General features: G+C 37.8%; 55 protein-coding genes, 1 tRNA gene and 1 riboswitch. Of the genes, 25 read left to right on the forward strand and 31 right to left on the reverse strand.

Translation table 11 applies throughout. The annotated features are described in order from the left end of the window. The first annotated feature begins 376 nt into the window (after positions 1-376). Positions 377-1,201: a DUF5718 family protein gene (locus ACFFHT_RS00755; RefSeq protein WP_382372540.1), complete on the forward strand. Its 825-nt coding sequence runs from the start codon at positions 377-379 to the stop codon at positions 1,199-1,201. A gap of 56 nt (positions 1,202-1,257) precedes the next feature. Here the strand turns inward: ACFFHT_RS00755 and era are convergent, their stop codons facing one another. From era to ACFFHT_RS00785, 6 genes are all read right to left on the reverse strand, one after another. Further along, positions 1,258-2,181 (reverse strand): GTPase Era, encoded by a 924-nt coding sequence (gene era / locus ACFFHT_RS00760; RefSeq protein WP_382372542.1) that lies wholly within the window; start codon positions 2,179-2,181, stop codon positions 1,258-1,260. 15 nt (positions 2,182-2,196) lie between these two features. Further along, a complete protein-coding gene (gene rnc, locus ACFFHT_RS00765) occupies positions 2,197-2,877 on the reverse strand; it encodes a ribonuclease III (protein WP_382372544.1) in 681 nt (226 codons plus the stop codon). Positions 2,878-2,882: 5 nt separating this feature from the next. Next, entirely contained in the window at positions 2,883-3,854 is a 972-nt protein-coding gene (lepB, locus tag ACFFHT_RS00770) for a signal peptidase I (protein ID WP_382372546.1), read from the reverse strand. A gap of 9 nt (positions 3,855-3,863) precedes the next feature. Then, the gene (gene lepA, locus ACFFHT_RS00775) at positions 3,864-5,660 is read right to left on the reverse strand and encodes a translation elongation factor 4 (RefSeq protein WP_382372547.1); all 1,797 of its coding nucleotides are present in this window, start codon (positions 5,658-5,660) and stop codon (positions 3,864-3,866) included. A gap of 152 nt (positions 5,661-5,812) precedes the next feature. Continuing rightward, positions 5,813-6,397: a Fe-S biogenesis protein NfuA gene (nfuA, locus tag ACFFHT_RS00780; RefSeq protein ID WP_382372549.1), complete on the reverse strand. Its 585-nt coding sequence runs from the start codon at positions 6,395-6,397 to the stop codon at positions 5,813-5,815. Between the two features lie 94 nt (positions 6,398-6,491). Beyond that, positions 6,492-7,190 (reverse strand): amidophosphoribosyltransferase, encoded by a 699-nt coding sequence (locus ACFFHT_RS00785; protein ID WP_382372551.1) that lies wholly within the window; start codon positions 7,188-7,190, stop codon positions 6,492-6,494. 130 nt (positions 7,191-7,320) lie between these two features. Here ACFFHT_RS00785 and ACFFHT_RS00790 point away from each other — a divergent pair, with 130 nt between their 5' ends. The 4 genes from ACFFHT_RS00790 to ACFFHT_RS00805 all read left to right on the forward strand — a co-directional run bounded on the left by ACFFHT_RS00790 (position 7,321) and on the right by ACFFHT_RS00805 (position 11,083). After that, complete coding sequence (locus ACFFHT_RS00790) at positions 7,321-8,142, forward strand: Cof-type HAD-IIB family hydrolase (protein ID WP_382372553.1); 822 nt, start codon at positions 7,321-7,323, stop codon at positions 8,140-8,142. A 189-nt stretch (positions 8,143-8,331) separates the two neighbouring features. Next, positions 8,332-9,303, forward strand: coding sequence for an ABC transporter substrate-binding protein (locus ACFFHT_RS00795; RefSeq protein ID WP_382372555.1), 972 nt, complete (start codon positions 8,332-8,334; stop codon positions 9,301-9,303). 80 nt (positions 9,304-9,383) lie between these two features. Then, entirely contained in the window at positions 9,384-10,292 is a 909-nt protein-coding gene (locus ACFFHT_RS00800) for an ABC transporter permease (protein ID WP_382372557.1), read from the forward strand. Then, on the forward strand, positions 10,289-11,083 hold the full coding sequence (locus tag ACFFHT_RS00805; RefSeq protein ID WP_382372559.1) for an ABC transporter ATP-binding protein: 795 nt from the start codon (positions 10,289-10,291) through the stop codon (positions 11,081-11,083). The genes ACFFHT_RS00800 and ACFFHT_RS00805 overlap by 4 nt, the downstream gene beginning before the upstream one ends. Before the next feature lie 108 nt (positions 11,084-11,191). Here the strand turns inward: ACFFHT_RS00805 and ACFFHT_RS00810 are convergent, their stop codons facing one another. The 12 genes from ACFFHT_RS00810 to ACFFHT_RS00865 form a co-directional block, all read right to left on the reverse strand. Further along, positions 11,192-13,684, reverse strand: a complete 2,493-nt coding sequence (locus ACFFHT_RS00810) for a DEAD/DEAH box helicase (protein ID WP_382372561.1) — start codon at positions 13,682-13,684, stop codon at positions 11,192-11,194. A 1-nt stretch (position 13,685) separates the two neighbouring features. Beyond that, positions 13,686-14,357 (reverse strand): hypothetical protein, encoded by a 672-nt coding sequence (locus ACFFHT_RS00815; RefSeq protein ID WP_382372563.1) that lies wholly within the window; start codon positions 14,355-14,357, stop codon positions 13,686-13,688. Then, complete coding sequence (locus ACFFHT_RS00820) at positions 14,347-16,002, reverse strand: Eco57I restriction-modification methylase domain-containing protein (RefSeq protein WP_382372565.1); 1,656 nt, start codon at positions 16,000-16,002, stop codon at positions 14,347-14,349. The genes ACFFHT_RS00815 and ACFFHT_RS00820 overlap by 11 nt, the downstream gene beginning before the upstream one ends. Further along, complete coding sequence (locus tag ACFFHT_RS00825; protein ID WP_382372567.1) at positions 15,999-16,646, reverse strand: SAM-dependent DNA methyltransferase; 648 nt, start codon at positions 16,644-16,646, stop codon at positions 15,999-16,001. The genes ACFFHT_RS00820 and ACFFHT_RS00825 overlap by 4 nt, the downstream gene beginning before the upstream one ends. Before the next feature lie 353 nt (positions 16,647-16,999). Beyond that, positions 17,000-18,220, reverse strand: coding sequence for an NRAMP family divalent metal transporter (locus tag ACFFHT_RS00830; protein WP_382372569.1), 1,221 nt, complete (start codon positions 18,218-18,220; stop codon positions 17,000-17,002). Then, positions 18,217-18,885 carry a thiamine phosphate synthase gene (thiE, locus tag ACFFHT_RS00835; protein ID WP_382372571.1) on the reverse strand — a complete coding sequence of 223 codons (669 nt, stop codon included), beginning with the start codon at positions 18,883-18,885 and terminating at the stop codon, positions 18,217-18,219. The genes ACFFHT_RS00830 and thiE overlap by 4 nt, the downstream gene beginning before the upstream one ends. Further along, the gene (gene thiD, locus ACFFHT_RS00840) at positions 18,878-19,696 is read right to left on the reverse strand and encodes a bifunctional hydroxymethylpyrimidine kinase/phosphomethylpyrimidine kinase (RefSeq protein WP_382372573.1); all 819 of its coding nucleotides are present in this window, start codon (positions 19,694-19,696) and stop codon (positions 18,878-18,880) included. The genes thiE and thiD overlap by 8 nt, the downstream gene beginning before the upstream one ends. A gap of 1 nt (position 19,697) precedes the next feature. Beyond that, the gene (gene thiM / locus ACFFHT_RS00845; RefSeq protein WP_382372575.1) at positions 19,698-20,501 is read right to left on the reverse strand and encodes a hydroxyethylthiazole kinase; all 804 of its coding nucleotides are present in this window, start codon (positions 20,499-20,501) and stop codon (positions 19,698-19,700) included. A gap of 9 nt (positions 20,502-20,510) precedes the next feature. Then, on the reverse strand, positions 20,511-21,473 hold the full coding sequence (locus ACFFHT_RS00850) for an ABC transporter substrate-binding protein (protein ID WP_382372577.1): 963 nt from the start codon (positions 21,471-21,473) through the stop codon (positions 20,511-20,513). A gap of 17 nt (positions 21,474-21,490) precedes the next feature. After that, positions 21,491-22,138 (reverse strand): thiaminase II, encoded by a 648-nt coding sequence (tenA, locus tag ACFFHT_RS00855; RefSeq protein ID WP_382372768.1) that lies wholly within the window; start codon positions 22,136-22,138, stop codon positions 21,491-21,493. Between the two features lie 22 nt (positions 22,139-22,160). Continuing rightward, the gene (locus ACFFHT_RS00860; protein ID WP_382372579.1) at positions 22,161-22,916 is read right to left on the reverse strand and encodes an ABC transporter permease; all 756 of its coding nucleotides are present in this window, start codon (positions 22,914-22,916) and stop codon (positions 22,161-22,163) included. Continuing rightward, positions 22,917-23,639 carry an ABC transporter ATP-binding protein gene (locus ACFFHT_RS00865; protein ID WP_382372581.1) on the reverse strand — a complete coding sequence of 241 codons (723 nt, stop codon included), beginning with the start codon at positions 23,637-23,639 and terminating at the stop codon, positions 22,917-22,919. 88 nt (positions 23,640-23,727) lie between these two features. After that, a riboswitch (TPP riboswitch) is annotated at positions 23,728-23,819 on the reverse strand. A gap of 140 nt (positions 23,820-23,959) precedes the next feature. Between ACFFHT_RS00865 and ACFFHT_RS00870 the strand changes: the two genes are divergently transcribed. Next, positions 23,960-24,853 (forward strand): homocysteine S-methyltransferase family protein, encoded by an 894-nt coding sequence (locus ACFFHT_RS00870; protein WP_382372583.1) that lies wholly within the window; start codon positions 23,960-23,962, stop codon positions 24,851-24,853. A 7-nt stretch (positions 24,854-24,860) separates the two neighbouring features. Continuing rightward, positions 24,861-26,276 (forward strand): basic amino acid/polyamine antiporter, encoded by a 1,416-nt coding sequence (locus tag ACFFHT_RS00875; RefSeq protein ID WP_382372585.1) that lies wholly within the window; start codon positions 24,861-24,863, stop codon positions 26,274-26,276. Between the two features lie 56 nt (positions 26,277-26,332). Here ACFFHT_RS00875 and ACFFHT_RS00880 read toward each other — a convergent pair whose 3' ends face one another. From ACFFHT_RS00880 to ACFFHT_RS00900, 5 genes are read right to left on the reverse strand one after another with little or no spacing between them, the layout of a single operon-like run. Beyond that, a complete protein-coding gene (locus ACFFHT_RS00880) occupies positions 26,333-27,652 on the reverse strand; it encodes a TRAP transporter large permease (protein WP_382372587.1) in 1,320 nt (439 codons plus the stop codon). Then, positions 27,649-28,188 (reverse strand): TRAP transporter small permease subunit, encoded by a 540-nt coding sequence (locus tag ACFFHT_RS00885; protein ID WP_382372589.1) that lies wholly within the window; start codon positions 28,186-28,188, stop codon positions 27,649-27,651. The genes ACFFHT_RS00880 and ACFFHT_RS00885 overlap by 4 nt, the downstream gene beginning before the upstream one ends. Before the next feature lie 53 nt (positions 28,189-28,241). Continuing rightward, positions 28,242-29,255 carry a TRAP transporter substrate-binding protein gene (locus ACFFHT_RS00890; RefSeq protein WP_382372591.1) on the reverse strand — a complete coding sequence of 338 codons (1,014 nt, stop codon included), beginning with the start codon at positions 29,253-29,255 and terminating at the stop codon, positions 28,242-28,244. 26 nt (positions 29,256-29,281) lie between these two features. Beyond that, positions 29,282-30,046 carry a gluconate 5-dehydrogenase gene (idnO, locus tag ACFFHT_RS00895; RefSeq protein ID WP_382372592.1) on the reverse strand — a complete coding sequence of 255 codons (765 nt, stop codon included), beginning with the start codon at positions 30,044-30,046 and terminating at the stop codon, positions 29,282-29,284. 2 nt (positions 30,047-30,048) lie between these two features. Continuing rightward, positions 30,049-31,071 carry a zinc-binding dehydrogenase gene (locus ACFFHT_RS00900; RefSeq protein ID WP_382372594.1) on the reverse strand — a complete coding sequence of 341 codons (1,023 nt, stop codon included), beginning with the start codon at positions 31,069-31,071 and terminating at the stop codon, positions 30,049-30,051. Positions 31,072-31,234: 163 nt separating this feature from the next. Here ACFFHT_RS00900 and ACFFHT_RS00905 point away from each other — a divergent pair, with 163 nt between their 5' ends. Beyond that, the gene (locus ACFFHT_RS00905; RefSeq protein ID WP_382372596.1) at positions 31,235-32,236 is read left to right on the forward strand and encodes a LacI family DNA-binding transcriptional regulator; all 1,002 of its coding nucleotides are present in this window, start codon (positions 31,235-31,237) and stop codon (positions 32,234-32,236) included. 51 nt (positions 32,237-32,287) lie between these two features. On the opposite strand, the gene ACFFHT_RS00910 is transcribed toward ACFFHT_RS00905, so the two are convergent. Further along, positions 32,288-33,103, reverse strand: a complete 816-nt coding sequence (locus tag ACFFHT_RS00910; protein WP_382372770.1) for a shikimate 5-dehydrogenase — start codon at positions 33,101-33,103, stop codon at positions 32,288-32,290. A gap of 118 nt (positions 33,104-33,221) precedes the next feature. On the opposite strand from ACFFHT_RS00910, the gene uvrD reads away from it, so the two are divergent. The 8 genes from uvrD (at position 33,222) to phoR (ending at position 42,304) form a co-directional block, all read left to right on the forward strand. Beyond that, entirely contained in the window at positions 33,222-35,390 is a 2,169-nt protein-coding gene (uvrD, locus tag ACFFHT_RS00915) for a DNA helicase II (protein WP_382372772.1), read from the forward strand. A 129-nt stretch (positions 35,391-35,519) separates the two neighbouring features. After that, complete coding sequence (gene rpoH / locus ACFFHT_RS00920; RefSeq protein WP_382372598.1) at positions 35,520-36,365, forward strand: RNA polymerase sigma factor RpoH; 846 nt, start codon at positions 35,520-35,522, stop codon at positions 36,363-36,365. A gap of 162 nt (positions 36,366-36,527) precedes the next feature. Next, positions 36,528-37,568: a phosphate ABC transporter substrate-binding protein PstS gene (pstS, locus tag ACFFHT_RS00925; RefSeq protein ID WP_382372600.1), complete on the forward strand. Its 1,041-nt coding sequence runs from the start codon at positions 36,528-36,530 to the stop codon at positions 37,566-37,568. Between the two features lie 81 nt (positions 37,569-37,649). Then, on the forward strand, positions 37,650-38,600 hold the full coding sequence (gene pstC, locus ACFFHT_RS00930; protein ID WP_382372602.1) for a phosphate ABC transporter permease subunit PstC: 951 nt from the start codon (positions 37,650-37,652) through the stop codon (positions 38,598-38,600). Next, the gene (pstA, locus tag ACFFHT_RS00935; protein ID WP_382372604.1) at positions 38,600-39,457 is read left to right on the forward strand and encodes a phosphate ABC transporter permease PstA; all 858 of its coding nucleotides are present in this window, start codon (positions 38,600-38,602) and stop codon (positions 39,455-39,457) included. Before pstC ends, pstA begins: the two co-directional genes overlap by 1 nt. A 6-nt stretch (positions 39,458-39,463) precedes the next feature. Next, positions 39,464-40,240 carry a phosphate ABC transporter ATP-binding protein PstB gene (gene pstB / locus ACFFHT_RS00940; protein WP_382372606.1) on the forward strand — a complete coding sequence of 259 codons (777 nt, stop codon included), beginning with the start codon at positions 39,464-39,466 and terminating at the stop codon, positions 40,238-40,240. Between the two features lie 70 nt (positions 40,241-40,310). Next, positions 40,311-41,000 carry a phosphate regulon transcriptional regulator PhoB gene (phoB, locus tag ACFFHT_RS00945; protein ID WP_382372607.1) on the forward strand — a complete coding sequence of 230 codons (690 nt, stop codon included), beginning with the start codon at positions 40,311-40,313 and terminating at the stop codon, positions 40,998-41,000. Between the two features lie 5 nt (positions 41,001-41,005). Beyond that, a complete protein-coding gene (gene phoR, locus ACFFHT_RS00950) occupies positions 41,006-42,304 on the forward strand; it encodes a phosphate regulon sensor histidine kinase PhoR (RefSeq protein ID WP_382372609.1) in 1,299 nt (432 codons plus the stop codon). 73 nt (positions 42,305-42,377) lie between these two features. On the opposite strand, the gene selB is transcribed toward phoR, so the two are convergent. Beyond that, the gene (selB, locus tag ACFFHT_RS00955; RefSeq protein WP_382372611.1) at positions 42,378-44,222 is read right to left on the reverse strand and encodes a selenocysteine-specific translation elongation factor; all 1,845 of its coding nucleotides are present in this window, start codon (positions 44,220-44,222) and stop codon (positions 42,378-42,380) included. Then, positions 44,219-45,610: an L-seryl-tRNA(Sec) selenium transferase gene (selA, locus tag ACFFHT_RS00960; RefSeq protein WP_382372613.1), complete on the reverse strand. Its 1,392-nt coding sequence runs from the start codon at positions 45,608-45,610 to the stop codon at positions 44,219-44,221. The genes selB and selA overlap by 4 nt, the downstream gene beginning before the upstream one ends. A 128-nt stretch (positions 45,611-45,738) precedes the next feature. On the opposite strand from selA, the gene ACFFHT_RS00965 reads away from it, so the two are divergent. Beyond that, positions 45,739-45,833 (forward strand) — tRNA-Sec (locus ACFFHT_RS00965). Positions 45,834-46,052: 219 nt separating this feature from the next. Here ACFFHT_RS00965 and ACFFHT_RS00970 read toward each other — a convergent pair. Continuing rightward, positions 46,053-46,574: an SRPBCC family protein gene (locus tag ACFFHT_RS00970; RefSeq protein ID WP_382372615.1), complete on the reverse strand. Its 522-nt coding sequence runs from the start codon at positions 46,572-46,574 to the stop codon at positions 46,053-46,055. A gap of 133 nt (positions 46,575-46,707) precedes the next feature. Between ACFFHT_RS00970 and ACFFHT_RS00975 the strand changes: the two genes are divergently transcribed. After that, entirely contained in the window at positions 46,708-47,607 is a 900-nt protein-coding gene (locus tag ACFFHT_RS00975) for a LysR family transcriptional regulator (RefSeq protein ID WP_382372617.1), read from the forward strand. A gap of 50 nt (positions 47,608-47,657) precedes the next feature. Here ACFFHT_RS00975 and argH read toward each other — a convergent pair whose 3' ends face one another. From argH to argC, 3 genes are all read right to left on the reverse strand, one after another. Next, on the reverse strand, positions 47,658-49,031 hold the full coding sequence (gene argH / locus ACFFHT_RS00980) for an argininosuccinate lyase (RefSeq protein WP_382372619.1): 1,374 nt from the start codon (positions 49,029-49,031) through the stop codon (positions 47,658-47,660). Between the two features lie 67 nt (positions 49,032-49,098). Continuing rightward, positions 49,099-49,872 carry an acetylglutamate kinase gene (argB, locus tag ACFFHT_RS00985; protein ID WP_382372773.1) on the reverse strand — a complete coding sequence of 258 codons (774 nt, stop codon included), beginning with the start codon at positions 49,870-49,872 and terminating at the stop codon, positions 49,099-49,101. Between the two features lie 2 nt (positions 49,873-49,874). Continuing rightward, a complete protein-coding gene (gene argC / locus ACFFHT_RS00990; RefSeq protein WP_382372620.1) occupies positions 49,875-50,882 on the reverse strand; it encodes an N-acetyl-gamma-glutamyl-phosphate reductase in 1,008 nt (335 codons plus the stop codon). A gap of 80 nt (positions 50,883-50,962) precedes the next feature. On the opposite strand from argC, the gene argE reads away from it, so the two are divergent. The 4 genes from argE to ppa all read left to right on the forward strand — a co-directional run bounded on the left by argE (position 50,963) and on the right by ppa (position 53,935). Next, positions 50,963-52,111, forward strand: coding sequence for an acetylornithine deacetylase (gene argE, locus ACFFHT_RS00995; protein ID WP_382372622.1), 1,149 nt, complete (start codon positions 50,963-50,965; stop codon positions 52,109-52,111). Between the two features lie 111 nt (positions 52,112-52,222). Further along, positions 52,223-52,705: a tRNA (uridine(34)/cytosine(34)/5-carboxymethylaminomethyluridine(34)-2'-O)-methyltransferase TrmL gene (trmL, locus tag ACFFHT_RS01000; RefSeq protein ID WP_382372624.1), complete on the forward strand. Its 483-nt coding sequence runs from the start codon at positions 52,223-52,225 to the stop codon at positions 52,703-52,705. Beyond that, positions 52,705-53,331 (forward strand): LysE/ArgO family amino acid transporter, encoded by a 627-nt coding sequence (locus ACFFHT_RS01005; RefSeq protein ID WP_382372626.1) that lies wholly within the window; start codon positions 52,705-52,707, stop codon positions 53,329-53,331. Before trmL ends, ACFFHT_RS01005 begins: the two co-directional genes overlap by 1 nt. A gap of 76 nt (positions 53,332-53,407) precedes the next feature. Further along, the gene (ppa, locus tag ACFFHT_RS01010) at positions 53,408-53,935 is read left to right on the forward strand and encodes an inorganic diphosphatase (protein ID WP_066104076.1); all 528 of its coding nucleotides are present in this window, start codon (positions 53,408-53,410) and stop codon (positions 53,933-53,935) included. Positions 53,936-54,015: 80 nt separating this feature from the next. On the opposite strand, the gene ACFFHT_RS01015 is transcribed toward ppa, so the two are convergent. Further along, the gene (locus ACFFHT_RS01015; protein WP_382372629.1) at positions 54,016-54,354 is read right to left on the reverse strand and encodes a carboxymuconolactone decarboxylase family protein; all 339 of its coding nucleotides are present in this window, start codon (positions 54,352-54,354) and stop codon (positions 54,016-54,018) included. A gap of 123 nt (positions 54,355-54,477) precedes the next feature. On the opposite strand from ACFFHT_RS01015, the gene ACFFHT_RS01020 reads away from it, so the two are divergent. The 3 genes from ACFFHT_RS01020 to ACFFHT_RS01030 all read left to right on the forward strand — a co-directional run bounded on the left by ACFFHT_RS01020 (position 54,478) and on the right by ACFFHT_RS01030 (position 57,171). Continuing rightward, entirely contained in the window at positions 54,478-55,377 is a 900-nt protein-coding gene (locus ACFFHT_RS01020) for a cupin domain-containing protein (RefSeq protein ID WP_382372631.1), read from the forward strand. A gap of 92 nt (positions 55,378-55,469) precedes the next feature. Further along, on the forward strand, positions 55,470-56,249 hold the full coding sequence (locus tag ACFFHT_RS01025) for a M48 family metallopeptidase (protein ID WP_382372633.1): 780 nt from the start codon (positions 55,470-55,472) through the stop codon (positions 56,247-56,249). A gap of 13 nt (positions 56,250-56,262) precedes the next feature. Next, positions 56,263-57,171: a DMT family transporter gene (locus ACFFHT_RS01030; protein ID WP_382372635.1), complete on the forward strand. Its 909-nt coding sequence runs from the start codon at positions 56,263-56,265 to the stop codon at positions 57,169-57,171. Positions 57,172-57,671: the final 500 nt, after the last annotated feature.

Raw genomic sequence — 57,671 nt, forward strand, 5'->3', positions numbered from 1 at the left:
TAAAACTTCTTTCTTCACAGTCCAAAAAAGTTCCCTACCGAATGCCCACACAGATTGTCTGTTATTGGTTTTTTAAAGAACATTTTCTTGCTGCCTCATGCAGCAAAGGCTGTCTATACTACTTAACTCGACTTGCCTTGTCAACAAGATTTTTAGAAGTTTTTTCTTCTCTCTAGAATCCAGCCTTACCCTCTGTAAGGCTGTTTCCTTGCTCTCGTTGCGTGAGGCGGCATTATAGGCATTTTTTCTCGCCTTGCAATAGATTTTATGACCTAATTCACATTTTTTTATTTAACTGCTTGGAATTTCAACAAAACGTATTGTTTTGCAGCAAATTTCTTTTTACTCTGTATTTTTTATCATCATGGAGACCATTATGAACTTAACCCAATTTATTGGTTTTGGTGTAGCTGGTAATTTTGCTGGCCACCTTGAACAAGCTGGTGAAGCAAAAGATTTTGCTGATGTTGTTACTACCGAAGAATCTCAACCTAAAGCGATTTTTCCTTTTTATGTTCCTCACTCTGATAGTTTTCTTGCTACTTTTCCACTGTCATCTTCTGAAATCAAAATGCCACAAGGTGCAGACAATTTACAAATTGAACCTGAAGTCGCCGTATTATTTAATATTGACTATGATCAGAATAAACAGGTTATTAAATTATCGCCTTTTGCTTTCGCTGCCTACAATGATTGTTCTATTCGTAAACCAAATGCGAAAAAAATTTGTGAGAAAAAGAATTGGGGAAATTCATCAAAAGGTATTTCTGCAACAATTCTCCCTGTTAATAGTCTTGAAAAAGGTGGAGAATTAGATCACTATCGCATTGCTTGCTACCACAAACGTCAACAAACACTCACAGCTTATGGTATAGATAGCCCTATTGCTGGCTATAATTATTTCAATCAAAAATTGATTAGTTGGTTAATTGATAAAATGAATAACCAACCTGATCAAGGACCAATGAATAATATTGCCGAGTTATTAAAGCAAGCGAATTATCCTTCTCAAGCTATCATCAGTATTGGTGCAACACGTTATACAGAATTTGGTGAAACCAACTATTTACAAGAGAATGACACAAGTATTGTTGTTGTGTATGACGGGCGTAAATATACAGAACAACAAATCCAGCAATTCGCACAAGCAGAAGATTTCCCATCAGATATTTCTGCATTAATCCAAAAAGTTGTTGCTTAATATGAAAAAACCTCAAAATAAATTTTGAGGTTTTTTAGAATGAAGAGATAAATGAACTAATCGTCCATATAACCAAGACTTCTTAAAGCTCGTTCATCATCCGCCCATCCACTTTTCACTTTCACCCATAGTTCCAAATGTACTTTCGCATCAAATAAACGTTGCATATCCTGTCTTGCTTCAGTCCCAATGGTTTTCAGTTTTTGTCCTTGATGGCCAATTACCATCTTCTTCTGACCTTCACGCTCTACTAAAATTAAACCGTTGATTTCCAGCGTTCCACGTTCATTCACCTTAAACTGTTCAATCTCTACGGTTACAGAATAAGGTAATTCTTCTCCCATAAAACGCATTAACTTCTCACGAATAATTTCCGATGCCATAAATCGTTGTGAGCGATCAGTAATGTATTCTTCAGGGAAATGATGAACACCTTTACGCAAAGATTGACGCACAATCGCTTGTAATTGATGAACATTATTTCCTCGTTGTGCAGAGATTGGCACTATCTCTTTAAAGGTAAATTTTTCTGTTAATTGTTGAATGAAAGGCAATAACTCATCTTTATTCTTAATATTATCAATTTTATTAATGGCTAAGACGACTGGTGCTTTAGCACTACGCAATTTATTTAACACCATTTCATCATCATCATTCCAATGCGTTCCATCTACTACAAAAATAATGAGATCCACATCGCTAATCGCACTGCTTGCTGCACGATTCATTAAACGGTTAATTGCTCGCTTTTCTTCAATATGTAATCCTGGGGTATCCACATAAACTGCTTGATAAGCACCTTCAGTATGAATCCCTACAATACGATGGCGAGTCGTTTGTGCTTTACGGGAGGTAATTGAAATTTTTTGTCCTAAAATTTTATTTAATAAGGTAGATTTACCAACGTTTGGTCGCCCAACAATCGCCACAAATCCACAATATGTTTCTTGTTCTGTTAATTTTTGTTGATTTTCTGTCATTCTCTGCTCATTAATTTATTTAATTTTTAATACTGCCAAGATCTTCTCTGCAGCAGCTTGTTCAGCTTTGCGGCGACTACTTCCAATCCCCTCAAATACCTCTGGTAACTGCTCAATTTGGCAAGTTACTTTGAAAGTTTGATTATGTGCTTCGCCTTTAATATCCACCACGGTATAGTTTGGCAGTGGTTTGCGTAAGCCTTGCAAATATTCTTGTAATCTGGTTTTCGGGTCTTTTTGTTCATCGCCTGGTTTAATCTCTGCCAAGCGTTGTTGATACCACTGTAAAATGACTTTTTGTGCAGTTTCAATACTACTATCTAGATGAATCGCTCCAATAATAGCTTCTACTCCATCAGATAAAATTGAACTACGCCGAAATCCACCACTTTTTAGTTCACCTGGTCCGAGTTTTAAGTGATCCCCTAATTCAAACTCAATAGCAATCTCAGCCAATGTTTGTTCTCGAACTAAGGTTGCACGCATTCTACTCAAATCCCCCTCTGGCACATTGGAGAATTGATGATATAACGCTTCACCAATAGTAAAGTTCAAAATTGAATCACCTAAAAACTCAAGACGTTCATTATGTACACTTGCCGCACTACGATGCGTCAATGCCTGTTGTAATAATGCAATATTAGTAAATTGATAACCTAATTTTCGTTGTAATCTATCTAAATGTTCAGTATTCATAATGATTATTTAATAGTTTGAAAGAAACGCTCTGTTCTAATGCCTGTTGGCCATTCACCCTCTTTCTTATCTAAACTTAACCAAATAACTGTTGCTTTACCGACAATATTTTGTTCTGGGACAAATCCCCAGAAACGGCTGTCATTACTGTTATCACGGTTATCCCCCATTACAAAATATTCGCCTTCAGGTACCGTCCACTCACCGACTGGATTACCTTCTTGTTTAAAATAATAAGGGTCATAATTGAAACGATCTGGATTTAATAAAATCTGATGTGTTACCGCACCAATTTCAGTACGTTCAATTTGTGCATTGCCGTGATAAACAAATTCTGCATTTGGCGTTAGTCCTTCATATTGATAAGTTTCGCTTGGGCAAGACTCTGCTTTACAAGCAGGCGTTACCGTTAATACCCCATCTTGTTGATTATATTTAATATGATCACCCGGTAAACCAATCACACGTTTTATATAATCGACATTAGGTTGAGTTGGTGCTTTAAAAACAATCACATCGCCACGTTTCGGCTCACCAAGCGGAATTAATTTATTCTGGAACACAGGATCTTTCACCCCATATTCATATTTGTTTACTAGCAAAAAATCTCCCACGCGTAAGGTTGGCTCCATAGAACCTGACGGGATTTGAAATGGTTCATACAAAAAGGAACGCACAATTAATACAATCGCTAAGACAGGAAATAATGAAGCAAGAAATTCTTCACTTTCAGAGATCGGTTCAATTCGTGCTTTTTCCTCTTCTGTGAGTTGTTTACCGCTACGTTGTTCTGCACGCGCAATCTGACGTAAATGTTTTGGTTGCCACACAAAACGGCGATGACACCAGAAAATTCCAGATAATACGGAAAAGATAATTAACAAGATAGTAAACGTGTTCGGTAATTGAAAATAATCCAATACTTTCCACAAAACAAATCCAACACCCAATAAAATAGGTAAGAAAAAGTTTGACATACTTGCTCCTTATTTATCTTTCCCTACATGTAGAATTGCTAAAAACGCCTCTTGTGGAACTTCGACATTCCCCAATGATTTCATCCGTTTTTTACCTTCTTTCTGTTTCTGTAAGAGTTTTTTCTTACGGCTTACGTCACCACCATAACATTTCGCCAAGACATTTTTACGCAATTGTTTTACGGTTGAACGCGCAATAATATGGTTACCAATCGCCGCTTGAATCGCAATATCAAATTGTTGACGAGGAATTAATTCTTTCATTTTTTCTACTAATTCACGTCCGCGGTATGGTGCATTATCTTTATGGACAATCAACGCTAACGCATCAACCCGATCACCATTAATCATAATATCCACACGCACCATATCGGCTGGTTGGAAACGTTTGAACGAATAATCTAATGACGCATAACCACGAGAAGTCGATTTCAAACGGTCAAAGAAATCTAATACCACTTCTCCCATTGGAATTTCATAAGTTAAGGCCACTTGATTACCGTGATATACCATATGCGTTTGTACACCACGTTTCTCTACACATAGTGTAATCACATTGCCTAAATACTCTTGTGGCAATAACATATTACATTCTGCTATTGGTTCACGAATTTCTTCAATATTATTGATTGGTGGTAATTTTGCTGGGCTATCTACATAGACAACCTCACCATTTGTCATCGCAACTTCATAAATTACTGTTGGTGCGGTTGTGATTAAATCCAGATCATATTCACGCTCTAAACGTTCTTGAATGATCTCCATATGCAATAAGCCCAAGAAACCACAACGGAAACCAAACCCTAATGCAGAGGAATTTTCTGGTTCATAGAAAAGTGAAGCATCATTTAAACTCAATTTACCTAACGCATCACGGAATGCTTCATAGTCATCGGAACTTACAGGGAACAATCCAGCATAAACTTGTGGTTTAACTTTTTTAAATCCTGGTAATGGTTTGTCTGCTGGATTATGGTGTAGCGTCAGAGTATCCCCAACTGGGGCACCAAGAATATCTTTTATTCCGCATACTACCCAACCTACTTCACCACAAGATAGTTCAGTAGTATCCACTTGTTTTGGTGTAAAGATACCTAAACGATCTACACCATAACTTTGCCCAGAACTCATTACCTTAATCTTGTCGCCTTTTCTTAATGTCCCATTTTTAATACGGACTAACGACACCACACCAAGGTAATTATCAAACCATGAATCAATAATTAAGGCTTGTAATGGTGCTTCTGGATCGCCTTTAGGTGCAGGAATACGTTTAACAATTTCTTCTAATACATCTTCCACACCTAAACCTGTTTTTGCAGAACAACGTACTGCATCAATCGCATCAATCCCAACAATATCCTCAATTTCTTCCGCTACTCGCTCAGGATCCGCTGCGGGTAAATCAATTTTATTTAAAATTGGTACAACTTCGAGATCCATTTCAATCGCAGTATAGCAATTAGCCAAAGTTTGTGCCTCCACACCTTGTCCTGCATCAACCACTAATAAAGCTCCCTCACAAGCTGCTAATGAACGAGAAACTTCGTATGAAAAGTCAACGTGTCCTGGCGTATCAATGAAGTTTAATTGATAAGTTTCACCATTTTTGGCAGTGTAATCTAACGTTACACTTTGTGCTTTAATTGTAATACCACGTTCACGCTCAAGATCCATTGAGTCAAGCACTTGTTCTTCCATTTCACGTTCGCTTAACCCTCCACAAACCTGAATAAGACGGTCGGAAAGTGTTGATTTACCATGATCGATATGAGCAATAATTGAGAAATTACGGATATTCTTCATAGATGAGTAATAAATATTAATATGTTGGTTAGTTAATCAGAAAATAATCGGAAGATTTTACAAGAAACTCAGGAAAACTGCTACTAGAAAGGAATTTGCCTTATTTTCATGAAAAAAGGCAGATTTTGTTAAACCTGCCCCACTAAGCAAAGTTAATAATAAGAGTGTTCTCCACGTTGATGTTCAGTAACATCCTTAACACCTTTTAATTCACCTTCGAACTGAGCTAATAACTGTTTTTCTACCCCTTCTTTTAAGGTCACGTCAACCATTGAACAGCCATTACAACCACCACCAAATTGTAGAATTGCTTCGCCATCTTCGGTAATTTCAATCAATGTAATTCGACCACCATGACTCGCTAATTGAGGATTAATTTGGGTTTGAATCACATAATCTACACGCTCAATCAGTGGTGCATCATCAGCAACTTTACGCATTTTCGCATTTGGTGCTTTTAGGGTTAATTGTGTTCCCATATCATCTGTCACAAAATCAATTTCTGCATCTTCTAAAAAAGGCAAACTAATCTCATCCACAAATGCAGAAAATGTTTCATATTTCATTTCACAATCTGTTGCTTCTACTGCCGAAGGTGGGCAATAAGAAACGCCACATTCTGCATTTGGTGTACCTGGATTTACCACAAAAATACGAATATTAGTTCCTTCTTCCTGTTGATCGAGTAGTTTGCGGAAATGTGCTTGTGCAGCACTGGAAATAATAATTTGTTGCATAGCAATTTTATCCCTTAATTAAATACTTGACTGATATGGTCGGGAATAATACGCTCAATCAAAAAAATTTTCCACTCTCCAACAAATTATCGCGTCATTTTTGTGTTTTACATAATGCCCAAACTTGAATATCTTCTATACCAACTTGTTGTAAACAAAGACAAATTTCCTCCATTGTTGTACCAGTCGTAATCACATCATCAATTAAAGCGATTGATTTAATGCCTTGTGGCAATGGTTTTACCAAAGCAAAAGCATGAGAAAGATTTCTTTGTCGTTGTGCTGCTGTTTTTCCTCGCTGTGCTTCTGTTGCCCGTTTTCGTACAATTAAATCTTCTCGACAAGGTATATTTAACCAACGACTTAAATAACGAGCTAATAAAGCCGCCTGATTATAACCTCTTTGCCATTGTCGCCGATGATGCAATGGTACAGGAATTAATAAATCGGGTAAGGTCAAGTGATGTGTTCGTTTTGCATTTCGCACTGCAAGGAATAACCAACGCGCTAAACTGCGATCAAGCCAATAATCTTGATGGAATTTAAAACGATAAATTAATGGTTGAATTGGTTCAACAAATGCAGAAACAAACACGATTCGCTGCCACTTTGGTGGGTTCAGTAAACAACAACCACAAGACATTCGATCTTCTGGCAATGCTGTGCCACAACAGCCACAGTATGCTACTTTTGGTAACTGTCGATAACAAGTAGAACAAATTCCATGTATCGAAATTGCCAATCGGCAACCACACACAATACAGGATGTATCAAAAAAATTTGTCGGTTTCATACCGACTAACCTAAGCTAAATTCATTAATCGTTACTTTTCCCATTTTCATTCTCTGTGAACTACTTCGAGAAAAGCAGAAAAAATGCTATTCTTTCCGTCTATGTTCCCTACTATAAAGATGTACAAAGTATGTTAAAAAATCCAATTAAAATTATTTTCTTTGATATTGATGAAACCTTATATGTAAAAGACAAAGCCATTTTGCCAAATACTATTCCGACCGTTATTCGTAGTCTAAAGAACAAAGGCATTATTCCCGCTATCGCGACAGGGCGAGCAAGATGTGCCTTCCCAGAAAAAATTGATCAATTAATTAAAGACGAAGGGATAGAATTATTCGTTACCATTAATGGGCAATATAATAGTTATCAAAATCAAGTCATTGCTAAACACCCTATTGCCAAACAAGATATTGAACACATTATCCAATTCTTAAAACAGCATCAGATTGAATATGCCTTTGTTGGTAATGAAGATATTGCCGTTTCCAATATCACTCCACAACTAAAACAAGCGCTTGATCCCATTACAACACGCTATTTTATTGATGCCGATTACTATCAAACCCACGATATTTTTCAGTTACTCCTGTTTTATCCTGCTGAACAAGATCAATTTATTGCTGAATCAGGTATTCTTGGTGAGCAATTTAAAACTGTACGTTGGCACGAATACTCTGTGGACTGTTTAGTAGCGACAGGTTCAAAAGCAAGCGGTATTGATGCCGTTGTCGAACACTTTGGATTAACGATTGATAATGTGATGGCGTTTGGTGATGGCTTAAATGATATTGAAATGATCAGCCATGTTGGTACTGGTGTTGCAATGGGTAATGCACATCCATCATTAAAAGAAGTGGCTAACTATATTACTGAAGATATTGAACATGATGGCGTGTTAAAAGGATTGTTAGCGTTAGGTGTCTTAACAGAAGATGATTTACAGTCATAAAAAAGTGTAACGAAACAATTACAGCATAATTTGTGTGACACCGATCGCAAAATATAGCCAAATACACACAATCTATTGCCACATAAAGACCTTTTCAATAAAATCGCTCTATACAACAACACTTTAGCTTATCGTTAAATTTGCATGTAACGATAAGTTTACAGAAATCCCGAAATGAAAGGAGCGAATATGAAAAACTTTAAACGTGTTTTATTAGCAACTTTAGCAGCAACGACATTACTCACTGGTAATGCACTTGCTGCTGATATGAAAAATGTCGCAATTACCGCAATTGTAGAACACCCTGCACTTGATGCGGTCCGTCAAGGTGCGTTAGCAGAGTTAAAAAAAGAGGGATTTGAAGAAGGCAAAAACCTTAAAGTAGATTTCCAAAGTGCGCAAGGTAATACGGCGACTGCCGCACAAATTGCCCGTAAATTTGTAGGTGATAAACCTGATGTCATCTTAGCAATCGGTACCCCAAGTGCCCAAGCCGTTGCAGCTGCAACACGTAGTATTCCGCTTGTTTTCTCTGCGATTACTGATCCTGTCGCAGCAAAATTAGTGAAAACTTGGCAAGCCTCAGGCACAAATGTTACTGGTGCTTCTGATACCTTACCAATTCAACCACAAATCGATTTAATTAAACGTCTTATTCCAAATTTAAAATCTATTGGTTTTGTTTACAGTTCTGGAGAAGTGAATTCCACTGTTGTTCTTAAACAACTTCAAGAAGCAGGTAAAGCAAATGGCTTCACTGTGATCGAAGCGCCAGCACCACGTACAACCGATATTAGTACTGCTGCTCGTAGTCTAAAAGGTCGTGTTGATGTGATTTATACATCAACCGATAATGGTGTTGTATCAGCTTATGAATCACTTTATAAAAGTGCTTTAGATGCTGGTATTCCTCTTGTTGCTGCAGATACAACAACCGTTTCTCGTGGAGCGATTGCTGCACTCTCTAATAACTATTACACCTTAGGTGAAGAAACTGGAAAAATTATTGGTTCAATCTTAAAAGGTGAAAAACCAGGAAACATTCCAGTAAAAACAATGGATAAATTAGATCTTTACCTCAACTTAAAGTCAGCTAAAGCATTTGGTGTAAAAGTGCCACAAGAATTAGTTGATTCAGCTAAAGAAGTAATCAAAGAATAATCGTTTTATTTTTAAGTTTTCAGTAGGTATAGCTCATTGCTATACCTACTCAGTGTGTTAGTTAAATTAATATTACTATTATGACTTCAGTTCTATTTTTAGGTGCATTAGAAATTGGTTTGATCTATGCCATTGTTGCGTTAGGTGTACTTATTTCTTTCCGTATTTTAGATTTCCCCGATCTTACTGCAGATGGAAGTTTTCCATTAGGTGGTGCTGTTTGTGCCGTTTGTATTGTCAACGGAGTTGATCCCTGGATTGCGACAATTATCGCGACTTTTGCTGGTGCAATTGCAGGCTTAATTACCGCTTGGTTACATGTATCACTCAAAATATTACAACTGCTTGCGAGTATCTTAGTGATGATTGCACTCTACTCTGTAAACTTACGGATTATGGGAGCACCGAATCTACCACTACTCGGCGAAACAACTATCTTCGATCCTTTCATTAATGCTGATGCTAGCAATCAAGTTTATGTCCAGCCAATTATGGTATTAGGTTTCGTTGTCGTAGTGAAACTAATCCTCGATTGGTTCTTTAATACTGAAATTGGTCTAGCGGTACGTGCGACAGGGGCTAATGAAAGAATGTCTAAAGCACAAGGTATTCCAACTGGGCGCATGATTTATCTTGGTATGGCAATTTCCAATGCCTTAATTGCTTTAGGTGGTGCGTTATATGTGCAAACACAAGGCGGTGCAGATATGTCCATCGGGGTTGGTACTATTGTAATCGGTTTAGCTGCGGTAATTATTGGTGAAACATTAATTCCATCAAAACGTCTATTTATGATTACGCTTGCCGTCATTATCGGTTCTATTCTCTACCGTTTCTTTATCGCCATTGCATTAAGTAGTGAAACCTTACGCGACATTGGTTTTGGTGCGCAAGATCTCAACCTTGTCACTGCAATTCTGGTTGTTTTTGTCCTTATCCTGCCACAATTAAAAAGTCGCTTTTTGGCAAAACGAGGTAATAGAGAATGATGAAATTAGACAATCTGCGTATTACCTTTCACCGTGGTACGCCGATAGAAAACCCTGTTTTAAGAGGTCTGTCTCTTAATATTTCAAAAGGTGAATTTGTTACTGTTATCGGTAGTAATGGAGCGGGTAAATCCACCCTATTAAATGCCATTTGCGGCGATTATTTAGTGGATAGTGGGAAGATTTATCTGAATGGTGAAGACGTTACTCGCAAAACTACCTGGCAAAGATCTGCTGCCGTTGCACGTGTTTTCCAAGATCCAATGCTCGGTACTTGTGAAGGCTTAACGATTGAGGAAAATATGGCACTCGCTTATTCACGAGGACAACGCCGAAATCTTTCGTTTTTTGTGAAAAAATCGACACGAGAATTTTTCCGTGAAAAACTTTCCATGCTAAAACTAGGCTTAGAAAATCGTTTAAGCGATCGTATGGGATTGCTCTCAGGTGGACAACGTCAAGCTGTGAGCTTATTAATGGCTTCATTACAACCATCAAGTATCTTGTTACTAGATGAACATACGGCAGCACTTGACCCTAAAACAGCCGCCTTTGTTATGGAACTAACCGATAAAATCGTACAAGAAAATCAACTGACGGTCATGATGGTAACGCACTCTATGCAACAGGCTTTAGATCATGGCGACCGTACAGTAATGTTACATCAAGGGCAAGTGGTGTTAGACGTTAGCGGCGAAAAACGAAAAAGTATGGGCGTATCCGATCTCCTACAAATGTTCGAACGCACTCGTGGTGAGAAAATCTCTGATGATAGCTTGCTACTAGATTAAAGACTTTCCACAATATATAAAATGGTTGAGCATACCGAAATATCTCAACCATTTTACTTATTATTTTTCTAATAATGTATGTCTAAAAGTGCTTAATCGTTACTATTTTCAACGTCCTAAATGTTCAAAATCCGCACGTTTTAGCACCGTATTATACAACCCCACATACCCTTCTTTTCTATCAATCCCAGCATATTCAAGGCTGGCATCTTCATAGCGTTTGAATTTGTACACTGCATCATTCATCACGCTTTCGTCAAAGACATTCAGCGATACCAGCAGTGCAAAATCCGCCTGCGATAACCCTGTTACTTTGGTGAATAATTCAGGTTCAAGCTCTTTAATCACATCAACCAAACTATGCTCCCGATAATCGCTTAAATACATAAAAATCGGAATGCGGGTGGCAAATTTAATTAGCTTTTCTTGGATTTGTTTACGCAGTGATTTTTCTTTTTTCTCTTCATCGCTCAAGGTTTTCTTTTCTTTTTCATTTAAATCGCTTTCGCCTGCTTTTTTCTTTAATTTTTTGATGTTTTCTGAGCGGTTAATTACCACTTCAATATCATCATTCAGGCTGCGGAACTCTTCAATTTTCATCAAGGCATTCATCGCCTCTTCATTATTCATTAGATTTTTCAGCGTGATATCATCAACATTGACCAGCATTGCCGATTGCCAACGGCGAGCCAGCAAGGTGGCGGTTGTACCACTCATCGCCATATCTAATAATAATTTGGCATCAACTTGTTGCATTGCACTGCCGTCATACGCCAGCACGGGTAAAAATTGAATAAATTCAGCAACATTGGCTTCGGGGTTGGTTTGTTCCGTATTTAATTTTGATGCGTAATCAGCAATTTGGCGTAAGGCACGGTTGGGAGCAAAATCAAAAATGTAGCATTGGTGTTTGATGATTTGGCTCTCATCACCGCCACGCACAACCCAAGGGGTTTGCACCCGAAAGGCAGCCTGAAAATAGGTTTCGGGGCTGGAGGCGTTTCTTAGCATAAAAATCCCCGTCCACGCAGGCACGGACACGCCTGTAGTTAATTTTCCGCACGATAAGGTAATCGATTTAGTTGCCAAAGGATTGTCGGTCATCGCCGATTTTACAGGGACTAAGGCTTTATCGCCCATACCTGCCTGATTGCCTGCGGCAACAATGATTTGATAGTCGTGATAAAACTGGTTGTTGGGCTGTTGTAATAAATTACGCATCGCAAAACAGCTTGCTACATCGGGCAAAAACCAAAACGTATGTAATAAACTGTTTAATAAATTAACATCGCTAAACGGCATTGGCGGTTTGGCACTGCCTTGTTTTAAATGAGTAACCACCATTTCATCTAAATTATCACGGATTAAATCCAGCCATTTTTGCACTTCGTTTTGGTAGGTAAAAACGGCGTTATCACCTGTGCCACTGGCTTTGAAAAAGGTATTTAAATCAAATTCATTAAACTCACCGCCTGCGGCAATTTGGCGGATATGTTCAGGCAGCTGATAGGTGAGTAACATTATTTGCGGTAATGCCAAATAAGGGTTGTCACCTTGTTGATTATCCCAATTTGCTTTCGCTCGCTGTTCATCGGAATAAGTCCAGTTAAAAATCTGCTCTTCAATAAATTCACCGCTGGCAATCGCCCGAAATGGTGTACCCGATAAATACAAATAATGGTCGCTGGTAATCGGTAATTCGTCTTCTTGGAAATGTTCTATGGCAATTTCCATTTCTTGATATTCTGATTGGCGTTGTTTGTACTCGGCTTCTTCATCTTTGGCAAATAGCCCTTTGGCATTATCACGCCACGCTCCGTAATGGTATTCATCAAAAACAACACAATCCCAATTAATTTCATGTAGCCATTCATTTTTGGCTTTGATATTGCCGTATTTGTCTTTGCCTAATACATCTTGAAATGAGCCAAAATAAACCATTGGGCGGTTTTTATCGTAATGATTGACGGTTAATTCGCTATCACGGCTGATAAATTGCCAGCCGTTAAAATCAATATGGCTGTTTAAATCTTCCTGCCAAGCACTTTTTACCGCGGGTTTAAAGGTGAGAATTAATAGGCGTTTCCAGCCCATTTTTTTCGCCAGCTGATAAGTGGCAAAGGTTTTGCCAAAACGCATTTTGGCATTCCATAAAAAATGCGGGGTACGCTTGAGCTGTTTATCTTGCTTAATGCTGTTGAAATAATGGGCGGTCTTTTCGACCGCTTGTTGTTGCTCAGGACGCATCGCAAAATCATAAATGCGTTGGCGTTCATAGGTTGTTCCATTTTGGATATTTAAAATAGCATTTTGAAGCGTTTTTACATCGCATTCAAACCATTCGCCAGCTACTTTTTTTACCCCCATTTTTTCCAGTTCTTTATGCACGGCAAAATCTTTAAAATAACTACCGTCTTGTTTGATTGCCAGTGTTTCAAATTCTACTTTCCAGCTTTGATTTGGGGTGATGGTTGGGTAATGTTGTTTCATTCGTTCGGCAACCGTGTGCTGGGTGGTATAGCCAATTTTTAAACAATTGGGAAAACGGCTATCTGAATAGGCGTAAATTTTGGGCGTATAGAGTGTAGAAAATTGGCTCATTTTAGGGTCTCCGCTTTAATTCAACAGTTAATTCCGCATTGATTTTACTGAGTTTCGATTGATAAAACTCAATCAGTTCTTGTTCTAGATACTGATATTCTGGTAATAATGTAGGCACATTATTCCCCAGCCCATTTGGGGAAATGACTTGCTCTAATTTATCGCCAATTTGTTTTAAAGTGATAAATTGATCAACTATTTGTTTCGTGGTAGGATTTTTATGCCATAAATCGTATTCGGTATAATTAACATTTTGTTTTTCTGATAACTTTTTACGATATTCCAATTTAAAAGTTGTTATTGTATATGTGCAAAATGAACGAAAATTAACAATGGCACTTGGCGGATTACCAAAATTATGAATACTAATTTGTTCTTTATCTCCCGTTTCATTATCAATTATAAATAAGCATTCTGTTGGATAACCTGGTGATTTTTGGACAGCAAAATAACATTTGTCTAGATCAAACAATTCTTGTAATTGTTCAGATTTATCACAATGATCTTGAATAAAATCTTTTAGATCGATAATGTCATCATCACTAGTAATCAAACCATTTTTATTTAACTTAGCTCTATGTAAAATAGATTGTAAATGATTTTTATAACTCTCTTTTGTTTTAAATAAAATATCTCTTGTTTTTAATAAATAGGATTTTGCTCTATTCATCATCGTTCTCCAAGTTTAAGGCTGCTTGATTGGCTTTTTTTCCACGCACTTTTTTTGGTTTGCTCTCATCGCTATCCATTGGGCGTATCATTGTTTCAATAAAGGCGATTTCATCTTTGGACAGTCCGTATTTGGCATATAATTGCTCATCGCTCCACGCACGGCTAAAGTCTTGCATTGGGACAAGTTGATAAACTCTTTTTGGGGCATCTTGGGTGTTTTTAACTAACATCACCATAAAGCGAAAAAATTTGGTTTTCATATAAGACAATACATTTTCGCATTCTTGTTTATTCTGATTGGCATAGGCAACCAAATAAGTTTCAGTACAAGCGGTATTGATTTCAGCTAAAAATGGAGTATTGATAATTTGATGTGGAAACCCTTCGCCAGCTCCATAGGCTTTTGTAATTAGTAATTTATATTGTGAAATCCAGTCTATACCTTTAGTGATTTCATTTTGATGGATATAGCCACTACCGCCATTACGATAAATTTTTATTGAGTTGTTAAAAGGAATATTTTTCCCTTTTATATTCGTGGGTAATCCAAAAGGTTTTCTGGAACTAATCACATCGCTAAAGCTTGGTTCATTAAATTTTTTTACTTTGTTTAAAATATCAATCGCTTGGTTATAACGAATAAACACATCAATATTGGCTTCTTTTAATGAGCGTTTGGCATAAGAAACACAATGCCCTTGCTCATAAGTAAACACTTCACAATCACCTTGATAACCGCTTTGCCATAAAAAGTAATTCACTCCGCCTTTAATTTCCACATTATCAAAACAGTCTTTGGAATTGGGAAAATCGTGAATTTGTTTGATTTGTGTATCATTAAGCATACTATCCCTAAATTCATCTAGCCCTTTACCGCCTGTAAACCAACGGCTTGGGGTAATCATAATTAAATAATTGGGATTTAATTTTTTTGCTTGCTCGACAAAATAATGATAAATCGGTTTTGCACTTGCCCCAGCACCGCCATCGCTTAACTGATAAGGCGGATTGCCAATAATCACATCAAATTTCATTTGTTCTAACTCTTTAAATAGATTTTCTTTATCAGTATGAATAAAGGCATAAGCGTGATTTTCTAAGCCTTCACGCTTCTTGCCAAAAACCTCTTCGCTGGCACCACATTCTCGGCATTTGCCTTGCTCAAACTGATGGCGTACCTGCCCAAAAAGAATGTTACCCATTTCATTGTCAAAGCCATCACAAATTGAAATCGGCGAATTTGCCACTTTGGCACAATACACACTACGGCGAGAAAGTAAGGCGGTCAGCTGAGTAATGGCAATGCCAAACACTTGGTGCTGTAAAATATGGTTGATACGGGCTTGTTTATCGGACAGTTGGGCGGATAAACCCTTGTCTAATCGTTTGACAATTTCACGCAAAAATACCCCCGATTTACACACAGGGTCTAAAAATCTTGCCTTAGGATTTGACCAAATATCTTTGGGTAGTAAATCCAACATTTGGTTAGCCAGTTTGGGCGAAGTAAACACCTCATCATTGGACAAACTGGATAAACAATCGAGCACATCGGGGTTGTAGGCTACCTCAAAGAGCGAGAGTTGCCCTTTCGTCAGTTGATCTAAATCTTTGGTAATATTGCTGTCTATACTTAGCTCTTTCATTGGGATTGCTCCGCTAAATGTAAAAAATGAATAGGCGAATAATCGGCAATCGGCTTGGCGATAAAACCTTTATCTAGAGGGGCGTGATTGTTTGTTTTTTCAACCAAATGCTCATAGATATAATCACGACGCTGAATTAGGGTGTCGCTAATAAATTTCCATTCGCTAAAAATGATCGGGTTTTTGTGTAAATCTTTTAAATCTAAGGCATCGCCATTAACGATATTTTTAGCTAATAAAAATTCAGCACAGGCGATAACTTTTTCATCGCAATGTTTGAAATGCTGTTGATAATGTTGCTGAAATAAAGTGAATAATCGATGTCGGCATTCAAGGCAGTTATCGGGCAATAACTCAATACCATAAATACTGGAAATAGAATGGATCGCATTTTTCTCATAAATAAATTGAGCATATTTAGGGGCTTTTTGGCTTTTGTTGGTTTTCGCCAATGCCAAAGACGTAGTGAGCTTTCGGCTTAAAATTTCGGCTAAAAAATTACCCGTTCCGCAGGCTGGCTCTAAAAAGGTGCTGGCAATTTGTTCACTTTGGATTTTTACCAAATCAAGCATCGCCTTGACTTCGCGTTCATTGGTAAAGACTTCGCCGTGGTTGGCAACACGCGCACGTGATTTAACCTGCATAGGATTGCTCCTTGCAAGTTATATAAAACAGGCTGAAATAGTTAAAATAGAAATTTCGGGGAAAATTATCGCTTATTGCAGATTGCAGATTGCAGATTGCAGATTGCAGATTGCAGATTGCAGATTGCAGATTATTCTTAAAAATCATTTTCATAATGTCAAAAAATATAGCTATTTTTTCAAAGATTTTTTGGGGATTAATTCTAACACAATTGCATATAAAATCATAAATACAACCGTATTGAATTTTATGATTTTTATCGGGTAAATTTCCTAAAGATCTTCTTCATCCTAAAAAAACATACATTATTTAATTTTGTAAGTCCCCTTAAATAATTAATCTTAATAGTATTTTACCCACCATAAACCCCATAAATAATTACCATCCCGACTAAATACCCTAACCCTAGCCAAGCTAAAATTAGTAACCAACGCTGTTGATAATGTAGTTGTTTACCCAAACTCAAATTCAACCATGCAAAAACGGGTGCAGAGATAAACGAAGCCGTCATTGCAAATGGAATCATCTTACCAATCGCATTACTAAAAAATTGGATCAGGATAAAGCTGGCTAGTGTGGCTGCAAGCATAAAGTAACGTAACCCCTGCTCATTATTCACATCTGCATTTTTACCAAATCGCAATAACCGAACGGTTTGTTGATTACAGCGAGAATAGCCATCTACCGCTACGATTGTCGTGCCATAAATACAAGCGAATGCAATAAATGCCATAAACCAGCGAGTCCATTCCCCGATACTTAACGCATACATCTCAATAAATTGATGAATAAATTTTCCACCACTTAAAGGTTCTAATGATTTGCCATATTGAACTAATGCCCCTAACGCCATAAACATTAAAGCTAAAACAATCGTTACTACATAGCCGACATTAAAATCTAAACGACTTGATGATTGATATTCAGGATCAAGTTGGCTTTTTTGTACTACCCATAATGAACTCGCCACACTGAGTTCCATCGGTGCAGGCATCCAACCCATTAATGCAATTAGAAATGGAATAGCAGTAATACTCCATGGATCAGGTGCAACAAAATTAGTTTGCGGGGAAAAACTTTTCTCTTGCGCCAAACATAATGCAACAAGTGTAACCAATGTTAATAGCAACATAATCCATTTAGAAACACTATCTAAACGTTGATATTGACGATAAAACAGAATCAATAAAAAACTAAGTAATACAAGTAGATTTAACCAATTCAATCCTAAATCAACAGGTAATAGCATCGCTAACAAGACAGCAGATAATAAAGTGCCACCAGCAATATTCACTACCGTCGCAAAGAGGTTAAACAATAAAAACAACCATAAATAACCTCGCCCTTTTTCTGCATATCCTTGCAACACACTCTTTTTTTGCGTGGCACTATAATCGAATGCGAAACGAAAAAACGGATATTTGAGAAGATTCACTAAGATAATCAATCCTGCAAGTTGATAGCCATAATATGCCCCAGCTTGGGTAGAGGCGATAATATGTGAACCACCAACACAAGAACAGGCCATAATAATTCCTGGCCCATACTGCGATCCAATACGCCTTAATTTCACTTTTTACCTCGTAAAATCGTCTGAATCGTTCCTGATAGATCTTCTGCTTGCATAATGGTTGAAATCACTGCCACCCCATCTGCACCTGCTTGACATAATGGTTTCGCATGTTCCGCTTTAATTCCTCCAATCGCCACCAATGGTTTAGTAATCCCACTCTCGCGTAGCCTTTGGATAAACTCAATCCCGACCGCTTGTTCGGCATCGGATTTAGATTGCGTAGGGAAAATCGGCCCACAACCATAATAATTCACATCACTGGTTGTATTATGTTGTAAGGCTTGTGCTAACGTATTAACCGATAAACCAATCAACATAGAGTGGGATAAATATTGAACGACTTGCTCAACAGGACAATCTTTTTGTCCTACATGAATACCATCTGCGTGTAATTTTTCTGCTAACCACACTTCATTATTCACAATAAAAGGGACATTATATTGTCGGCATAATACCTGACATTCACTCGCGAGTTGTTCGATCTGTTGTGGATCTTGTAAAGAAAAAGTCCCTTTTTCTCGGAATTGATAACAGGTTACTCCTTGTTGTAAAGCGGCTTCTAACTGAGTTAATAATGCAACTTGTGGACTTTGTTTATATTCAGGTAAATGCCGACAATCTTGGGTACCAGCCACTAAATAACAACGTAAAATTTCTCTATTCATCAGTTGCTCCTAATTGAGCATAAGCCCAATGATTAGTTGGTCCATGCCCATGACCAATATTTAAAGGATGAGAGATCGCTGCTGTTACAAAATCTTTGGCAATTTGACACGCTTCTGATAAGGATTTCCCTTTAGCTAATTCCGCAGCTAAACACGCAGAAAAGGTACAACCCGTACCGTGTGTTTGTTGAGTTGCAAAACGAGGTCGTTCTAATACGAGATTACCCTCAGGACTAAAAATCCAATCGCGACAAACAGTACTTTGTGAGTTATCCCGATGCCCACCTTTAATCACGACTGTTTTTGCCCCCATTTCCTGTAAGATGTTGGCTGCCTGTTCAACCGCAGATTCATTAAGTATTTTTACCCCAGTTAATGCCTCTGCTTCGGGCAAATTAGGTGTGATCACATCTGCTAAAGGTAATAATGATTGGCGCATTGCTTGTACTGCACTCTGTTCTAATAAACTCGCTCCACCTTTGGCAATCATCACAGGATCAACTACTAAATTTTTCACTGCATATTCTCGAAGATGGGCTGCCACACATTCAATAATTTCGGCAGTCCCTAACATACCGATTTTGACCGCATTAGGCGAAAAATCTTGATAGATCGCATCTAATTGCGAACGAATTGTAGAGGTTGGAATTAAATGAATATCAGCTACCCCTAACGTATTTTGTGCCGTAACCGCAGTAAGCACACTCATCCCAAAAACGTGACGCATCTGGAATGTTTTTAAATCAGCTTGAATACCCGCACCACCACTATCTGAACCTGCAATCGTTAATGCTTGTGCTATTTGGCTCATCTTATCCTCCAATCACTTCAACTTGTGCATATTCAGCAACTTTTTGATCATCTAATTGAGCTAAGCTATCGAGTAACCCAAGATAAAAATGCCCATATTGATTAGGTTGTAAGGCCTTTGCTGCTATCTCCCCTGCAACCGCATAAGAAATACAGGCTTGAGTTACCGCTTGAAATGGATTTTGTTGATCGACCGCTAAAAATGCTCCCAGCACTGCGCCAAGTAAACAACCTGATCCCGTAATTTTAGGAAACATTGCTGTACCATTTGTAATTTTGGCAACCTGTTGACCATCACTAATATAATCAGTTGCCCCACTGACAGCAGCGATACACTGATAACGCTGTGCGACCATTTGGGCTATCAATGCCACATCCTCTGCTCCACTTCCTGCATCAACGCCTTTTGCTTGCCAATCTATGCCTGCTAATTGTGCCATTTCACCCGCATTACCTCGAATCGCACTAAATTTGACTTGTTGCAAGAGTTCCGCCACTACTTGCTTACGATAGGTAGTCGCTCCCACGCCTACTGGATCTAACACCACTGGAATACCTTGTTGATTTGCCGCTTTCCCCGCAATCAGCATAGACGCTACTTTCACTGAGTCTAATGTGCCAATGTTTAATACTAATGCAGAACTCAATTTTGCTAGCTCTTCCATCTCTTCTACGGCATCTGCCATAATCGGAGAAGCACCTAAAGCTAATAACCCATTAGCAACATAATTCGCCACAACAATATTGGTAATGTTGTGAATTAACGGATTGGTTTGCCGAATTTTTTCAATGTAATGAAGTTGCATAAAATTTCCTTACTCTATTTGTTGTGCCATATCATTTAATGTTGGTATTTGTTTAATTAAACCTTGCTCTTGCATAAATTGAGCCATTTTTTGATAACGATGTTGATCAAGTCCTCTCGGACTCAAACTTAAACGAGGTAAAGTATCTTTCCATGCAAGGCGATTCAGTTCGTTATCCAACTCTGTTGGCTTATAACTCACAAAATCTTGCCATGCCTGTTGTTGATGATTGATTAAATACACTGTGGCTTGTTCTAAGGCAGTAATAAATGCGGATAATGTTGCTTGGTAAGTTTTATCATTCAGTTTATTTTTATTCGCAACTACAATTAATTCATCATAAATCGGTACACCATGTTCTTCTGGATAGAACGCGAATCCTGGGTGTTTCTCTTGTGCTAACTGATTTAATTCAAAATTTCGGAATGCACCAATCACAGCACTCACTTGCTTACTAATTAACGAAGGAGAGAGTGACCAATTTACATTAATCGGTTCAACATCTTTTAGTGTTAATCCCTCTGATTTCAGCATCGTACCAAGCAATGCCTCTTCAAAACCACTCACGGAATAACCTATTTTCTTGCCTTTTAAATCGGCCAACGATTTAATTCCACTACTTTCTAATACAACCAAACTATTTAACGGTGTTGAGATGAGAGTTGCTACCCGCACCAAAGGCAAACCTTGATCAATATCCATTAGTAATTGTGGTTGATAGGTAACCGCTAAATCACTTTTACCCGCAGCAACTAATTTCGGTGGTAACGAAGGATCAGCTGGTTCAACAATCTCAACTTCTAGTCCATTTGCTTTAAAAAAGCCTTGTTGTTGTGCCACAATCACTGCAGCATGATCGGGATTAACAAACCAATCTAGCTGTAAAGTTAATTTTTGTAACTTATCTGCTGTCGCATTTAGGTGAATCGTCAAGGCAAAAAGTGCAGCTAAAAAGAGTGATTTTTTCATCATATTATCCTTTGTTGTATTTACGAAAGATCTAAGCCCATCTGCCAAAATGCAATTTCCATCCGCGTGGCAGTTGTGAAAATATGTTGGATTTTCTGTAATTGTGTTGCTGAAACAGAATCACAAAGTTGATCCAGAAAATGACTGGCTGCTTGTGCCACATCCTGAAATTCATCACAAGCATAAGTGTCAATCCAAGATTGATAGGGATTATTAGGTGGACTAATTTTATTTTGTACAATGTATTGCCCAATTTGGGCATAGCCTAAAATACAAGGTGCAATAGCTGCATACAATTCTGCTAATGTGCCTTGTGTGCCGCAATCTAATATATAGCGAGAATAGGCAATACAAGCAGATGACTCAGGCGTTTGTTGTAACTCCTCTAAACTCACTTGCCATTCTTCGCAATACGCAATATGTGTTTTTACTTCTGTCAAAATTGCTTGTAAATCATGGCTAATTGCTGTCAATGCGGGAAAGTTATCACATTTATACATCGCTAATGCTAAAGCACGACTGTAATGTAATAAATAATGGTAATCTTGTTTAAGATAATGTTGAAAACACGATTTAGCTAATGTCCCTGTTGCCAGTTGTTGTACAAAACTGTGTTCAATATAATCCCGCCAATAAGGTTCAGCATTTTGTATCAGTTGTTGTGTAATAGACATAATTTCCTCACAATAATTAACGTAATTGGTTAACCCAAGGTAAATAACGGCGCAGTAATTTGTCGGCTAAAAAGAAAAACAGTAATGTCATCAACATCAGGATAAACAAAGCTGCAAACATTAAATCCACATGCATACGTGCATTTGCATGCAGCATTAAATAACCTAGTCCTTGATTAGAACCCACCCATTCGCCAATCACCGCACCAATCGGCGCAATAGTTACCGCAATTCGTAAGCCAGACGCTAAAGAAGGTAGTGCAGCAGGTAAACGGACTCTAAACAGAATTTGTAATGGTGAAGCATTCATTGTTTTCGCCAGCTCTAACCAAGTTTTTGGCGTATTACACAAACCGTCATAACAAGCTGCTGTCACGGGGAAATAGATAATCAAAATGGTCATTGCAATTTTAGATGCCATACCATAACCAAACCAAAGGACTAACAAGGGCGCTATCGCAAAGACAGGAATGGCTTGTGAAACAACTAACAAAGGTAATAATAAGGAAGAAAGCCAACGAGATAATGACAAGACTAAAGCAGACAACAAGCCTAATAAAAACCCAAATAACAAACCTAATAGAATTTCCAATAAAGTCACTTGAGTATGTTGCCAAAGTAAGGTGGTTTGTGAAGTTAATTTATTCATCACTTCCATAGGCTGCGGCAACATATAGTGTGGTAAATCAAAAACCCATACCACAAGTTGCCATAACAATAACAATGAAGCAGAGAGCAATAATGATTTAAACAACGAAGTAACATGACGCATTTACAGCTCTCCTTGTTGTAATTGTTGCAATAATTGTTGATGTAATTGCCAAAATTCTGGCTGCTCAGGAGAGTGGATAGTTGGTGATAATACTGGACTTAAATGAACGTGATCAGCTTGCTTATGTAGTACAAAAATATCATCACATAAACAGAGTGCTTCTTGTGGATCATGTGTCACTAATAAAACGGTTTTTCCAACCAATAATTGACGAGCTAAATGTTGTAATTGCAATCGAGTAACGACATCTAAAGCCGAGAATGGCTCATCCATTAAAATAATCTCTGACGATTGCATTAATGTGCGTGCTAATGCCACACGTTGACGCTGCCCACCAGAAAGTTGATAACAGGCTTTATTTCGGTGTTCCCACATCTGTACCGCAGCCAATAACTGTTCTGCTTGTTGACGGCTCGCTGTACTTTTCTTGCCATGTAAATGTTGAGCGAGTTGTACATTATCTAACACAGATAACCACGGCAACAAACCATCATTTTGAGCCATAAATGCTACTGACTGTTTTGCTGACGTAAAGATGATCTCACCTTGTTGTATGGTCTGCTGTTCTAATCCAGCAATAATACGCAATAATGTTGATTTCCCTACGCCTGAACGCCCCAACAATGCCGTCCAACGACCTTGCTGTAAGGTAAAATTAAAATCAACAAATAATGCTTTCTGTGTGAAAGCAAGTGTTAAATGGCGTATTTGCACAGCGTTCATTGCCAGATCCATTAATAACGACGATCTAGGTAACGCACATTGAAAAGTAAATTAATGAGAAAAATAGAAATAAATGAAGAATATTGAACTGGTTGCATAATTAGTTTCCTACGTCAGTGTTAACTGTATCAGGTTCACGGGTATTATCTCAGCTGCTAAGCAGCACCCCGACTAACGGCAAATACTCTACAAGGAAAAAGCCTAAAAGACAACCTAAAATTGGTATAACTTTCCGTTATATTACATCAAATTAATTTACTTGTTATCCACCACATCTATGCTAAGTTAGCGATCTTTTTTACATGATGTAGGAACAATTTATGCAACCTTTAATTATTCTTGATGGCGGTATGGGACGTGAACTCCATCGCCGTAATGCACCATTTCGTCAACCAGAATGGTCTGCCCTTGCCCTTATGGAAACACCCAGTATTGTGCGAGATGTCCATTTAGATTATATCAACGCAGGGGCAAATGTGATTACCACTGATAGCTATGCCGTTGTCCCTTTCCATATCGGCGAACGCTTTTATCAACAAGGCGAAACCTTAGCTGCACTATCAGGCAAATTAGCCAAAGAGGCTGTGCAACAAAGTGGCAAACCAGTCTTAGTTGCTGGGTCTTTACCGCCACTTTTCGGCTCTTATCGTCCTGATCTTTTTGATGCTACAAAAGCCGAAAGCCTAGCTCGACCATTAATTAATGGCTTAGCACCTTATGTTGATCTCTGGCTTGCTGAAACACAAAGTAGCATTATTGAAATGCAAACATGGAAAGCATTAGTGGGGGATGATAAACGTCCATTCTGGTGTTCATTCACTTTAGATGATTCAGCACACCAAACCGAGCCTAAATTACGTTCAGGCGAATTGGTCACCGAAGCTGTTAAACACGCATTAGCATTAAATGTAGATACCATTTCTTTTAACTGTAGCCAAATTGAAGTCATAGAAGCGGCTTTAATTCAAGCAAAAGCATTAATTGATCAGCAAGATCGCCCTGTCAATCTAGGTGTGTATGCGAATGCGTTTGAACCACAACCAGAAGAGATGCAAGCTGCCAATGAAGCGATTGATGAAATTCGACAAGATAGCACACCAGAAAACTATCTCTTTTGGGCAAAAAAATGGCGGGCAATTGGCGCAAATGTGATTGGTGGCTGTTGTGGTATTGGGCCAGAACATATTGCACAACTCGCAAAACATCTACGTTGAGGTATCTATGGCAACCACAAAAATCGGACTTACTGCCCTCACAGCACTCGTAATTAGTTCAATGATTGGCTCTGGAATTTTCAGTTTGCCACAAAATATGGCAGCCGTAGCAGGCTCAGAAGCATTACTCATTGGCTGGTTAATTACAGGTGTGGGCATTATCTTTTTGGGTTTATCTTTCGCCTGTTTAGCCAAATTACAGCCTGAACTTGATGGTGGCGTGTATGGTTATGCTCGTGCAGGGTTTGGCGAACTTATGGGTTTCCTTTCTGCATGGGGTTATTGGCTTTGTACCACCATCGGCATCGTAGGCTATCTAGTCGTTGCCTTTGAGGCATTAGGTACCTTCACGGATCAACCTGATGCCATTATTCTTGGTAAAGGCAACACCTTTTGGTCATTTCTCGGTGCATCTGCGATTGCTTGGCTAGTCTATGCGTTAGTCGCTAAAGGCATTAAAGAAGCTGCTGGCGTTAACTTAATTGCCACCGTAGTAAAAGTTTTTCCTCTTTTACTCTTTATTGGTTTAGCAATTTACTTTTTTAATAGCGAACGTTTCTTTGCAGACTGGCAAGGTCAAGGCATTGTGAATGAAAACCAGCAACCTGCGAGTTTAATGGAACAGGTCAAAAATACAATGTTAATTACGCTCTGGGTATTCACTGGTATTGAGGGGGCAGCAGTACTATCAAAGCATGCTCAACGCCGTAGTGATGTTGGTCGAGCGACTGTCATTGGGGTAGTTATTACCTTATTAATGTATGTCGCCATCACGCTATTATCACAAGGTATTCTCCCTCGTGCTGAAATTGCTGAAATGTCCAATCCATCAATGGCAGGTATTCTTACTGCAATGGTTGGAGAATGGGGAAAATGGTTAATTACTTTTTGCTTAATCGTTTCGGTATTATCCTCGTACTTAAGTTGGACATTATACGCTACCGAAATTCCGCATTTAGGGGCAAAAAATGGTGCATTCCCTGCAGCATTTACGCGCCTCAATCCGCACAATGTTCCCCATATTTCTTTGCTGTTCACCACATTAACGGTTCAACTCTGTTTATTCCTTGTATGGAAAACAGGTAACAGCTATGAAACCTTATTATTAATTTCAACTTCAATGATTTTGATTCCTTATCTATTAGTTGGTGGATTTTTATTGAAGTACGCCTTACAACATAATTTACCTTGGCGTTATAAATTAGTAGGTGGATTAGCAACATTATATGCAGCATGGATTGTATATGCGGCAGGTATAGAATACCTATTACTCTCAGTATTACTCTATTTACCTGGTGTTTTATTATTTCTCTATTCACAACGCCAATTTGCTGGTAAATGGCAACTACGTGGCTATGAGAAAATTATCTTATTAATCTTAATTGTATTAGCCATTCCAGCGTTATTACAGCAGATAGGATAAATCTAAGTTCAGATAAAAAAGAGAAGACCGCCTTTTGGGCGGTCTTAATCTATTAATTAAAGAAGTAAGGATGTTAATTCTGGGAAAACTAATAAAGTAATAAGAACCAACAATTGTAATCCAATAAAAGGCCACACAGAACGGAAGATGTCAGTTAACTCAACCCCCTCAGGTGCAACACTCTTCAAATAAAACGCTGCAGGACCAAAAGGTGGGCTAAGGAATGAAACTTGCATATTCACACAAAATAATACCCCAAACCAAATAGGATCATAGCCAAGAGCAGTAATAATTGGTACGAAAATTGGCATAGTAAGCATTGCAACACCAATCCAGTCTAAGAACATTCCTAAGATTAAAAGGATAATCATCATAATAATGATGGTATAAATTGGTGGTGCATTTAGACTGGCAAATAAGTTAGCAATAAATCTATCGCCACCCATCAAGTTGTAAATACCAATAATCATTGTTGCACCAATACCTACCCAAATAATCATACCTACAGTATTAATAGTGTGTTTTAGTGATTCCTGGATAATTTTGAAGTTTAATTCTTTACGATAGAATGCTGCTAAAATAACACCAACTACGCCAATACAAGCGGATTCTGTAATAGAAGCAATCCCACCATAAATACTACCTAAAATCCACGTAGCAATAGCTACTGGAATGGCTATATCATGAATAATCTTTTTAATATCTTCTTTTGTAAGTTGTTGTCTTTCACTTTCAGCCATTGCAGGCCCATAATTCGGTCTCAAATAGCAAAGGGTTAGAATATAAACAATATAAAGCAAAGATAACAAAATAGATGCCGGCACTGCTGCTAAAAACAAACCACCAATCGAAACATTAGCTGTCATCCCATAAATAATTAATACAATGCTCGGTGGTACCATTGTCCCTAATGCACCACCAGCGACTACCGTACCAATGGCTAAATTCTTGTTATAGCCTAAACGTAACATTTGAGGTAACGCTAACATTCCTAATAATACAGTTTCACCGCCGATAATGCCCGACATCGTTGCTAACAACACCGCCACAAACATTGATTGAACAGCAATACCACCTTTTAAACGTCCTCCAATAATACGCATTGCATTATATAAATCGCGCGCAATACCTGTTCTATCTAATAATGTCGCCATTAATACAAACATTGGTACAGCAACAAAAGTATAAGAAGAAGTAAAATCTGTTACCCTTGCAGCTACCATCTGCATAATAGAAGCTGTATCAAACCAGAGATAAGAAATCACTAATGCAATAAATCCTGTCAAAAACCCTAGCGGCATACCAACAAAAAGTAATGATAACATCATCAAAAAAATGATGAGAGTACCTACACCAATACCAAGAGAACTAATCATGATTTCACCTCCTGATTCTTTGTACTAATATGGCGAAAAATATGTAATACAGAAAGAAAAAGAACCATCAAACAAGAAATGAAGAAAAAGGTTTTCTCAATCGCTGGAAATGGCGTATCCAATACTGTACCGGATGTTTGCATTTTAAATGTCCCCATTGGGGTAAATAATGCTTCTATTGCAGAAAGATATGAGCCATAACTTAATAAAATAAAAAAGATAAAAACTAAAAACTCTACTAATAACGCTAATGACCATCTTACTTTAGGAGAAAACTGGTCACGAATAAAAGTCATGGAAATATGTTTATTATTTGCATAACAAGCCACACCTCCATACAGTAACGAAAGGCTCACAAGAAAGGTAGTAACTTCATGTACCCATATTGTTGGACTAGAAAAAACATAACGAGCTACAACTTCGTAAAAACCAATCGCCACAATAAATAAAAAAATATAAGAAACGTAATAACCTATCTTAATAAATAGTTGATCTAAAGAATCGCATAGGCGTAGTAATGATTGAGATAAAGACATTTCCAGCTCCTTAATGAATAGGGCTAATAATTAGCCCTATTCATCGTTATGGTTTACTGCATCATTCCTTGGGAAGTAAGGAATTTTAATAAGGCTTGGTAATATTGATTACCGACTTCAGATTGTTGAGCAATTTCCTGCCAAATTTCTTTTGCAGCAGTTCTTACTTTTTTAGTTTCTTCTGGAGACCACGCCACAGGTTGAACGCCTTTTTCTATGGCTTCTCTATACGCTAATTTATCTTCATAATGCGCCTTAATTAACGTATCCAACGCCATACCTTTAAAATAGGTAATAAGGAATTCTTGATCAGCTGGTGACAAAGCTTGCCAAGTTTTTAAATTCATAATCATATGTACCGCTGGTGAAGAATGAATTCCCGGATAAATAGGATATTTAGCAATATCATGTACACCTTGTGCCTGGTTATTAGCGAATGTTGAGAAATCTGCCGCATCAATAATGCCTTTCTCTAGACTGGTATAGATTTCTGAACCTGGTAAACCAACAGGAGAAGCTCCTAATTTTGCAAATAATTTTTGAATTGGGCCAGATGGTGCTCTGATTTTTACACCTTTAAAATCATCTACTTTACTAATTTTCACTTTTGATGGTAACGATTCTGCACCAGTAACAGATACCCCAATTAATTTCGCTCCATATTTTTGAAAGATTCCATCGACAACTTCAAAACCACCACCGTTATAGTAAAAGCTTAAAATATCTTCATCACTATTCCATGCAGAAATTGTATCGCCTATTAAGCCAAATCCAGGATCGATTCCTGCATACATTGCAGCGGTAGCAACCGCACCATCAATAATTTTATTACGTACTCCAGAAAGCATATCACTAGTTTTTAATACTGAATCTAGCGGCAATAACTCAATACTGATTCTACCATTAGAGGCTTTTTCAATATTGTCAGTCCACTGTTTTTGGATCTCGTAAACTTTCTCTCCAGCAAAATTTGAACTTTCAAATTTCAAATTGATTTCAGCCGCCGATACAGCAAATGACATCATGCTTGCTAATGAGATAAATAATAAAGATTTTTTGAGGTTCATAATACACTCCTTAAAATAGTAGTTGTTTAGACAGCCGCTAACATACCACCATCAACAAACAACAGATGGCCATTGACAAAATCAGAGGCTTTTGAAGAAAGGAATACTGCTGCGCCGATTAATTCACCAGGATCACCCCAACGATTAGCCGGTGTTCTCTGGCATAACCATTGTGTAAACTGTTGATTTTCGACTAATGCTTTCGTCATTTCAGTTTTGAAATAACCTGGTGCAATACCATTCACTTGAATGTTATAACGAGCAAGTTCTACACATGCTCCTCTAGTGATCATCTTCACCGCACCTTTTGATGCTGCATACGGTGTAATCGTATCTCGACCTAATTCACTCTGCATGGATCCAATATTGATGATTTTCCCAGCTTTACGCTCAACCATATATTTTCCTACGGCTTGAATCATTAAGAACACCGCTTTCTGGTTAGTGTTAATCACACTATCCCAATCTTGTTCTGGGAACTCGAGAATCGGATGGCGGCGTTGAATCCCTGCATTATTAATTAAAATATCGATAGGGCCGATTTGTTGTTCAATCATGGCAACGTTTTTCTCAATTTCAGCTTTATTCGTTACATCAAAAGGAACTGCATGCGCTTTAAAGCCTTTTTCTTTTAACGCATTTGCCGCTGCTACTGTTCGCTCTACATTTGTCCCATTAACAATGATTTCTGCGCCATATTCGGCTAAACCTGTTGCCAATAAAAATCCAATCCCTCTGGTTGATCCTGTAATCAGCGCTCTCTTTCCTTGTAAATCAAAAAGATCTTTCATAACTATTCCTCAAATGTTAATTGCACTTTGATTGCTTTACTTTTATCGCCTGCTGTTTGTAATGCTTCTTCTGCATCTTTATAGGAAAATTCATGCGACAACAGTGGTAATGGATTGATTAGACCTTGTTCTAGCCAACGTACAGCAACTTCAAATTCATTGGTAAACCGGAAAGCACCTTTATAAGTCAATTCTTTAGCTAAAAACTTAGTTACTGGAATTGGTGCATCACCTTTTGCCATACCAATTTGAACAATCGTTCCTGTTGCTTTTGTTGCATCAATGGCAAAATGAATCGCACTTACCGCGCCTGATGCTTCAAAACTCACATCAAAATAACCCTTATCTGCAAAATATTCTTCATGGTTATCCAATGGATTAATTGTTGAAGTCGCGCCCATTTGCATTGCGCTGTCACGACAAGAAGGTTGAATATCTGCAGCAACGATTTCCACTGCACCAGCTTGTTTACAAGCTGCTATCAATAATGAACCTATCGGGCCACATCCAGTCACTAAAACTTTTTTGCCGACTAAAGAACCTGCTTGATTAACTGCATGGATACCAACTGCTAAAGGTTCAGCAAAAACCATGACCTTGCTAGGAATCTTATTATCATAAGGAATAACCTGATCATCTCTTACAACGACATATTGTGAAAACCCACCATCCACATGAGGGTTTAACATAGCGCTCCCAAAAAAACGCATATTTAAACATTGATTAGATTTTCCACTTAAACAAAACTTACAATGCAAACAAGGTTTACTTGGATTTACTGCAACCGATTGCTTTTTATCTTCTAAAAAACCAACAACTTCATGCCCCAAAATCATAGGATGTTTTAAACTAAAATTACCAATCCCTCCTTCATTATAATAGTGAATATCTGAACCACAGATGCCTCCTCTTATTATTTTTACAATAATATCATTAGGATATATTGGTTTTATCTCTGTATTTGTAATTTGAATTTGATGAGCTCCAGAGACCTTAATACATTTTGATTGAATTTGTTGCACCATTTCACACCTCTCTTTATCTTCTTATGCAACCGGTTGCCTAAAAAGTATTATTTTTATATTTAACTTGCAATCAGTTTTTGTTTAAACTGTGATCAGTTTCAAAAAAAGAATGATTTCAGATAGAATACTGCCTGCTAAAAATAAATGACTTGACCTATTTTTTATGAAAAGACGCACCACCATAGATGACATTGCAAAAGCTTTAGGCGTGAATAAATCCACCGTTTCTAGAGGAATTAATAATCCTTCTCTTGTTTCACAAGAAATGCGCACAAGAATAGAAAAAATGTGTAAGAAAATGAATTACATACCTAATAGCATTGCAAAATCATTGGCCTCCTCTTCGACCAATTCTATTGTGTTATTAATTCCTTCTTTCAGTAATGATGTGTTTAAAGAAGTGATTGATGGTGTGAAAGAAATTTGTGATCAATATAATTACAACTTATTAATTAGTGATTTCTCTTATACTCCACTAGAAGAGCAACGCATTATTGAAAAATATATGCAGCAAAATGTTGATGGATTTATTCTTACCGAAACATACCACACACAAAAAACTATCGATCTATTAAATACTGCACATATTCCAACAATAGAATTAATGCATATCTATGAAAATCCTCATTTTCTTGCCAATATTGGGATTAATCAGTATGCCGCTGCAGAATATTTAGTTCGTTTTTTAGTGAATGACAAACAACGCCAACATATTGCCCTCTGTTCTTCTTGGTTAGATAGCCGTGCTTTATTAAGAAAAATGGCATGGGAAGACGTATTAACTGCTCATAATCTCCCTACAGATCGACATTTCACCGTACAAGGAAAAACTTCTTTCGTGAGTGGCGCAGAAGCATTAATTGAAATTTTATACCAATGGCCCGATACCGATGCAATCTTCTTTGTGAATGACGATATTGCAGCTGGCGCTATCATGGAGTGTTCTCGTAGAGGAATTAAGGTAGGTAAAGATTTAGATATTGTTGGTTTTAATGATTTAGATTTTGCCAAAGTATTAAATCCAACATTAACCACTATTGCCACCCCACGTTTTGAAATTGGTAAACTGGGTGCACAAACCTTGATCCAGTTTTTATCTGGACAAACACCAGAACAGCAAACGATCGAATTACCGTTTAAATTTATTCGCCGGCAAAGTGCTTAATTTTTATTAGAAAATAAGATAGAACCTATTTAGGTTCTACCTCAACTTTGTTTAATTATTTGCTCTTGCAAAGGCTGCAGCTTCGGCAATTAAATCTTCATCTGGACGAATCCCTGTATAAAGTTCAAACTGCTCAACGGCTTGTAATACCGCCACTTCCGCACCAGAAATAATTTGCTTGCCTTGTTGTTGAGCGGTTTGAATAAATGGAGTTTCTACTGGTAATGCCACCACATCAAAAGCGACTTTCGCTTGCTCAATTAAAGATAATGGAAAAGAAAGGTTAAATTCCTCTTTACCACCACTCATTCCAATCGGAGTGGCATTCACTAAAATATCTGCGGCTTGATCTGTTAAAGCATCAATATATTGATAACCATATAATTGTGCGAGATAAGTTCCCGTTGTCGCATTTCGTGCATACACTTTCACATCAGTAAATCCTGAATTTTTAAATGCCGCGACCACAGCTTTTGCCATTCCACCACTACCATGTACAATCACGTTGCTATTTGGGGTTAAATGGTATTTTTCAATTAATTTCACAATCGCAATATAGTCTGTATTGTATGCTTTCAAATAACCATCCGTATTCACAATCGTATTAACTGATTCGATCGCTTGAGCCGATTCCGCAATTTCATCTAAAAATGGCATACAACTCTCTTTAAATGGCATTGATACTGCACAACCACGAATACCTAATGCCCGAACCCCTTTCACTGCGTGCTCAATATCATTCGTTGTAAATGCTTTATAAATAAAATTTAATCCCAGTTTTTGATAAAGATAGTTGTGAAAACGTGTGCCAAAATTGCCGGGTCTGCCAGCCAATGACATACAAAGTTGAGTATCTTTATTGATGATCATACTGTTACTCCTTAATGATTAATCGGGCGTGATTTTAGCACTAACCCAATTTAAGTCGATATTTGATGTTATAATTTGGCGCATTTGCTAAAACCACAACATGGAAAGGATAATGATGGATTTCTCCGAACTTTTAGATGGCTTAAATGATCGACAACGTGAAGCCGTAGCTGCACCGCTAGGAAACTATTTAGTTCTCGCTGGGGCAGGCAGTGGCAAAACACGAGTGTTAACCTATCGGATTGCTTGGTTAATTGGTGTAGAAAATGTGAGTGAAGCCTCTATTATGGCAGTAACCTTTACCAATAAAGCCGCTGCCGAAATGCGTCATCGGATTGAATCCTTATTAAAAGATCATCTACAACCCCCTTTTGGTATGTGGGTCGGGACTTTCCACAGTTTGGCACATCGTTTATTACGCCGCCATGCGTTAGATGCGGGCTTACCACAAGATTTCCAAATTCTTGATTCTGAAGATCAATTACGCTTAATTAAACGCTTGATTAAATCGTATAGTATTGATGAAGGGCTATATCCACCAAAACAGGCTTGCTGGTTTATCAATAGCAAAAAAGACCTCGGATTACGTCCTGAGCAAATTGAAACAAAAGATAAAGAATCACGGAAATGGGTAGAAATTTATAAAATTTATCAAGATGCTTGTGATCGTGCTGGCTTAGTTGATTTTGCTGAATTATTACTGCGTACTTACGAGCTTTGGTTAAAGAAACCCTTGATTTTGCAACGCTATCAACAACGCTTCCAACATATTTTGGTTGATGAGTTTCAAGATACTAACAATATCCAATATGCATGGGTAAAACTGTTAGCAGGACAAACTGGCAAGGTGATGATTGTTGGTGATGATGACCAATCTATTTATGGTTGGCGTGGTGCACAAATTGAAAATATTCATCGTTTTTTAACTGACTATCAAGCCCAAACCATTCGCTTAGAACAAAACTACCGTTCAACAGAAAATATTCTGCAATCGGCTAACGTCTTAATCGCCAATAATGAAGGACGCTTAGGAAAAAATTTATGGACGGAAGGTAATAAAGGCGAACCTGTTGGCATTTACCAAGCCTTTAATGAACAAGACGAAGCTCGCTTTGTTACCTCGCAAATAAAACAGTGGGTAGAAGAGGGTGGCAGTTATGATCAATGTGCCATTTTATACCGTAGTAATCGCCAATCTCGCATTTTAGAAGAAGCCTTATTACAAGCAGGTTTACCTTATCGTATCTATGGTGGCTTACGTTTCTTTGAGCGCCAAGAAATTAAAGATACTTTAGGTTATTTACGCTTAATAGCGAATCGACATGATGATGTTGCCTTTGAACGTGTCGTCAATACGCCAACAAGAGGAATTGGTGATCGGACGGTCGATATCTTGCGTCAAATCGCTCGTCAAAATACAACGACACTTTGGCAAGCAGCACATTTTGCGATTGAACAAAAATTAGTCCAAGGACGAGCGTCTGCCGCATTACTACGCTTTATTGAATTAATTAATGCGTTAGCATCTGATACTGAATATATGCCTTTGGCGGAACAAACTGAATTTGTGATCAAACATTCTGGTTTACAAGAGATGTACCAAAATGAGAAAGGCGAAAAAGGAGAAGTGCGTTTAGAAAACTTAGAAGAGTTAGTTTTTGCTGCACGTGATTTCCAAAAGCCTGATGAAGCTGAAGAGATGAGCGATTTATTAGCCTTTTTAACCCATGCTTCCTTAGAAGCAGGAGAAGGACAAGCCGCTCCACATCAAGCCTGTATTGATTTAATGACCTTACACTCATCGAAAGGATTGGAATTTGATCGCGTCTTTATTGTTGGTATGGAAGAGGGCTTATTCCCAAGTGGTGCATCGAGTAATGATGTGCAAGGCATTGAAGAAGAACGCCGTTTAGCTTATGTCGGGATTACCCGAGCAAAGAAAAAATTAACACTGTGTTATGCGGAACAACGCCGCCTCTATTCACAAGAAGAGAAACGGATTATTTCCCGTTTTATCAATGAGTTACCAAAAGAAAATATTCAAGAGATCCGTTTGCGTGGTACGGTAACTCGTGCGATTAACCGTGAAGCCGTCGGTTCTGCGAAGCCATTATTAAACAATCAAGAATGGAAAATGGGACAAAAAGTGAAACACGCAAAATTTGGTTATGGTACGGTGATCAATGTAGAGGGTAGCGATCAAAATGTTCGCTTACAAGTCGCCTTCCAAAATTTAGGGATCAAATGGCTGATTGCAAAATTAGCAAATTTAGAAAAATTGTGATCTTTTCAGATCCATATGAAACTTTTTGCATTATAATGTGTCGAAGCAGCGTTCCAAAAGCACGCTTTTTTTACATTAGATTGTAACTGTGCTATAACGGTAACGAATTATTTAATTAAGAAGGTAATAATGACAAAAGAAATGCAAAGCATGATGCTTGTTCCACAAGGTAGTTTAGAGGCTTACATCCGAGCAGCAAACGAATATCCGATGCTGACCGCAGAAGAAGAAAAGGAGCTTGCAGAACGTTTGTATTACCATCAAGACGTTGATGCAGCTAAAAAATTAGTTCTATCTCACTTACGTTTTGTAATTCATGTCGCACGTGGCTATTCAGGTTATGGTTTACCACAAGCCGATTTAATCCAAGAAGGTAATATTGGTTTAATGAAAGCGGTTAAACGTTTTAACCCAGAAGTTGGTGTGCGTCTAGTTTCGTTTGCGGTTCATTGGATCAAAGCTGAGATTCACGAATATGTATTACGTAACTGGCGTATTGTGAAAGTTGCAACAACCAAAGCACAACGCAAATTATTCTTTAATCTACGTAAAACCAAACAACGTTTAGGTTGGTTTAACGCAAGTGAAGTTGATATGGTTGCAAATGAACTTGGTGTATCGCCAGAAGATGTCCAAGAAATGGAATCACGTATGAGTGGTATCGATATGGCATATGATTTGCCAGTTGATGATGCCGAAGATGCGTATGCACCAGCACTGTATTTAGAAGATAAAAGTTCTAACTTTGCAGCTGACCTAGAAGATGAAAACTTTGAAAGTCAAGCAACGGAACAGCTCTCTGAAGCACTTGAGCAATTAGATGATAGAAGTCGTCATATCATTCAAACTCGCTGGTTAGACGACAATAAAGCAACTTTACAAGAATTAGCTGATCACTACGGTGTATCTGCTGAACGTATTAGACAATTAGAAAACAACGCATTGAAAAAATTAAGAAATGCGGTAACGTTCTAATCTAAATCTAACCCCCTGAAATAGGCCCACATTTGCCGTTTATATTGTGGGCTTATTTTTTCTCTCTTCTCCTCACATTTTTTCGTAATTGTCATCATTCTGTCATATTTGCTGATTAAACTGCTCGCCGTAGAAAGTTAATTACCTAATGAGGAGAAAAATATGCTATCTAAAGTGCTTAAACAACTTGCCGTTTTAGCCGTTTCATTACCAATCCTTTCTCAAGCGAATGCTTCTGAAATCACAGGTGCAGGCGCTTCATTCCCTTACCCAATTTATGCAAAATGGGCTGGACTTTACGAAAAAGAAACAGGAAATAAAGTTAACTATCAATCTATCGGTTCAGGTGGTGGTCAACAACAAATCATTGCCAAAACAATTGATTTTGGTGCATCAGATGACCCAATGAAACCAGACGCATTAGAACAACATCAATTATTACAATTCCCAGCGATTATCGGCGGAACTGTTCCAGTAGTAAATATTCCTGAAGTAAAAGCAGGTGAATTACAACTTTCAGGCCCAGTATTGGCTGATATTTTCTTAGGCAAAATCACCAAATGGAATGACCCTGCGATTGTTGCATTGAATAAAGGCAAAAAATTGCCTGAAAAAAATATCTTAGTCGTCCGCCGTTCTGACGGTTCTGGTACAACCTTTGGTTGGACTAACTACCTCTCTAAAGTTTCTCCAGAATGGAAAGAAAAAGTGGGCGAAGGTAAATCTGTTAAATGGCCAGTCGGTCAAGGTGGAAAAGGTAACGAAGGCGTTGCAGCTTACGTTAAACAATTAAAATATTCTATTGGTTATGTTGAATACGCTTATGCAAAACAAAATCAACTTGCTTGGGTATCTCTCCAAAATGCCGCTGGTAAATTTGTGCAACCATCACGCGACAGCTTTATGGCTGCTGCTGCCAATGCGGATTGGAACAGTGCCCCAGGTATGGGCGTGGTCTTAACTAACGAACCAGGTGATCAATCTTGGCCAATTACTGCAGCAAGTTTCATCTTATTACACAAAAATGCAGTGAATGCAGAAAATACTAAAAACGTATTCAAATTCTTCGATTGGGCATTCAAAAACGGGAAAGATGCTGCATTACAACTAGATTATGTGCCATTACCTGACAGTGTAGTTTCACAAATCAAAGCTCGCTGGAGTTCAGATGTAAAAGACGCACAAGGTAAATCATTGTACTAATAATAAATTAGCTATACCCCCAAAGACTGTGAACCATGGATGGTTTGCAGTCTTTACTTACAACACATCGAGATCGATACGATGCATAAATTAGATAATAAATGTTTAAATCATGCCTGGTTAGAAAGGGCGTTTAAATATACTACACGTTTTTTTGCACTTCTCGTGTTTGCAGTGTTAAGTGCCATTTTAATCTCATTAATCGTGGGAAGTTGGGATTCGATCAGCAAATTCCATCTTAAATTTCTTTGGACAAATGACTGGGATCCAGTACAAGAACATTACGGTGCATTAGTACCCATTATTGGAACACTTATCTCTGCGGGAATCGCTCTCCTAATTGCAGTCCCTATTTCATTCGGTATTGCCACCTTTTTAACCGAACTCTCGCCAGAATGGTTAAAACGCCCTATCGGGACTGCCGTAGAAATGCTTGCTGCGATTCCCTCTATTATTTACGGGATGTGGGGATTATTTGTTTTTGTCCCATTATTTCAAGAATATGTACAACCTTATTTAATTGAATGTTTAGGCGATTTGCCCTTTGTTGGTATCTTATTTGCGGGCGCACCATTCGGTATTGGTTTATTTACAGCTGGCTTAGTACTAGGCATTATGATTATTCCATTCATCGCTTCTGTGATGCGTGATGTTTTTAGTGTCGTGCCACCGATGTTAAAAGAATCTGCGTATGGTTTAGGTTCTACTACATGGGAAGTCGTTTGGAAAGTCATTCTACCTTACACCAAAACAGGCGTTATCGGCAGTATTATGTTAGGTCTTGGTCGTGCATTAGGGGAAACAATGGCAGTGACCTTTGTCATTGGGAATGCCTTCCAATTACCAGATTCCATTTTCTCTCCATCCACGTCTATCGCTTCTGCCATTGCAAATGAATTTAACGAAGCAGGCGGTTTACAAAAATCCTCCTTAATGGAATTAGGCTTAATCCTCTTCCTAATCACTACTATCGTCCTTGCTGGCGCACGTCTATTAGTCATGCGTATGACAAAAAATGAGGGAAGAAAATAATGAAACAGCACCAAAATCAACGTTTCTATCAACGTAAAATTAAAAATTGTTTTATGCTAGGGTTGGCTTATCTAGCAGTTGTTTTTGGCTTATTTTGGTTAGTATGGATTTTATCAACGCTAATCTTAAAGGGCGTACCAGCGTTATCACTTGAACTTTTTATTAAGCCAACTCCAGCCCCAAATGAATCAGGTGGTTTAATTAACGCCATTATCGGTTCTATTTTAATGGTTGCAGTGGCCACCTTAATTGCCACTCCAGTTGGTATTCTGGCAGGAACCTATCTTAGTGAATATGGACGTTATACCCGAATCGCTAAAATCACCCGATTTCTCAACGATATTCTCTTATCTGCACCATCAATTATTATCGGGTTATTTATCTATGCCATCTATGTTTCCCAAGTGAAACACTTTTCAGGTTGGGCAGGTTCATTAGCATTAGCGATGTTAGTCATTCCTGTTGTGGTAAGAACAACGGATAGTATGCTGAATTTAGTACCAAATAATTTACGTGAAGCCGCTGCAGCTTTAGGTTGTCCACAATGGCGAGTCATCACCATGATCTGTTATCGTGCTGCACGTTCTGGGATTTTAACAGGAGTATTACTCTCTGTGGCTCGAATTTCTGGTGAAACCGCCCCATTACTCTTTACGGCACTCTCTAATCAATTTACCTCATTTGATATGAATGCCCCAATGGCTAACTTACCTGTTGTCATTTACCAATATGCAGCCAGTCCATTTGAAGACTGGAATAATTTAGCGTGGGCAGGCGCAACCTTAATTACTTTATTTGTGTTATCGCTCAATATCATCACCCGTACTTGCTCAAAGAAACATAATAAACAAGGATAACTACTTATGAATCAATTACCGAACAATGTAGAAGCAAAACTAACCATCAATAATCTTAATTTCTACTATGGTGATTTCCACGCACTAAAAAATATCAATATGCAAATCGCCAAAAATAAAGTCACCGCTTTTATTGGTCCATCAGGTTGTGGCAAATCAACGCTATTGCGTACTTTTAACCGTATGTTTGAACTCTATCCGAACCAATATGCGACGGGAGAAATTAACTTAGATAAAGAAAACCTATTAACTACCGATATTGATATTGCCATTATTCGTTCTAAAGTCGGTATGGTTTTCCAAAAACCGACACCATTCCCGATGTCGATTTATGATAACGTTGCATTTGGAATTCGCTTATTTGAGAAGCTGCCAAAATCAGAATTAAATGATCGTGTTGAATGGGCATTGACCAAAGCTGCACTATGGAATGAAGTTAAAGATAAACTTAACCAAAGTGGTGATAGTCTTTCTGGCGGTCAACAACAACGCTTATGTATCGCACGAGGCATTGCCGTAAAACCTGAAGTATTATTACTCGATGAGCCTTGTTCTGCGCTTGACCCAATTTCGACGATGAAAATTGAAGAGTTAATTACCGAATTGAAACACGATTACACCGTGGTAATTGTGACGCATAATATGCAACAAGCTGCCCGTTGTTCTGATTACACGGCGTATATGTACCTTGGTGAATTAGTGGAGTTTGACGAAACCCAGAAAATCTTTGATAAACCGAAATATCAACGGACAGAAGATTACATTAAAGGTAAAATGGGCTGATAAACAATTTTTGTACATAATTGCAGCAATGTCGGATACCCATCCGACATTTACACTCAACGATATCACTATGGCTGGAAAAATTTTAGTAGTAGAAGACGAACGTGCGATCCGTGAAATGATTGCGCTCTATCTTATGAAGCAACAATATGAAGTTATTGAAGCAGAAGATTACCAAAGTGCTGTCAACAAAATGGCAGAAAATCCCGAATTAATCCTGTTAGATTGGATGCTTCCTGGTCGTCCTGGCATTATGTTTATTGACTATCTCAAAAAACAGGAAGAAACCGCAAAAATCCCAATTATTATGCTAACCGCACGCAGTGCAGAAGAGGATTGTATTACCTGTTTAAATGCAGGTGCCGACGACTACATAACTAAACCCTTTTCCCCAAAAATTCTCCTTGCCCGCATTGAGGCATTGTGGCGACGTAGTTATGATCCACCAAGTCATCTTATTAGTATGGATAATCTGCTACTCGATGAAAAAGCACAACGTGTCACCTACGATGATCAGCTTATTGAGTTAAGTGCAACTGAATACCGTTTATTGCATTTCTTTATGACACATCCAGAAAAAGTCTATTCACGAGAACAACTCCTAGACTTTATCTGGGGCAACGATATTTATGTCGAAGATCGTACCGTTGATTCCTATATCCGCCGTTTACGGCGTAGCTTGGAACCATATCAATGTGATCGCTATGTTCAAACGGTTCGAGGTTTCGGTTACCGTTTCTCTAACCATTTTCAGGATTAAATTGAATGAAGCTAAATATCTCGCTTAAACATCTGATTCTTGAAACATTACTGGTCGTCTTTACTGCCTTTATTTTTAGTTTATTTTCGGAAAACTTCTATTTTTGGCTCATTATTTTTTTAATCCTGCTATTAATCTGGCATCACTACAATGAATTCCGCTTATTAGAATTACTCAATCCTAATAAACCTTCAAAACAGCTTAAAAAACTCACTGCGATTGAACATATTTCACAAACGGCAGCCTATTACAATCAACGTTCACGCAAAGAGAAAATCAAAACCTTACGCTTACTCTCTAAATTAAATAAAAATATTCAATATCTACCTGATGCAATTATTATTTGTGAACATAACGGCGATATCTCTTGGTGTAACCAAGTCGCACAAGAGATGTTTGAGTTTGTTTGGGATAAAAAAAGTGACAAGAACATCTTTAAAGTGATCTTCTACCCAGAATTTAAACACTACTTTAGCCAACCTCGCTTAAGTAAACGCAATCGTCCACTCGTTTTATTAACACACAACAAACGTTATATCGAATTTAACCTCAATAGTTACGATAGTGAATCCTATTTGATTGTGGCACGAGATGTGACCTCCTTTATTCGCTTGATGCATTCACGTCAAACCTTTCTTGCCAATATGAACCATGAATTACGCACACCATTAACTGTGCTGCAAGGCTATTTAGAAATGTTAGATTGTGACCTTGATAATCCATTACTGCAACAAAAAGCGATTGAAGCGATGAAAGAACAAAGTCAACGGATGGCGAATTTACTACAACAACTCTCTTTACTCGCTAAAATTGAGAATATTAATAATGCCGAACACGAAGTTGTCGATCTCTCGCAATTAGTCCTCTCTTTCCAAAAGAATACCGACATTATCAACCACGAACAGCAACACATTATTTTTGATGTCACACCTAACATCAAAATTATGGGCGATGAACATCAATTACAAAGTGCGGTATCCAACCTTATTTATAACGCTATTCGTCATGCAGGTGATCAAGCAACGATTCATATCAACTTACATCCATGTAAACAAGGTGTCCGTTTTAGCGTCCAAGATGACGGTATCGGTATCGAAACCCAACATCTCGTCCATTTAACCGAACGTTTTTATCGCGTTGATGAATCTCGCAGTAATAAAACGGGCGGCAGTGGTTTAGGTTTGGCAATCGTGAAACACGCCTTAGAGCAACATCACACCGTGTTAGAAATTCAAAGTGAAGTCGGGAAAGGCAGCGAATTTGCATTTGTCATCAAAGATGATCTCTTAGTTACACCACAATAACAGATAAAATAAAAGGCTTAATGTATAAGCTCATTAAGCCAATATTTTTAATATTCTAGAATATCTATCCCTATCACATAAATGAATCCTGATCACGCAATAGATGCACATTTCCTTTACGGCGTAAAAAACCTGAGCGATCAAAGTATTCGATTAATTGTACCGTTAGTTTGCGCCCAAATTGGAAATGATCACGCACCTCATTCACTGAGATTTCTCCATGTTGTAAGAGATATTGTTTTAGCCATGCAGCAAATTGTTGGATATCTTCTTGACGGAAAAATCTATCCTTAACAATCGGCATTAGTAACCCCATTTTGCCCGCTTTATACATAAAACGGCGCATTTCATCTTCATCAATCGCCAACGTTGTTGCCATATCTCGTACCCAGATGGGTTGATTGGTTTTGGCAAATTCAGCTGCTACCGCTTTCCATAATACCTCTTCTGCTGCAGAGAAGGTAATTTGATGTTCTGGTAGATGTAACCATCCATTCGTTTGACGCAGCTGTTTGGCAGCAATTAACTGTTCAATAAAATGGAACATTAATGGCATAGGTTGCGTTAACACTGACATTCGCCATAAACGTGCTTTACTTACACCTAACTGATCTTGATGTTGCTGGTGGAATGTCGCTAATGCGGAAAGCATTAATTTTTGTTGATACTGTTGGTAATTGGAAGAATAAATCCATTCACGATAGCTCTGTAACTTTTCTTGTTGCTGTAATTGTGCAAGCTGCTCGGCAGTTAATTGTTCTATCCATTGAATTTGTGCTACTGGCAAGGCTTGTTGCTGTAAATAATGACCAATTCTCTGCCCTGCGTTTGAACTCATTAATAATTTTTGTAAATAGGCAAAACGTTCTGGCGTGCGTTTATAACGTTTTGGCGAGTTGATTTCTAAAACCTTTGCACCCGCCAAGGTTTGTTGATCATCACCATTACGTAAAATCAATTTGTCTTCTACCGCCATAAATAAAGGCTGTTCCAAGGTAACTTCGGCTAAGATGGTTTCAGGTAAGCGCACTAATACCGACAATTTCCCTATCGTATGACGTGCTGCATGATAAATATGAACAGCTTGATTATCGTTAATTGGTTGCGCAGTTTGTAGGGTAACAGTTATTCTGTCTGTCGCATAACATGTTGTTAACCCACTTAACCAATCCCCTCGTGTTATCGCTTCTTTATCCAATTCTGTCGCTAAATTTAAAGCGACTCGTTGCCCTGCAATCCCTTGTTCTGCTGGTTGATTTTGTGCATGGATCCCTTTGATTCGAACCGTTTGTTGCGTTGCAGAAAGATAAACTTCATCACCAACTTTTACCTTGCCACTAAAAACCGTTCCCGTAACCACCAATCCTGAACCTTTTACATTAAATACTCGGTCAATCGCATAACGGAAAGGTTTATCTTGTGTTGCTACATTGGTTAATTGGCTAAGATAATGACGCAATTTATCAATACCTTCCCCTGTTGTGGCAGAGGTAATGAAATAAGGCGTTTGTAATAAAAACGGATATTGCTGCTCGATCTGTTGTAATAATTGTGAGAGTTGAAATGATTCAACACGATCGGCTTTAGTGATCACTAAGATGATTTGTTTAAATTGTAGGAGTTTTAAAATATTAAGATGTTCAATCGTTTGAGGTTTGATGCCCTCATCTGCTGCCACCATTAACATGGCATAATCGACACCACCTAAGCCAGCTAACATATTGGAGAGAAATTTTTCGTGTCCAGGCACATCAATAAACCCTAATACCTTATCCTCTATTGGTAAATAAGCATAACCCAGATCGATTGTCATACCTCGTTTTTTTTCTTCTGGTAAGCGATCAGCATTCGTGCCTGTTAAGGCTTGTAATAGGGTAGTTTTTCCGTGATCAACATGACCTGCTGTAACAATAATCATAATTCGTTCACCGTTGTTAAAAGTGTTGCTAAATTGGCAACGCTACGTAAATCTAGCCAAATTTTATCTGCTTCAATTCTGCCAATAATCGGTTGTGATAAGGCTTTAAATTGGGCGACTAAGCGATAGAGATCCTCAGCTTTACCACTTTTTGCTTGTAACGTTACTGCACAAGAAGGGATTTTTGCAGTAGGTTGTGAACCACTACCAATTTGTGCATAACTTGTTTCCACTTGAATGATAAAGCCTGCTGCGAGCTTGTGTTGTAATGCTTGTTGTAATTGTTCTGCTTGTTGCTGGAGAGTAGTGAGATCTTGAGTTAAGGCGTGCAACGTTGGTAAGGTGTGCGTCAAATTTTCAGGTTCTAAATAAAGACGCAATGTTGCTTCTAAACCGCTCAAAATCACTTTATCGCAACGTAAGACACGTTTGAGAGGATGGTGTTGTAATTGATCGATTAATGCTTGCTTCCCAACAATAATACCTACTTGTGGACCACCCAATAATTTATCGCCAGAAAAAGAGATTAAATCTACGCCCGCCGCAACTTTTGCTTGAACTTGTGGTTCGCAAGGTAAGCCATATTGGCGAAAATCAATTAATGCACCACTGCCTAAATCCGTAATAACGGGAATATTTTTTTCTCGTCCAAGTTCAACTAATTCTTCTTCACTGACACTCGCAGTAAAACCCATAATTTGATAGTTGCTACTATGTACTTTTAATAATAACGCCGTATTTTCATTAATTGCTTGTGCATAATCACGTAAATGGGTGCGGTTAGTCGTACCAATCTCGACTAATTTACAACCAGCTTGCGCCATAATATCGGGAATACGGAATGCACCACCTATTTCAATCAGTTCACCACGAGAGATAATCACTTCTTTGCCTTGTGCAAAAGTGGCTAACATTAATAACACCGCAGCGGCATTATTATTGACCACACAAGCCGCTTCTGCGCCAGTTAAGCGAGCGATTAACTCACTAATCGCTTGATCACGATGTCCACGTTTCCCTTGGGCTAAATCAAATTCAAGTGCAACATTTTGTTGCATAGCGTGTAATGCCGCTTGTTGTGCCGTTTCTGCCCAAATTGCACGTCCAAGATTCGTATGCAACACCGTACCAGTAAGATTATGTACTGGCTGGATCTTAACTTGGCGTTGCTGTTGTAGTTGTTGCTCAATATATTGAATAAAATCTGTGTCTGTCTGACAGAAATGCGGTAATTGCTGCTGTTGTTTAATGAAATCACGTGCGAGTTGTAACTGTTCACGCATCATTTGTACCACGGCACTATGCCCAAAGGTAACGACTAAATCTGAACCTAATTCTGTTTTTAATAAACGGTCAATAGCTGGAAGTTGGCGATACAACGCAGACATAACGAATTCCTAATAATGAAGTGTGCGATAAATAATACTGTTTTTATCGAAAAAATTCAGTAAAATGAACCCGCTTTTTATGCCATATCCTGATTTATGTAGGGTATCATTTAAAAATCATCATTTATGGAAGGTCGTCGTTTCCGGTGAGGCGGCAGGACTTCAAATCCTGTTAAGGCTGCCAGCAGTCTTGGGTGGGTTCAACTCCCATGACCTTCCGCCAGCTATTAAAGTATCAACTCTCCTTCATTCTATATTAGTCCCTTTAAATAATATTGATATTGAATACTTTTAAAAATAAACAGCTATTTTCCCTAAAAAAAATAGCTGCCACTTAAACACAGAATGAATGAGTAATCTAATTTTTATTATTTAATGATGCTCTATTTATACTTACCTCCTTTATATCGTTGATATTAATTTATTAAAAACTCTCTTTTTACTAATTTTTAATTGTTTTTGCACTACGCACAATGCCATCTAGCCACTCTTGATGTCCATTAATCATTGGATTTGGTACAGTAGTAGCTAATTCTTGAGCAGGTTTTCCTTTTTGGGATTCTTGCGTCAGAATACGAACTCGTCCACCCTCTAAATTCTCGATTAACCACGCATGAATCACATCTAAACGATCATCTTCGCCTTCTGTACCTGCCCAACCGTGCCACGAGATACGTGCTGGTTGACCTGCTCTTGGTTCAACATATTCAGTAATTTCCGCTTCAATCGGAAAACCAAATGTTTTAAAGAAAAAACGTGCATTAGGATAGAGAGTTGTACCTTGATAATCATTATAAAAACGAATATCAGCAATATTGCTGTAATACTGAGGCCAGTATTTACTATCATTTAAATATTGCCAAACATCAGCCGTACTCAACCCAGCAACAATCACTTCATTTGAAGAGAAGTTATCGGTAAAACCAGGTGTATAATCTTTTGGCCAATTAATTGAATTTTGCATAAAACTCCTTTTCTAGCTAAAACTAATCTATGCTTTGCTCAGTATAATCAAGCCTAAAATACAAGTTAAATTAGTTCTCAATATATTTAGTATCACTTCTAATGATATTAACGATAGTGATTAAGAGGTCATAATGAAAAATTTGCGAACACTCGATTTGAATCTACTTAAAGTGTTTAATACCTTAATTGAAGAAAAAAGTGTAAGTAAAGCAGCACAAAAATTATCTGTAACCCAGCCAGCAATGAGTGGAGCATTAATGCGTTTACGGGAAAGTTTTGATGATCCACTATTTGTTAGAGTCCAGAGAGGCGTACAGCCAACCAATCGAGCATTAGAATTAGCACCTAAGGTGAAAAATATTTTATCTGAAGCAGAATTATTACTACAGCCAACCAATTTTGATCCTAAAACAGCAGAAATGACAGTACGATTTGTTTGTACCGATTATTCAATGCGTGCAGTAATCGTTCCATTCTTACAGTTACTCAAACAACAAGCACCTAATATTAAGGTTGCAGTATTAGCTATTCTTGATAGCTCAGTTCAAAAACAGTTAGAACAAAATATTATTGATTTTGCTATTGTTACGCCTGATTTTAAAGCACCTGATGTTTATGCTAAACATTTATATGATGAACAATATGTCTGTGCTGTGCGTAGCGATCACCCTATTGCCAAGCAATCAAAACTTTCTCTTAAACAGTTTTGTCAATTAGATCAAGCCTTGGTTTCTTATTATGGCGGTCATTTTACTGGTATTACGGATGAAGCGCTTACAAAATTAGGTTTAAAAAGAAATGTCGTACTATCCGTTCAAAATTTTATTGTATTACCTGAAATATTACAGCATAGCGATTTACTTGCCGTAGTTCCCAAACGCCTAGTAACGAATCTTGACCGAATTAAATTATTTGAACCACCACTAGAAATCCAAGGATTTTCAAAGATGCTAGTTTGGCACGAACGTACCCATCGTGATCCAGCATTTCAATGGTTACGCGAGAAAGTAGTTGAGGCTTGTCAGGATTGAAAAATATTGCTTAGTGTTGATGGACACTAAGCAACATCTACAACAAATAGTTATTTAATCAACTGCTTCGCTTCGGCAATCGCTTCCGCAACACGTTGTGGTGAAACCCCACCTTTCGCACAGCGTTTATTCAAGCAAGATTCTAATGACAAGATGGCATAAACATCTTCACTAATTACATCACTAAAACGTTTAAATTCGTCAACACGTAACTCTTCTAACGCCTTAGATTTGCTAATTGCATAGACCACCGCTTCGCCAACAATATGGTGTGAATCACGGAATGGAACACCTTTTGCGACTAAATAGTCTGCTAATTCAGTGGCATTTGAATAACCTTTAAGCGCCGCATTACGTGTTTTTTCATGATGAACTTTAATATCTTCTAATACTAAAGCTGCCATATCTAAACAAGCGTGCCATGTATCTAACGCATCAAAAATGCCCTCTTTATCCTCTTGCATATCTTTGTTATACGCTAGAGGTAAACCTTTTACGGTAACTAACATGCCATTTAACGCACCAATGACACGTCCTGCTTTACCACGAATTAATTCGCACGCATCAGGGTTTTTCTTTTGTGGCATTAAAGAAGAACCTGATGTAACACGATCGGATAATTCTAAGAAGTTAGCTTCACCGCTATTAAAAATAATTAAATCTTCTGCATAGCGAGAAAGATGTACCATACTTAATGATGCGGTAGCGAGCAATTCAATGATGTGATCACGATCAGAAACACTGTCTAAACTATTGCGTGTTGCACGAGTAAAGCCAAGGTCTTGGGCTAATTGTTCACGATCCACTGCATAAGCCGTACCTGCTAATGCCCCAGAACCTAAAGGACAGGTATCTAAACGGCGATACGCATCGGCTAAGCGAGAAAAATCACGTTCTAACATTTCAAAATAAGCCATACACCAATGTGCAAATGAAATTGGCTGAGCCCGTTGTAAATGGGTATAGCCTGGCATCACGGTATTTTGGTTATTTTCTGCAGTAAAAATAAGCTGACTTTGCAGATGACGAATCGCTTGTTGTAATGAGGTAATCTCTTGTTTACACCATAATTTAATATCTAAGGCAACTTGGTCATTACGGCTACGGCCAGTGTGCAATTTTTTACCTAAATCGCCAACTTTCTCAATCAGTTTACTTTCAACCCAGCTATGAATGTCTTCCGCATCATCTTGTAAAATAATTTCTGGATTATTTGTAACTAACTCTTTTAATTCAAGTAATGCAGCTTCAACTTGCTTTTGCTCTGCTGCAGTAAAAACATTTACATTCACTAATGCTTTCGACCAACCAATTGAGCCGTCAATATCTTGTTGTGCTAAACGATAGTCAAAACGTAATGAATCATTAAAGGTTTTAAAACGTTGATCCGCCGCTTGAGTAAAGCGACCGCCCCAAAGTGCCATAATTACCTCAATAAAAAATGAATCCGCCCATAAAAGGCGGAATTAAATTAAACAAAAGCCTCTAAAATTAAGGCTGGATTCTTGTACCAATACGCTGACCTGCGAATAAATCGGCTAACTTATCTGTTTTTTTCCAATTTGCAATTTCCACAGGTTGGTTTAATGCTTGTGCAGCAACTAATGCTGCTTTGACTTTGACAATCATACCATCTGTAATAACTTGATCATCTATTAATTGTTGAATTTGTGATGAATTTAACGCTGGAATTAGATTTTTTTGTTTATCTAAAACACCATCAACATCAGACAACATAACTAATTCACCTTGCAATAGTGTCGCAATTGCCGTTGCTGCTTGATCGGCATTCACATTCATTAATCGTCCTTTTTCATCAATCGCAATCGAACTGATAATCGGTAAAAATCCACTTTGCAATAAACTGGTTAATAATGTTTGTTGTGCAGGTGCGACGTTTGCGACATGACCTAACTCAGGATCGAGCTGTGTTGCTACAGTTAAATCACCATCGCCTAAACTGAACCCAACTGCATTTAATCCAGCGACTTTTGCAGTAGCAACTAATTTTTTGTTAGCGATACCTGCTAATGCACCAGTAATAATTTCTACTTGATCAGGTGGAGTAATGCGTAATCCTTGCTTTTTGCGTACTGGCAGTTGCAAACGTTGCATTAATTCATCAACGATACAGCCCCCACCATGCACAATGACAATATCTCGTTGTTGTGTTTGCTTAAATTCGGCTAGTGTAGTGACTAAATTCTGCATTGCTTGTGGGGTATCTAATAATGCACCACCCACTTTAATAATTAACGGTTTCATCATTAAATTAATCCTAAAATCGGGTCAAAGCCATAACGAATATTGGCACATTGTACCGCTTGTGCTGCTGCACCTTTCAATAAATTATCCTCTGCACCAACGACAATAATATGTTGATCTTTAATTGCAAATGCAATATCGCAATATGGGGTAAATTCAACCGCTTTAATGCTTGGGAAACCTTGCTCATACAATCTAACCAAAGGTTTATCTTGATAGGCCTGTGTAAAGGCAGCTTGAACTTGTTCTGCTGTTATTCCTGCTTTTAATTTTGCAGTAATGGTTGCCAAAATTCCACGTTTAAAATTACCTAAATGCGGGGTGAAAATGACTTCACGTCCAAGATGAGTGGCAATTTCTGGTTGATGACGATGAGTGAATACACCATAAGGATTTAAACTCACTTCACAGAAACTCGTGGTTAAACTTGCTTTACGACCTGCACCACTTACCCCACTCACTGCATTAATGACGGGGAGTTGTCCCTCATCTAATAAATCATTGATAATTAAAGGTTTTAGACAAAGTTGTGAAACCGTAGGATAACAGCCTGCCACAGCGATTAAATCTGATTGTTTGATTTTGGCTTCATTCCATTCAGCTAATCCATAAACCGCCTTTGCTAATAAATCAGGGTATTGATGCTCAAAGCCATAATATTTTGTATAAAACTCAGCTTGATTAACACGATAGGCGCCAGAAAGATCGAACACTTTGCATTGATTTGCTAAGAAAATTGGTGCAAGTTGATGGCTTACTTCATGTGCCGTAGCTAGAAAGACACAATCTGCTGTTTTAGCTAATGAGTTTAGATCGTCTGGTAAAGGTTGGAGTGGGAGTTCAACAAGACTTTTTAGTTGTGGATAAATCTCAGAAATAGGTTTATCTTTATCCAGACTATTTGCCGAAACATATAGCCCACAGAGTTCAAAATTAGGGTGTTTGGTAAGAATTTTTGCGAGTTCTGCACCTGTGTAGCCACTCGCACCGATGATAAGTGTTTTTAGCATAACAGATAAAAATAGTGATTAATTATGCTAATATTTTGCATAATTATTTTATTTAAATCAATGTTTATTTTGAGGTACTTATGGCAAATCTTCCAGATTTTCTCTCTTTATATTCACAACTTATCGAAATCCCAACCATTAGTAGTACAGATAATCCTCAATTAGATCATAGTAATAAACCTTTAATCGAAAAATTAGCTAACTGGCTAACAGATCTTGGTTTTAAAGTAGATATTTTGCCAATTAAAGGTTCTAACAATAAATACAATTTGTTAGCAACTTATGGCAGTGGCGAAGGTGGTTTATTGTTAGCAGGTCATACCGATACCGTCCCTTTTGACGCAGGAGGTTGGCAATTTGATCCCTTTAAATTAACCGAAAAAGAAGGGTGTTTTTATGGTTTAGGTTCAGCCGATATGAAAGGCTTCTTTGCTTTTATTGTAGATACCTTGCGTACAATGGATTTAACCAAATTACAAAAACCATTACGCATTTTAGCGACGGCCGATGAAGAAACCACTATGTTAGGAGCAAGAACCTTTGCACAACACGCCGAGATTCGCCCTGATTGCGCCATTATTGGTGAGCCAACTTCCCTACAACCAGTGCGGGCACATAAAGGACATTTTGGTGATGCAGTTACCGTAATTGGACGTTCTGGTCACTCCAGTGATCCAGATAAAGGAATTAATGCGATTGAAATTATGCATCAAGCCACTACCCATTTAATGCAATTACGCAATGAATTAAAAACAAAATTCCATAATGATTTCTTTGCCGTCCCTTATCCAACAATGAACTTTGGTTCAATTCATGGTGGTGATGCAGTAAACCGAATCTGTGGATGTTGTGAATTACAATTTGATATTCGTCCACTACCGAATATGGGATTAGAATCATTAGATGAAATGATTCAAGAAAAATTGCAACCACTCTTTGAACAATATGGTGATCTCATTCAAGTGAAACATCTACACGATGGTATTCCAGGTTATGAGTGCTCTCACACAGCAGAAATTGTTGCGGTGGTCGAAAAACTATTAGGTAAACCTTGTGTTTCAGCAAATTACTGTACTGAAGCACCATTTATCCAACAGCTTTGTCCTACATTAGTGTTAGGCCCTGGTTCTATCGAACAAGCACATCAACCTGATGAGTTTTTAGCTGCAGAATTTATTCAGCCAACACGAGATTTATTGAAAAAATTAGTCCAACATTTTTGTGCATAATTTCTCCATTTACTTAGGTGGTATAAATAAAATTACCACCTAAGTTGTTGCCAATAAGGTGGAGAAGTAGAAAAATATGACGTTTTTATTTACTACACCATTTAAAAAATTATGTTAGATATTGTCCTTTACGAACCTGAAATCCCACAAAATACAGGAAATATTATTCGTCTTTGTGCTAATTGTGGCTTCCGTTTACATCTCATTCATCCACTTGGCTTCCAATGGGATGATAAAAAATTACGCCGTTCTGGCTTGGATTACCACGAGTTCACTACGATTAAACATCACCAAAACTATGCCGAATTTTGGGCGACAGAAAAACCAAAACGCTTATTTGCGTTGACGACCAAAGGTGGCCCTGCACACAGCCAAGTACAATTTGAACTCGGTGATTATTTAATGTTTGGACCAGAAACCAGAGGTATTCCAATGGATATCTTAAATACTATGCCGATTGAGCAAAAAATTCGAATTCCAATGTGTGCGAATAGTCGTAGTATGAATTTATCAAATTCCGTGGCAGTAACGGTATATGAGGCTTGGCGTCAACTTGGTTATCAAGGTGCAATTAATCTTTATCAGGAATCCTAATGAATGCTTTTTTACACGGTGTCTTTGTCACAGGTAGTTTAATTGTTGCGATCGGAGCACAAAATGCCTTTGTGTTAAAACAAGGCTTATTAAGACAACATATTTTTGCTGTTGCATTGATCTGTTTTTTATGTGATGTGGTGCTATTTTGTCTTGGCGTGTTAGGTTTAGGCTCATTTATTAGCCATAACCATATTGCTGCGGTTACATTAGCCTTTGTTGGTGCAGGTTTTTTAGCCGTTTATGGATTACGTGCGTGGCGAAGTGCTTATCGAGGTAACGCAAGTTTACAGCTTGAATCTGGCACCAATACCGCTTCACTGACCAAAACAATTTTATTGACATTAAGTGTCACTTTACTCAATCCACATGTTTACCTTGATACTGTGGTCATTATTGGTGGTATTGCGGGTACATTAGCGTGGCAAGAAAAAATCGCTTTTTTAATCGGTGGACTTTGTGTTTCTGCCACTTGGTTTTTCAGTTTAGCTTATGGAACTCGTTTCCTCATCCCACTATTTAAAAAACCCTTTACTTGGCGTGTATTAGATTTTGTGATTGGTGCAATTATGTTAATGATTGCTTGGGGATTGTTCCAATATGGAATGGGGCTATTAGCTAGCTAATTCTCGACAATTTGCAATAAATAGGGCTATAATCGCACGGTTTTTTACTTAATTTTTTTATTAGAAGGAATAGACAATGGGTTTAAAAAACGTACCTGCTGGTAAAGAATTACCAGATGATATTTATGTAGTAATTGAAATTCCAGCAAACTCAGATCCAATTAAATATGAAGTTGATAAAGAAACTGGTGCATTATTCGTTGACCGTTTTATGGCAACGGCAATGTTCTATCCAGCGAACTATGGTTACATCAATAATACGCTTTCTTTAGATGGCGACCCAGTAGATGTATTAGTGCCAACACCATATCCATTACAACCAGGTTCTGTCATTCGTTGTCGCCCAGTTGGTGTTTTAAAAATGACTGATGAATCTGGTCAAGATGCAAAAGTGATTGCAGTGCCACACAGCAAATTAACAAAAGAATATGACCACATCAAAGATGTGAACGATATTCCAGCATTATTAAAAGCACAAATCCAACACTTCTTTGAAAGCTATAAAGCATTAGAAGCTGGTAAATGGGTAAAAGTAGATGGTTGGGCAGACGCTGCTGCAGCGCGTGAAGAAATCTTAGCTTCATTTGAACGTGCGAAAAAGTAATTAATTTTTAGCCTATAAAAACCGTTATACCTCACGATATAACGGTTTTTTATTCTTCTCTGATACTCACTAAAAAATCATTATTCTGTTTTCAAAGTATCATACGCATCTAATACACGTGCTGAATATACCATTGCAGCTCCTGCATTCATTGCCACAGCAACCCCTAACGCAGCTGCAATTTCTTCTTGAGTACAACCTGCTTTAATTGCCGCATCAGTATGCACATCAATACAACCATCACAACGAGTCGTCACTGCACAGGCTAATGCAATTAACTCTCTAGTTTTAGCATCCAATACACTGCTTTCCCCTGCTTTACTTAAAGTTTGATATCCCTTCATTGTGTCTGGAGAAAGTTTGCTAAAAATGCCTAAACGGCCCATTAATTGAGTACGATATTTTTTCCAATCTAACATAAGCTCCTCCTAGGAAATAAAAATTTTTATCTCATTAAACGTGTGTTATTTTGCCTATTTCAATTAAGACAATAAAGCTGGTAGAATCGCAAAAAACAACGTTATCATCTCAATTCTCTCATTATGGATAGTATTGATCACCTCTTAGAATTATTAGAAATCAAAACAACGATAGATGTATTTTGTCGTTTCAAAGCACCTTATTTAATTGAACATCAACAAGCCGAACAAGGAACAGCTTATTTTCATCTTTTACTAGAAGGTAGCTGTGAAATGCGTTCTGGTAAGCAACAATATCAACTTAACGCTGGCGATTTTTGTCTATGGACAAAAGGCGGTATGCACCAAATTGGTACACATCCATCCACGCAACCTCTACAAATAGAACAACAAAATGGACTTTTATATCGCCATAATTGTTCGGCAGATCCATCACTACAAATGTTATGTGGACGATATCAAGCAACCAATACTGCTGCGAGTGCTTTATTAATGCTTTTTCCTGAACCACTTATTGTTTCACTGAAAGATATTCCACAATTACAAACACTATCGAGTTTGATTCATCAAGAAGCGTTAACACCTTATTTAGGGAGTGCTACCGCAATTAAAATGATGTGTGAATTACTACTGTTATTTGCTTTACGCCATTGTACAGAATTGCCTCAACAACAAAATCTCATCGGTTTATTTTCTGATCCAGTGTTAAGTAAAGTAATGGCGACAGTACTACAAGATCTTTCTGCCAGTTATACAACAGAACAGTTGGCACAAATGGCGTATCTTTCAAGAGCGACCTTTGCCCGCAAAATTCACCAAGCTACAGGGATGGGTATCCAAACTTTAATTCGCACATTTAAACTCGCAATGGCAGCCAAATTATTAAATAAAACTCAACTCAATATTAACCAAATTATGGAAAAAATTGGTTACCAATCAGAAACCGCTTTTAATGAGGCATTTAAAACACAATTTTCAACAACGCCTTCTCGTTATCGACGACTAAATTCTGTAAAGCGATAATTTGTTAAATATTTGTATTGATCTTTATAGAAAAAAAAGAAATCATACTTGACTGGAAAATATCAACTAATTACTCACAGGAGAAACTATTAATGTTCACATTCTCACCAGCATTAAAACGTATTCTTGCTGCACTTTTTGTCACAACCGTATTAGCTAGCTGTGCAGATACTCGTTCAATTAACCAATCTTCAGCCAACCAATACCAACAAGCAATTAATGCCGAAAGAAGTAAAGGAACATTAGATACTTCTTCTCCAACAGCAAAACGCGTACATAAAATTTTTAACAAAATGGTACCTTATGCACGCCAATACAATAAAACAGGTGTACCATTTGATTGGCAAATTTCTGTTATTAAATCTAATGAAGTCAATGCTTGGGCAATGCCAGGTGGCAAAATGGTTTTCTATACAGGATTAGTCAATAAATTAAATTTAACTGATGATGAAATTGCCGTCGTGATGGGGCATGAAATGGCTCACACCTTACTTGAACACGGAAAAAGCCAAGCTAACCGTCAAACAGCAGTGAGTATTGCTGCTGCCATTGCCATGGGAGCATTAGCTTCACAAGGTATTAGTGCTGGGACATCACAAGATTTAGTCGGTGGTATTGCCGATCTTGGTATTATGAAACCTTTCTCTCGTAGTGCGGAAAGTGAAGCCGATGAAGTGGGTTTAATGTTAAGTGCACAATCTGGTTTTAATCCTCAAGCCGCACCAAACTTATGGGATAAAATGCAACGTTTAAGTGGTAGTGGTTCAGTCCCAACTATCTTCTCGACTCACCCTAGTGATAAAAGTCGAAAAGAACATTTAGAGAACTTAATGCCTAAAGCAATGGAACTCTATAACAACGCTAAAAAATAAATAGGAAAAAAATATGCAAAAGCAACATGTCGCGATACCTGGAATTATTATTGGCTGTGTAGTATTTGGTCTTGGAAGTTTAATTGTCGCACATGTTCCAGTAGGTGCTTATGCTATTGCATTTTGGCGTCTGTTAATCGCAGCGTTTATCTTTTTTATCTTGGCAAAATGTTTTAAGCAACGCTTACCAAAATCCAAAAAAGCAATTCGTTACGCATTAACTTCAGGTGTATTTTTAGCGTTTGATCTCGCGTTTTGGCATGAAAGCGTACATGCTGTAGGGCCTGGTATTTCAACCCTACTCAATAGCTTACAAATTTTCTTCCTTGCTGCTATTAGTTTTTTCTACTTCAAAGAAAAACAATCTATGATGCAGCTTGTCAGTTTAATTCTGGCAATTATTGGTGTTTATTTTATTACTGGTAGTGAATTTGCTTACAATGAACACGCATTATGGGGCTTCACTACAGGAATTATCTCTAGCTTACTATTGGCGTTATCTATGGTCTTTATTCGCAAAACACATGAAGTAGAACCAACGCCAATTTTCCCAATGATGTTACTCATTAGTATTGCTGGTGCCATTATTTTAATCCCACCATCACTACTTTTTAATGCCAATAGTCTATATCCAACTAATCCATTGGACTGGCTTTGGGTTTTTGTCTATGGTGCAGTTATGCAATGTTTTGCTTGGGGAATGATCGCCTATTGTGTGCCATTACTCTCCCTCTCTTTAACCGGGCTATTACTGCTCTCTGAACCTATCGCCGCACTAGTTATCGATTATTCTGTCCTTGATAAGCCTATCAATTTAGTGCAATGGAGTGGTGCAGTAGTAACTATGTTTGCTATTTACCTCGGCTCCGTTTCTTCACAACCTAGAAAACCAAAGATCCATCGCATACACAAAAACAACTAAATGTATATATTCGCTACGCTATACTGATTATACAGAGTGTCCTGATTTTCGATTAAATTGCAGAACAAGAAATAAAGGCACTTTGTCAATAATCTAATTCTTTGGAAATAACCTTTTTTATTAATATTTATTTTTCAAATAAAAAACAATAAATTTACATTCAATCATTATTCAAAACCAGTCAACAATTAAAAATGTATTTTAATGTCAAAAATGAAGAATAATTAAGCTAAAGCAATAGTTTAATTTATTACTCCATCCTATTTTACAGGCAATATCTTTGTTCTGTTTTACATAACATACCCCTTTTATTTATTTAATATTGATAGGTTTTAATAACAAAAAGAAAAGTCTAATCAAGAATTCTTCCTATTTATTTTCATAGGAAATAATTCTGTCAAAAATGACATTCATAACTACATAATTTATATTTCTTTTTTTTACATAATAAAATGTTAGTTTTCATTGTGAATACAAAACAATCTGTATATAATTATTCT

This window comes from Gallibacterium melopsittaci (genome assembly GCF_042433085.1).
Classification (GTDB): domain Bacteria; phylum Pseudomonadota; class Gammaproteobacteria; order Enterobacterales; family Pasteurellaceae; genus Gallibacterium; species Gallibacterium melopsittaci.

Coding starts and splice junctions, on each gene's coding strand:
- ACFFHT_RS00805 (WP_382372559.1), top strand. CDS start 10,289: ATGATGAAATTAGACAATCTGCGTATTACCTTTCACCGTGGTACGCCG.
- ACFFHT_RS00890 (WP_382372591.1), bottom strand. CDS start 29,255: ATGAACCTCAAAAAATCTTTATTATTTATCTCATTAGCAAGCATGATG.
- lepA (WP_382372547.1), bottom strand. CDS start 5,660: ATGAAGAATATCCGTAATTTCTCAATTATTGCTCATATCGATCATGGT.
- ACFFHT_RS00870 (WP_382372583.1), top strand. CDS start 23,960: ATGCAACCTTTAATTATTCTTGATGGCGGTATGGGACGTGAACTCCAT.
- ACFFHT_RS01020 (WP_382372631.1), top strand. CDS start 54,478: ATGGATAGTATTGATCACCTCTTAGAATTATTAGAAATCAAAACAACG.
- nfuA (WP_382372549.1), bottom strand. CDS start 6,397: ATGCAACAAATTATTATTTCCAGTGCTGCACAAGCACATTTCCGCAAA.
- pstB (WP_382372606.1), top strand. CDS start 39,464: ATGAATCAATTACCGAACAATGTAGAAGCAAAACTAACCATCAATAAT.
- ACFFHT_RS00785 (WP_382372551.1), bottom strand. CDS start 7,190: ATGAAACCGACAAATTTTTTTGATACATCCTGTATTGTGTGTGGTTGC.
- ACFFHT_RS01005 (WP_382372626.1), top strand. CDS start 52,705: ATGAATGCTTTTTTACACGGTGTCTTTGTCACAGGTAGTTTAATTGTT.
- ppa (WP_066104076.1), top strand. CDS start 53,408: ATGGGTTTAAAAAACGTACCTGCTGGTAAAGAATTACCAGATGATATT.
- rnc (WP_382372544.1), bottom strand. CDS start 2,877: ATGAATACTGAACATTTAGATAGATTACAACGAAAATTAGGTTATCAA.
- phoR (WP_382372609.1), top strand. CDS start 41,006: ATGAAGCTAAATATCTCGCTTAAACATCTGATTCTTGAAACATTACTG.
- ACFFHT_RS01015 (WP_382372629.1), bottom strand. CDS start 54,354: ATGTTAGATTGGAAAAAATATCGTACTCAATTAATGGGCCGTTTAGGC.
- idnO (WP_382372592.1), bottom strand. CDS start 30,046: ATGAAAGATCTTTTTGATTTACAAGGAAAGAGAGCGCTGATTACAGGA.
- era (WP_382372542.1), bottom strand. CDS start 2,181: ATGACAGAAAATCAACAAAAATTAACAGAACAAGAAACATATTGTGGA.
- rpoH (WP_382372598.1), top strand. CDS start 35,520: ATGACAAAAGAAATGCAAAGCATGATGCTTGTTCCACAAGGTAGTTTA.
- selA (WP_382372613.1), bottom strand. CDS start 45,610: ATGTCTGCGTTGTATCGCCAACTTCCAGCTATTGACCGTTTATTAAAA.
- ACFFHT_RS00905 (WP_382372596.1), top strand. CDS start 31,235: ATGAAAAGACGCACCACCATAGATGACATTGCAAAAGCTTTAGGCGTG.
- ACFFHT_RS00885 (WP_382372589.1), bottom strand. CDS start 28,188: ATGTCTTTATCTCAATCATTACTACGCCTATGCGATTCTTTAGATCAA.
- pstS (WP_382372600.1), top strand. CDS start 36,528: ATGCTATCTAAAGTGCTTAAACAACTTGCCGTTTTAGCCGTTTCATTA.
- ACFFHT_RS00900 (WP_382372594.1), bottom strand. CDS start 31,071: ATGGTGCAACAAATTCAATCAAAATGTATTAAGGTCTCTGGAGCTCAT.
- ACFFHT_RS00815 (WP_382372563.1), bottom strand. CDS start 14,357: ATGATGAATAGAGCAAAATCCTATTTATTAAAAACAAGAGATATTTTA.
- argH (WP_382372619.1), bottom strand. CDS start 49,031: ATGGCACTTTGGGGCGGTCGCTTTACTCAAGCGGCGGATCAACGTTTT.
- ACFFHT_RS00970 (WP_382372615.1), bottom strand. CDS start 46,574: ATGCAAAATTCAATTAATTGGCCAAAAGATTATACACCTGGTTTTACC.
- ACFFHT_RS00975 (WP_382372617.1), top strand. CDS start 46,708: ATGAAAAATTTGCGAACACTCGATTTGAATCTACTTAAAGTGTTTAAT.
- argE (WP_382372622.1), top strand. CDS start 50,963: ATGGCAAATCTTCCAGATTTTCTCTCTTTATATTCACAACTTATCGAA.
- thiM (WP_382372575.1), bottom strand. CDS start 20,501: ATGCAACTTCATTACATTGAAAAAATTCGGCAAACCAATCCGTTAATT.
- phoB (WP_382372607.1), top strand. CDS start 40,311: ATGGCTGGAAAAATTTTAGTAGTAGAAGACGAACGTGCGATCCGTGAA.
- thiE (WP_382372571.1), bottom strand. CDS start 18,885: ATGAATAGAGAAATTTTACGTTGTTATTTAGTGGCTGGTACCCAAGAT.
- ACFFHT_RS01030 (WP_382372635.1), top strand. CDS start 56,263: ATGCAAAAGCAACATGTCGCGATACCTGGAATTATTATTGGCTGTGTA.
- ACFFHT_RS00795 (WP_382372555.1), top strand. CDS start 8,332: ATGAAAAACTTTAAACGTGTTTTATTAGCAACTTTAGCAGCAACGACA.
- ACFFHT_RS00865 (WP_382372581.1), bottom strand. CDS start 23,639: ATGAACGCTGTGCAAATACGCCATTTAACACTTGCTTTCACACAGAAA.
- lepB (WP_382372546.1), bottom strand. CDS start 3,854: ATGTCAAACTTTTTCTTACCTATTTTATTGGGTGTTGGATTTGTTTTG.
- pstA (WP_382372604.1), top strand. CDS start 38,600: ATGAAACAGCACCAAAATCAACGTTTCTATCAACGTAAAATTAAAAAT.
- thiD (WP_382372573.1), bottom strand. CDS start 19,696: ATGAGCCAAATAGCACAAGCATTAACGATTGCAGGTTCAGATAGTGGT.
- ACFFHT_RS00790 (WP_382372553.1), top strand. CDS start 7,321: ATGTTAAAAAATCCAATTAAAATTATTTTCTTTGATATTGATGAAACC.
- ACFFHT_RS00755 (WP_382372540.1), top strand. CDS start 377: ATGAACTTAACCCAATTTATTGGTTTTGGTGTAGCTGGTAATTTTGCT.
- ACFFHT_RS00850 (WP_382372577.1), bottom strand. CDS start 21,473: ATGATGAAAAAATCACTCTTTTTAGCTGCACTTTTTGCCTTGACGATT.
- ACFFHT_RS00875 (WP_382372585.1), top strand. CDS start 24,861: ATGGCAACCACAAAAATCGGACTTACTGCCCTCACAGCACTCGTAATT.
- ACFFHT_RS00820 (WP_382372565.1), bottom strand. CDS start 16,002: ATGAAAGAGCTAAGTATAGACAGCAATATTACCAAAGATTTAGATCAA.
- ACFFHT_RS00860 (WP_382372579.1), bottom strand. CDS start 22,916: ATGCGTCATGTTACTTCGTTGTTTAAATCATTATTGCTCTCTGCTTCA.
- uvrD (WP_382372772.1), top strand. CDS start 33,222: ATGGATTTCTCCGAACTTTTAGATGGCTTAAATGATCGACAACGTGAA.
- argC (WP_382372620.1), bottom strand. CDS start 50,882: ATGCTAAAAACACTTATCATCGGTGCGAGTGGCTACACAGGTGCAGAA.
- ACFFHT_RS00800 (WP_382372557.1), top strand. CDS start 9,384: ATGACTTCAGTTCTATTTTTAGGTGCATTAGAAATTGGTTTGATCTAT.
- trmL (WP_382372624.1), top strand. CDS start 52,223: ATGTTAGATATTGTCCTTTACGAACCTGAAATCCCACAAAATACAGGA.
- ACFFHT_RS00825 (WP_382372567.1), bottom strand. CDS start 16,646: ATGCAGGTTAAATCACGTGCGCGTGTTGCCAACCACGGCGAAGTCTTT.
- ACFFHT_RS00810 (WP_382372561.1), bottom strand. CDS start 13,684: ATGAGCCAATTTTCTACACTCTATACGCCCAAAATTTACGCCTATTCA.
- ACFFHT_RS01025 (WP_382372633.1), top strand. CDS start 55,470: ATGTTCACATTCTCACCAGCATTAAAACGTATTCTTGCTGCACTTTTT.
- argB (WP_382372773.1), bottom strand. CDS start 49,872: ATGAAACCGTTAATTATTAAAGTGGGTGGTGCATTATTAGATACCCCA.
- selB (WP_382372611.1), bottom strand. CDS start 44,222: ATGATTATTGTTACAGCAGGTCATGTTGATCACGGAAAAACTACCCTA.
- ACFFHT_RS00880 (WP_382372587.1), bottom strand. CDS start 27,652: ATGATTAGTTCTCTTGGTATTGGTGTAGGTACTCTCATCATTTTTTTG.
- pstC (WP_382372602.1), top strand. CDS start 37,650: ATGCATAAATTAGATAATAAATGTTTAAATCATGCCTGGTTAGAAAGG.